The following is a 54299-nucleotide window of genomic DNA, read 5'->3' on the forward strand; positions in this document are numbered from 1 at the left end:
AGGCCGCGGTTGGGCACGATGGGCACGACCGCCGTGCGGTTGCTCTCGGCCTGGTCCGCGAGGTCCTCGTGGCGCACCACCTGCAGCACCACCAGGCGCGCGACGATCAGCAGGAATGCCAGCAGCACCACCACGCCCACGACGAACACGCGCAGGCGAAAGTGCCAGACATCGGCCTCGGCATTGCGCAGTTCGGTCATCCGCGGCGGCCCTTCACCCCTGCGCGCTCACAGCGGCCGGTTTTCATCGCGGTCGGGCGGGCGGCGCTGCGGCGCCAGCAGCACCCAGCTGGCCAGCGGCCAGAGGGCGGCCTCCAGCAGCGGTGCCACCAGGCCTTCGAAACCCGGCAGGATGCCCCCGCCGATGGCTACGCGCAGCAGCAGTTCAAGCGCATGGGCCGCAAAGAACAACGGCAGCAGTTGCAGCGCCTGCAGCAGCGGGCCGAACCACAGCAGGCGGCGGTGCGTGTACTGCGCGCCGAACATCAGCAGGCAGTACACCAGCGCATGCTGGCCCAGCAGGGCAGACTGGTACACATCCAGGCACAGCCCCATGAGGAAAGCCACCCCCAGCCCCACGCGCTGCGGCTGGTGCATGCCCCAGAACACGAGCAGCACCATGACCCAGTCGGGCGTCCAGACCACGCGGCCCAGTGGCAGCATGTTCAGCGCCAGCGCGGCCACCAGGCTGGCAGCGATGAAGACCGGGTTCACGGGCAGCAGCAGCTGCTGGCCCTTGGGCATGATCATTTGCGGCCTCCGCGCTTGGGCGCCGCCGGCTCGGGTTCGGGGCGCGGGGGCAGGTCGGCCACCACTGGCTTGAGCACCATCACATGGCGCGCTCCGTACATCTGCGCCACGGGAGCACAGTAGATGCGCGCAAAGGCGGAGTCGGCACGCCGCTCCACGCGCAGCACGCGCGCAACCGGCAGGCCCGCAGGGTACAGGCCGTCCACGCCGCTGGTGGTGAGCAGGTCGCCTTCCTGCACATCCGCATTGCCCGGCGTGAAGCGCAGCTCCATGCCTCCGCCATGCCCGGCCACCGGGTCGCCGTAGGCCACGCTGCGTGCACCGGTGCGCAGGTTGAGCACAGGAATGGCCTGGTCGCGGTCGATGAGCAGCGTGACTTCGCTGAGCATGGGGAACACGCGCGTGACCTGCCCCAGCACCCCCGAGGCATCCATCACCGGCGAGCCCGGCTCCACGCCTGCCAGCTGCCCACGGTCCACCATCACACGCCGCGTATAGGGGTCTGCCGTGTCATAAATCACTTGCGCGGCCGTGGCCTCGGTGGTCAGGCGCTCGCGCAGTGCCAGCAACTGGCGCAACTCGGCGTTCTCGCGCAGCAGCTGCTCGGCCTCGCCGGCGCGCACCGACATTTGCGCCATGGTGCGCTGCGCGTCGTCCATGCCCTGCTGTGCGGCCTGCAGCGACTGGAAGTATCCAGCCCCCTTGTCCGCGAACTCCACCGGCTGCAGCATCAGCCATTGCAGCGGGTACAGCGCCGTGGAGACGGCCTTGCGCAGCGGCTCGGTCAGGTGAAAGCGTGCGTCCGCCACCATCAAAAACAGCGCCAGGGCGCTGTAGAGGGTGAGGCGGGAGAGCGGCGATGGCCCCTGCTTGAACAGCGTCGGCGCCGAACGGTCCAGGGTTCCCAGTGGCATGCGGACAGCTCGTCAGGCGCGGTTCGGGCTCAGTCGCTGGTGAAGATGCTGCCCTGGCGGTCCATGCGCTCCAGCGCGATGCCGCAGCCGCGCACCACGCAGGTCAGGGGCTCCTCGGCCACCAATACGGGCAGGCCGGTTTCCTCAGCCAGCAAACGGTCCAGGTCGCGCAGCAGCGCGCCGCCGCCGGTGAGCATCATGCCGCGCTCGGCAATGTCGGCGCCCAGCTCCGGCGGGGTCTGCTCCAGCGCGTTCTTGACGGCGGAGACGATCTGGTTGAGCGGCTCGGTCAGGGCCTCCAGCACCTCGTTGGACGAGATGGTGAAGCTGCGCGGCACGCCCTCGGAGAGGTTGCGGCCCTTGACCTCCATCTCCTTGACCTCGGAGCCGGGGAAGGCAGAGCCGATGTTCTTCTTGATGGCCTCGGCCGTCGGCTCGCCGATCAGCATGCCGTAGTTGCGGCGGATGTAATTGATGATGGATTCGTCGAACTTGTCGCCACCCACGCGCACGCTGCCCTTGTAGACCATGCCGCCCAGCGAGATCACGCCGACCTCGGTGGTGCCGCCGCCGATGTCCACCACCATGGAGCCAGAGGCCTCGGATACCGGCAGGCCCGCGCCGATACCGGCGGCCATGGGCTCTTCGATCAGGTACACGGCGGTGGCGCCGGCCGCTTCGGCCGCGTCCTTGATGGCGCGGCGCTCCACCTGGGTGGAGCCGCAGGGCACGCAGATGATGATGCGCGGGCTGGGCGTGAGCACCGAGCGGGGATGCACCATCTTGATGAACTGCTTGATCATCTGCTCGGTGATCACGAAATCGGCAATCACGCCGTCCTTCATCGGGCGGATGGCCTCGATGTTGCCAGGCACTTTGCCCAGCATGGCCTTGGCCTCGTGGCCCACGGCCTGGATCACTTTCTTGCCGTGCGGGCCGCCCTCATGGCGGATGGCGACGACGGAGGGCTCGTCGAGCACGATGCCCTTGTCGCGGGCGAAGATCAGGGTGTTGGCTGTGCCAAGGTCAATGGCCAGGTCGGTGGAGAAGTACCGACGGAAAGCTCCGAACATGCAGGGGTCCTCTCAGGCACGGCATGCACGTCGGCCTGCCGTCGCCGGATATTACGGGGTGTTTGTTGGCTTTTTTCGCACAATGACCGGCAATATGGAGGTCTAGCGGCAAAGCCGGGATAATAACGCATCCCCTGTGAATAACTCCCCCTGGCGGAGCCCGGAAAGCCGCTTTACATCTGGTTTCCGCCCGTCCCTCTTCCCTATGGCACTGACACCCCAGGATATCGGCCGCATCGCCAATCTGGCCCGGCTCGAACTGAGCCCCGGCGAAAGTGAGCGCATGCTCACGCAACTCAACGGTTTTTTCGGCATCGTCGAGAAGATGCAGGCTGTGGATACCCATGGCATCGCCCCCCTGTCGCACCCGGTGGCGGTGGTGCAGGATGTGCAGCTGCGCCTGCGCGAGGACGTGGCCAGCGAGCCCGACCAGCGCGAGGCCAACCAGCGCAGCGCGCCGGCCGTCGAGCGCGGCCTGTTCCTGGTGCCCAAGGTCATCGAGTGAGGACGACAGCATGAGCAACACCCCCTCCTCCGAACTCCACGACCTGGGCATCGCACAGCTGACCAGCGCACTGCGCAGCAAACAGGTCTCGGCCGTCGAGGCCGCGCAGCATTTCCTGGCCCGCGCACACCCGCACCAGAACCTGGGCGCCTACGTCGCCATGAACGAGGACGCCACCCTGGCGCAGGCCCGCGCGCAGGACGCGGCCCTGGCCGCCGGCACGGCTGCCCCGCTGGCCGGCGTGCCGATCGCGCACAAGGACATCTTCGTCACCCGCGACTTCCCCAGCACCGCCGGCTCGAAGATGCTGGCCGGTTACCAGTCGCCGTTCGACGCCACTGTGGTCACTCGCCTGGCCGATGCCGGCTGCGTAACCCTGGGCAAGCTCAACTGCGACGAGTTCGCCATGGGCTCGGCCAACGAAAACTCCGCCGTGGCGCCCGTGGGCTGCGACGCCCCCGCACCGGTGCGCAACCCCTGGGACACCAGCCGCATCCCCGGCGGCTCCTCGGGCGGCAGCGCCGTGGCCGTGGCCGCGCGCCTGGCGCCGGCCGTCACCGGCACGGACACCGGCGGTTCCATCCGCCAGCCGGCATCGTTTTGCGGCGTCACCGGCATCAAGCCCACCTACGGCCGCGCCAGCCGCTACGGCATGATCGCCTTCGCCTCCAGCCTGGACCAGGCTGGCCCGATGGCCCGCTCGGCCGAGGACTGCGCGCTGCTGCTGTCGGCCATGTGCGGCCCCGACCCCGACCGCGACTCCACCAGCCTGGACGTGCCGGCCGAGGATTTCAGCGCCAAGCTGAATGACTCCATCGACGGCCTGCGCATCGGCATCCCGGCCGAGTTCTTCGGCGACGGCCTGGCGGGCGACGTGCGCGCCGCCGTCGATGCGGCACTCAAGGAGTACGAGAAGCTGGGCGCAAAGCTGGTGCCCATCAGCCTGCCGCGCACGGAGCTGTCGATCCCCGTGTACTACATCATTGCGCCGGCCGAGGCGTCGTCCAACCTCTCGCGCTTTGACGGCGTGAAGTTCGGCCACCGCGCCAAGGACTACGCCGATCTGGTGGACATGTACAAGAAGACCCGCGCCGAAGGCTTCGGCGACGAGGTCAAGCGCCGCATCATGATCGGCACCTACGTGCTCTCGCACGGCTACTACGACGCCTACTACCTGCAGGCGCAGAAGATCCGCCGAATGATCGCGGACGACTTCCAGAACGCCTTCAAGGATTGCGACCTGATCGCCGGCCCCGTGGCGCCCAGCGTGGCCTGGAAGCTCGGCGAGCACGGCAACGACCCGCTGGCCGACTACCTGGCCGACATCTTCACCCTGCCCGCGTCGCTGGCCGGCCTGCCCGGCATGAGCGTGCCCGCCGGCTTTGGCGCGGGCGGCATGCCCGTGGGCCTGCAACTCATCGGCAACTACTTCCAGGAGGGCCGCCTGCTGAACGCCGCGCACCGCCTGCAGCAGGCGACCGACTTCCACCTCCGTGCGCCGGAGGGCATCTGACCATGACCGCGAAACTCATCCAGGGCTACGAAGTCGTCATCGGCTTCGAGACCCACACCCAGCTCGCCACCCGCAGCAAGATCTTCAGCCGCGCCAGCACCGCCTTTGGCGCCGAGCCTAACACCCAGGCCTGCGCCGTGGACCTGGCGCTGCCCGGCACCCTGCCGGTGATGAACCGCGAGGCCGTGGCCTGTGCTATCAAATTGGGACTGGCACTTGGCTCCCACATTGCGCCAGAGAGCATTTTTGCGCGCAAGAACTACTTCTACCCGGACCTGCCCAAGGGCTACCAGATCAGCCAGTTCGAGATCCCGGTGGTGCAAGGCGGCGAAGTCTCCTTCTATCTGGGCGATGAGAAGAAGACCGTGCGCCTGGTGCGCGCCCACCTGGAGGAAGACGCGGGCAAGTCGCTGCACGAGGACTCCTCATTGGGTGGAGGGGGCCAGTCGGGCATCGACCTGAACCGCGCCGGCACGCCGCTGCTGGAGATCGTGACAGAGCCCGACATCCGCAGCAGCGAAGAAGCCGTGGCCTACGCCAAGGAACTGCACAAGATCGTGACCTGGATCGGCATCTGCGACGGCAACATGCAGGAAGGCAGCTTCCGCTGCGACGCCAACGTCTCGGTGCGCAAGCCCGGCCAGCCCCTGGGCACGCGCCGTGAGATCAAGAACCTCAACAGCTTCAAGAGCATGCAGCAGGCGATCGACTACGAGATCCGCTGGCAGATCGAGGAGATCGAGGATGGCCGCGCGATCCAGCAGGCCACCGTGCTGTTCGACCCCGACACGGGCGAGACGCGCGCCATGCGCACCAAGGAAGACGCGGCCGACTACCGCTACTTTCCCGACCCCGATCTGCCGCCGCTGCGCATCGCCGCGCCGTGGATCGATGACATCAAGGCCCAGATGCCCGAGCTGCCGCGCGCGATGGCCGCGCGTTTCGTGCAGCAGTACGGCCTGCCCGAGTACGACGCCACCACGCTCACGCAGAGCCAGGCCATGGCGGCCTATTTCGAGGACGCCGCCAAGGGCTGCGGCCAGCCCAAGCTCGCCTCCAACTGGGTGATGGGCGAGATCTCGCGCCGCCTGAATGCCGAGGAGATCGGTGTGGAGCAGGCCAAGGTGGACAGCGCCCAACTGGCGGCGCTCATCGGCCGCATCAACGACGGCACCATCAGCAACAACGCTGCTCGCCAGGTATTCGAAGCCTTGTGGAACGGCGAAGGCCATGACGTGGACGCCGTGATCGAGGCCAAGGGCCTCAAGCAGATGAACGATACGGGCGCGCTGGAGAAGATCATCGACGAGGTGATTGCCGCCAATGCCGCCAACGTGGAACAGTACAAGGCCGGCAAGGACAAGGCCTTCAACGCCCTCGTAGGCCAGGTGATGAAAGCCAGCAAGGGCAAGGCGAACCCCCAGCAGGTCAACGACTTGCTGAAGGCCAAATTGGCCTGAAACGCTGGCCAGTCAAGCGCTGGCAGCTATCAAAAAGAAGGCTCCCGTTGGAGCCTTTTTTTGCGTACCGTCTCAGCGCGAGGCGCCGGGCGATACGAGCGTCGACTGCGGCGGCACCAGTTGCGACGCCGCCGCGCGTTGGGCCGCCCATAACTGGCGCAGCTGGGCCAGTTCGGCGTCGAAGCGCTGGTGGATGCGGCGCTTTTCCTGGTCCTGCGCGGTCAAGAAGCGCTGCTGCTCGGCCACGGCCTCATCGTTCTCGGCGATCTGGCGCTGCAGCTTCATCGGCGCCTTGAGCGGGTCGCGGCGGTAGAACTCCATCTCGCCGTCAATGCGCTTGCGCTCGACCTGCAGTTCCTGGATGCGCTTGCGTGCTACGGCCATGACCTCGTCCACCTGCACGAGGGCGGCCTCGCGCTCAACCTGGTGGGCCGCCTCGTCGGGGTAGCGCGCCATCAGCACGCGCTCGCGGCGGCGCTCTTCGGCAATGCGGGCGCGCTCCTGCGCCTCCTTGCGGCGCTGCACTTCCAACGCGGCACGCTCGTGTTCGGTCAGCGTGGGGCCGATGCGGCGCCGCTCGGCACCGGTGTGGTCCAGGATGCGCTGCTCACGGTCCACGCAGTCGGCGATGGGGCGGTCGGCGGTGATGCGCCTGCCGGTTTTGTCGATACAGGTGTACACCTCTTGCGGCTTCGGCTGCGCCCAGGCGACCGGGGACAACAGGCCCAGCGCTGCGGCGGTTGCTCCGGCCATGAACCAGCCCGCGTGTCGTGTGCCTGCTTTCAAAACCCCTGCCCTCCTGGCTGCTGCCGTTGTTTTCAGTCGTTCACGCCGTAGCGCTGGCGATAGGCCAGCACCCGCTCGTGGTGCTCGCGCATCTGCGTATCGCCGCCACCCGCCGATAGGTATTGCAATAAGTCTGCCAGCTTGGCGATAGCACAAACCTGCATGCCCAGTTCACGGCGCACGTACTGCACGGCGCTGTGGTCCACGTCCTGTCCATTCTCGGTGGCCTTCTCCTGGCGGTCGAGAGCGATCGCAATGGCATGCGGCGTGGCACCCGCGGCGCGGATCAGCGCGATGGACTCGCGCGCGGCGGTGCCGGCGCTCATCACGTCGTCGATGATGAGCACCTTGCCCTGCAGCGGCGCGCCCACCAGCGTGCCGCCCTCGCCATGGTCCTTGGCCTCTTTGCGGTTGTAGGCAAAGGGGACGTTCTTGCCCAGGCGCGCCAGCTCCACGGCCACCGTGGCGGCCAGCGGAATGCCTTTGTAGGCGGGGCCGAAGACCATGTCGAACTCGACGCCGCTGGCCAGCAGGGCTTGTGCATAGAATTGCGCCAGCCGCCCGAGCTTGGCGCCGTCGTCGAACAGACCGGCGTTGAAGAAATACGGGCTCATGCGGCCTGCCTTGGTCTTGAATTCACCAAAGCGCAGCACCCCTGAATCCACAGCAAACCGCACGAAATCCTGCGCCAGGCGGGCTTGGCTCGCCCCTTGTTCCACCGTCTGCGCGCTGTCTGTCACCATGGATGCATCCTTGTTCAAATTAACCAGTCTCAACCTCAACGGCATCCGCTCGGCCACGTCCAAAGGGGTCGAGGCATGGATTGCCCAAAGCCGGCCGGATTGTATTTGCGTACAGGAAATCAAGGCCCAGTCTGCGGACATGCAGGGGCGTTTCGAGGAACTGGCCGGCCTGAAGGGCTACTTCCATTTTGCGGTGAAGAAGGGCTACTCCGGCGTGGGCATCTATGCGCGCCACGAGCCCAGCGACGTGGTCATCGGCTACGGCTCCAGCGAGTTCGACACCGAGGGGCGCTACGTGGAACTGCGCTTTGACACCCCCGCGCGGCGCCTGTCCATCATCAGCGCCTACTTCCCCAGCGGCTCCTCGGGCGAGGAGCGCCAGTTGGCCAAGTTTCGCTTCCTGGAGGAATTCCATCCGCACCTCATGCGGCTGAAGGCCGAGCGGGAGTTCATCCTGTGCGGCGACATCAACATTGCCCACCAGCAGATCGACCTGAAGAACTGGCGCAGCAACCAGAAGAACAGCGGCTTTTTACCCGAGGAGCGCGCCTGGATGACAAAGTTGTTGCACATCTCTGACCCCGCGGGCGGGCTGGTGGACGTTTACCGTCAGTTACAGCCTGAGACCACGGACGCTTGCTACACGTGGTGGAGCAATCGCGGCCAGGCCTATGCCAACAACGTGGGGTGGCGCCTGGACTACCACCTGGCGACGCCCACCATCGCGGCGCTCGCGCGTACCGAGGAAATCTACAAGGCGCAGAAGTTCAGCGACCACGCGCCCATCACGGTGGGGTACGAGCTGTCGCTCTGAATTCAGGAGCTATTCGCGCCGGGTGTTCGGCATTTTCCACGCGCTTTCGCATGGAAAAGCTTACATATCCAGCGCGAACAGCTTCTATTTTCATAGCGACCTGCTTACTGGCGCCCGGCCATGTAACGCTGCGCCGCCTCCCAGCCCAGTTCGGCCAGCGGTCCGGCCTTGGCGCCCGTCTCCACCGCGTCGGCGGCCGCGGCATTGCCGTCCTGCGCCCGCTGGGCGATGCCGTGCAGGATGGCCGCCATGCGGAACAGGTTGTAGGCCAGGTAGAAGTCCCAGTGCTCCGCCGCCTCGCGTCCGGTGGCCTGCTCGTACCAGCCCACGTACTCGCTTTCCTGAGGGATGCCCAGCGCCGCGAGATCGAGCCCGCCGATGCCGCGCCACAGGGTGGGCGGGATGCGCCAGGCCATGCACTGGTAGGCCAGGTCGGCCAGTGGGTGGCCCAGCGTGGACAGTTCCCAGTCCAGCACGCCGATCACGCGCGGCTCGCTGGGGTGGAACACCAGGTTGTCCAAGCGGTAGTCGCCATGCACCAGCGTGGTCTCGTCGTCCTGCGGCAGGTGCTGGGGCAACCAGTCCATGAGCCGCTCCATCGCCGGCGTGACGGGCACCGTGGCCTCGCGGCACTGGCGCGACCAGCGCGCGACCTGGCGGCCCACGTAGTTGCCAGGTTTGCCGTAGTCGGCCAGGTCCACGGCGGCGTAGTCCACGGCGTGCAGCGCGGCGATCACGCGGTTCATCTCGTGGTAGATGGCGGTGCGCTCGGCCGGGTCCATGCCGGGCAGCGACTGGTCCATGAGCACGCGGCCCTGCAGAAACTCCATCACGTAGAACGGCGTGCCCAGCAGCGCCGCATCGTCGCAATAGGCCAGCATGCGCGGCACGGGCACGGCCGTGTCCTGCAGCGCGCGCATCACGCGGTACTCGCGGTCGATGGCGTGGGCCGATGCGATCAGCGCCCCCGGGGGCTTCTTGCGCAGCACGTAGTTGCGGCCTTCCGCCGTGGTGATGCGAAAGGTAGGGTTGGACTGCCCGCCCGCCAGTACCGTGGCCGCGAGCGGCCCCGTGCCCGCCAGACCCTGCGCGCGCAGGTAGTCGCCCAGCGCGTCCAGCGGCAAAGAAGTGGATGCCCCGCTCATAGCGAACTCACCAGGTGCGCGCCGTCGACCGCCACCGTGGCGCCCGACATGGCGGCGCCGGCGTCGGACGCCAGCAACAGCAGCGGCCCATCCAGGTCCGTCAGCTCGCCAAAGCGCCGGCTGGGGATGCGGCTGCGCAGCTTGTCGCCCGCCTCGCTGGTGAGGAAGTCGCGGTTCAGGTCGGTCACCACGTAGCCGGGCAGCAGCGCGTTCACGCGGATGCGGTGGCGCGCCAGCTCCAGCGCCATGGCCTTGGTGGCCTGGACCACGCCGGCCTTGGAGATTGCATACGGCGCCACGCCGCCCGCCACGCGCTCGCCCAGGATGGAAGCCACATTGACGATCGCGCCGCCCTTGCCCGCGGCCACCATGCGGCGCGCCGCCTCGGTGGCGACAAGCCAGCAACCCTTGAGGTTGGTGTCCAGCACCTGGTCGAAGTCTTCTTCGGTCTGCTCCAGCAGCGGGCGCGTCAGCGTGACGCCCGCGTTGTTGATGACCGCATCGGGCACGCCCCAGGCGCCCACGGCGTCCAGGCACGCGCGCACGCTGGCGGCATCCGTCACGTCCAGCGTGAACGCCCGCGCCTCACCGCCCGCGGCGGCGATGTCATCCACCACGCCCTGCAGCTTGTCGGCCCGGCGCGCGGCGACGGCTATGCGAGCGCCCACCGAAGCCAGCAGCCGCGCGAAATGCTGGCCCAGGCCACTCGATGCGCCGGTGACCAGCACCACGCGGCCGTCCAGGCGAAAGGGCGTCAATGCATCGCTCATACCGCCTCCTTGGCTGTGGCGGCCTTTTCGGCCATGTGCACGAGCTTGCGCGCCATGCTCCAGCGGTGCACCTCGCTCGGGCCGTCGTAGATGCGAAAGGCCCGCATGTCGGTGAAGATGCGCATCACCGGCGTCTCGCCCGTCACGCCCTGCCCGCCCAGGATCTGCACGCTGCGGTCCACCACGCGCCACTCGGCCTCGGAACACACCACCTTGGCGCGGCTGGACTCGAAGTTGCACTTCTCGCCCTGGTCCAGCATCCATGCGGTGTGCCAGATGTGCAAGCGCGCGGTGTGCAGGTCCATGTCGTTGTCGGCCAGCATGTAGCCCACGCCTTCGTGCTCGGCCAGCGGCTTGCCGAAGGCGTGGCGCTTGCGCGCGTATTCCAGCGCCGTATCGTGCGCGCGGCGCGCCTGGCCCAGCCAGCGCATGCAATGCGTAAGGCGCGCGGGCGCCAGGCGCACCTGCGCGTAGCGAAAGCCCTTGCCCACCTCGCCCAGCACATCGGCCGCGGGTACGCGCAGGTTGTCGAAACGCAGCACACCGTGGCCGCCAGTGAAGCAGGCGTCCATGGCGTCCATGTTGCGCTCCAGCACGATGCCGGGCTTGTCCATGTCGGTCAGGAACATGGTGGCCGAACCGTCCTCCATGCGCGCCATGACGATGGCGTAGTGCGCGCCTTCTGCGCCGGTGATGAACCACTTGCGGCCGTTGATCACGTAGTCGTCGCCATCCCGCACGGCCGTGGTGTCCAGCATGGACGGGTCCGCCCCCGCGCCCGGCGCGGGCTCGGTCATGGCGAAGCACGAGCGCCAGTCGCCAGCCACCTGGCCGCGCAGCCAGCGCTCCTTCTGCGCGGGCGTGGCCACCTCTTCCATCAGGTGGATGTTGCCCTCGTCGGGCGCGTGAATGTTGAGTGCCGTGGGGCCCAGCCAGGAGTAGCCGGCCTCCTCGAACACCACGGCCTTTTCCACATGCGTGAGGCCCATGCCACCCATGGCGCGCGACGCATGGGGCGTGAGCAGCCCTGCCGCCTTGCCGCGCGCCACCAGCTCGTCACGCAACGCCTCGCTCGGGCCGTGGTGGGACTGGCGCTCGTCGTTTTCCAGGGGGATCACCTGTTCGGCGATGAATTGCCGCACCTTGTCGCGCAATGCGCGCAGTTCAGGGGAGAGAGAAAAGTCCATGCGGGCCTCGTAGAAGGTCAACCAGAACACCTGGCATATTGCGGATGATATTGTTGAACAATTTTGAAAACAATACCCCTACCGTTGTGCTAACGTTTGCGCAATCTCCTCGCCCGCTCATGACCTCCATCGCCCCGCCCTTACCCGATTCGCCCGATACCGGGGCCGACGCCCCGCAGAGCGCCGCCGACGCGGTGTTCCACGGCATCGTGCAGGGGCTGGCGCAGCAGCGCTTCGTGCCCGGCCAGCGGCTGGTGGAGGTGGACCTGGCCGCGCAGTTCGGCGTGAGCCGCAACTCGGTGCGCGAGGCGCTCCAGCGCCTGGCGGCCCAGGGACTGGTGGACCTGTTTCGCAACAAGGGGGCGGCCATACGCACCCTCTCGCCCCAGGAAACGCTGGAGGTGCTGGACGTGGCCGAGCGCATGACCGGCCTGCTCGCGCGCAGCGCGGCGCGCGGCATCGCCCACGGTGCACCCACAGCGCCCATCCAGGCAGCCCTGGCGCAACTGCATGAGGCCGACCGCAGCCAGGACGCAGACGCCTTCGCCAGCGCGCGCCGCGGCATGTACCGCGCGCTGCTGGCCGCCAGCGGCAGCCGCGAACTGCGCCGCCTGCTGCCCTCCATCCACATGCCGATCGTGTACGCACAGCACCGCCCCGCCACGCTGCAGCAGGTGCGCATGCGCGACTACCAGGCGATGTGCGACGCCGTCCTGGCGGGCGACGCCGCCGCGGCCGACGCAGCCGGCATGCAGCACGTGCGCAACGTGCGCGAGGCCATTGCGCGCCGCCTGGGCGCGGTGGGACTGGCCGCCGACTGAAGCGGCCACATCCCGCTCCCACCATCAAGCGGGCCGGTAGCAGGCAACGGCAGCCCGCGCCCCAACAGAGATGCGCGCCACGCGCGGGACTTGTTCATCGGTGCTTTAAGCACCGCGCGCCGTCCCAACCACAAGCAAATGTGCCCCGCTTTGTGCGGGGCACTTTTTGTTGACCCCAGCGGCGTGCCGCGACAATGGACGGATGCTTCACTACCGCACTCTCCCCGTCACCGCGTTCCAGCAAAACAGCTCCATCGTCTGGTGCGATGAAACGATGGACGCCGCGGTCATCGACCCCGGGGGCGACCTGGATGCCCTGGTGGCAGAAGTGCAGCGCCAGGGACTGCAACTGAAGGCCATCTGGCTTACGCACGCGCACATCGACCACGCCGGTGGTACGGGCGAGCTGGCCGAGCGGCTGTCCCTGCCCATCATCGGACCGCATACAGGCGACCAGTACTGGATCGATGCTTTGCCGCAGCAAAGCGCCATGTTCGGCTTTCCGCCCGCGCGGCAGTTCACGCCCACGCGCTGGCTGCAGGACGGCGACACGGTCACCATCGGCCGCGAAACATTGCACGTGCGCCACTGCCCCGGCCACACGCCCGGCCACGTGGTGTTCCATGCACCGCAGATCGACCGCGCCTTCGTGGGCGACGTGTTGTTCGCGGGCAGCATCGGCCGCACGGACTTTCCTGGCGGCAACCACCAGCAACTGATCGACAGCATCACCCAGCGCCTGTGGCCCATGGGCGACCAGACGGTGTTCATCCCTGGGCACGGGCCGGAGAGCACCTTCGGGCGCGAGCGCCGCAGCAATCCTTATGTGGGCAATACGTGATTTAGCTATATATTTTGTAGCTGATAGCGCTTTCCCAATAAGCTTTGCAAGCACTTGTGACTCATAGTTAACCTGCTTCTTGGCGTCGAGCGGCCCGCTGGACCTACGGACCTCCACCAGCGGCGCCAAGCAGGCGCTGGTGTCGTGATAGCGCCCGTTGGCTACACCCGCGAACGGGCCAGCTTAGGAGGGTGGCCAAAGCGCCGCCGGTACGCGGTGGCGAAGTTGGCCGCACTGGTGTAGCCCGCCACCCCCGCCGCCTGCCCCACGGTGAGACCCTCATGCTCCAGCGCATGGCGTGCGCGCTGCAGGCGGCAATCGCGCAGATGGTCGAACACGGTGGTGCCGTAGACGGCGCGGAACTGTCGCTGCAGCGTGTTGGCGTTCACGCCCGCGTGGCGCGCAATCTCGTCGAGCGACAGGCCGTCGGCCTGGCCCGAGCCCAGGAATGCATGCAGTTCGCGCAGGCGCTGGTGTTCGCGCGGACGCAGCGCGGCCGGTGCAGGCGCAGGCGGTGCAGTGGGGTGCTGGTGGAGCGTGCCTAGCGCCTCGCCCGCCAGTTCCAGCGCGCGGCTCTCCAGGTAGATGCTCTGCAGCAGCGGCTCCAGCTGCGGCGGATGCACGATCTGCTCGGCGATCGCCACGGCGCGCGGGGACACCTGCCAGGGCCGCGTCTCGAGATGTCGGTGCATGAAGTCGTCCAGCACGCCTGGAAACGCGCCGCATTGCGCCAGCCAGTTGTGCCCCAGGCCCAGATTGACCCGGCGCGAATACACGCCCCGTCGCGTGCGGCGCGTGAGCTGCTCCTGCTCGGCCACCGCTACCAGCACGGCGCTGGCCCCGCCGCGTGCGCTGGCCAGCGCCACGCGTTGGGCGCCATAGGAGACATCCACCGCGCCTTCGAGCAGCAGCACGATGCGCAGGCCCACACCGATCTCGGTCTGCACGGTGAGATCGCCCGCGTCCGGCGCATCCTCCCAGTGCAGCAGCAGGCCCGGCCGCAACTCGCGCAGGCGCGCCAGGTGATCGCGCAGCGCAGGCTCGGCGGGCGGATTGCCGGGCGTCACAACGCAGCAAGGGGAGGCGCTGGCGGACGGTGAGCATGGGAAATGGCCGTGCATGGCGAACTGCGAGCCTCGAAGGAAAAAGACGACGGTAAAGCGCACCGAACCCCAGGGCACGCAAACATCTTTGTTGGCGCGGCAAACAAAGGCAACGGCGGCATGTGGGATGCTACCAGCCGCAATTAAGCAATGCAAATCATTCTCAATAAAATTAGCGATTCGTAACCCGCAGCGATGGTGATCGCTGCCTTGGATCTCCGCAACATGCCTTCCCCTTTCCGCTGCCTGCGCTGGATGCTCACCAGCGCATTGATTTCGCTGTGCGCTCTCTTCGCGGCCCATGCCCAGAGCACCTTGACGGTGACCGACCTTGCGGGCCGCACGGTGCGCATACCCGCCAAGGTCGAGCGCATTCTGCTCGGCGAAGGGCGCCTGCTGCCCGCACTGGCCGTATTCGACAAGGACGATCCCCTGCGTCGGCTGGTCGGCATGATGGGGGAGTTCGAGAAGCTTGACGAGGCCGGCTACGCGCAATGGAAGCGCCGCTTCCCGCAGATCGACCAGGTACCCCGCGTGGGCCGCACGAGCAGCGGCAGTTTCAGCGACGAGCAAGCCATCGCGCTGCGGCCGCAGGTGGCGATCTTGGGGCTCGCGGGCGGCCACGGCCCGAGCGAGCGCGACCGCGAGACCCTGGCGCGCCTGGAAGCCGCGGGTATCGCGGTGGTGTTCATCGACCTGCGTCACGAGCCCCTTGCCAACACACCACGCAGCATGCTGCTGCTGGGCGAAGTGCTGGGCAACAAGCGCGAGGCCGAAGCGTTCGTGCAATTCTGGCGCACACAACTCGCGGTGGTCACCGACCGCCTCGCCCAGGCACGCCCCACTGCCCCCACGGTGTTCCTGGAAAACCGCGTGGGCCTGTCCGAAGGCTGCTGCGACACCATGGTGGGCCTGGTCGGCAAGCTGCTGGACGCGACCGGCGCACACAACGTAGCCCGCGGACTGGTGCCGGGAGAATTCGGCACGTTGAACCCCGAGTTCCTGATCGCGCGACAGCCGCGCGTGTACATCGGCACGGGCATCGGCACGCTGGCCGCGGCGCGGCAAACGCCGCTGCGCGTCGTACTCGGCGCCGACGCCACGCCCGAAGCGGCGCGTGCCTCGCTCGCGCGCGCAGTGCAGCGCCGCGGCATCGCGCAGTTGCAGGCCGTCCGGGAAGGCCGCGCCTACGCCATGTGGCACCACTTCTACAACTCGCCGTTCAACGTGGTGGCCGTGCAGGTGTTCGCCCAGTGGCTGCACCCCACGCTGTTCGCCGACCTCGACCCGCGTGCCACGCTGCAGACGATGTACGAGCGTTTCCAGCCGATTGCACTGGAAGGCGTCTACTGGACGGCGCTCACGCCATGAGCCTTGCCGCGCAGCTCCCAGAAACGCACGGCACAGCCCCGGGCGCAAGTGCTTCCGTCTCGCCCACCTACACCCGCCGCACGCTGCTGGGCCTGGGCGCCCTATCGGCCCTGCCCGGCTGCGCACGGCTGACGCTGGAGCAGGCGCCCCCCGTCGCGCTGCCGGGCACGCGCTGCATCGACGTCGCCTCCGGCGACCACACGCACCGCATCATGCTGGCGGTGCCGCCCGCGGCTCCGCCCCCGCAGGGTTGGCCCGTGCTCTACGTGCTGGATGGCGACCTGGTGTTCGCGCTTGCCGCGCAACTCATGCGCAATCGCTTCGCGCGCGGCCCCGGCGCCCCGGCGCAGGGCGCCGTGGTGGTGGGCCTGGGCTATGCCGGCGACCGGGTGCTGGACCTGGACGCGCGCACCTACGACTACACGCCATCCGCACCCGGCCCTGCAACGGACAGGCGCGGCCGCCGCGAGGGCGGAGCCGACGCCCTCCTCGATTTCATCGACGCCACGGTGCGTCCGCAGGTGGAGCAGGCCGTGCGCACTGACATGGCACGGCAGACCCTCTTCGGCCATTCCTATGGTGGCCTGTGCGTGTTGCACGCGCTGTTCACACGGCCCGGTGGCTTTCAGAACTACGTGGCCGCAAGCCCGTCCGTGTGGTGGCGCGACGGCTTCATCCTGCAGGAACAGGCAGGCTTTCGCGCCACACGCCGCGGCGATGCGGCCCCTGTGCGCCTGCTCGTCACCCTGGGCGAGCGCGAGGCACAGCGGCCCGCCGACCCCGCCCGCGCCGCCATCGCACGCGAGCGGCGCAGCGCCGAGCACCTGCACACGCTGCTCGACGGCCTGCGCGGTACGCCGGGACTGGACTGGCGCTTCCTGTCTTTCCCCGGCGCCGGCCATGGGGACAGCATGGCGCCCGCCGTGCAGCAGGCGCTGGCGCTCGCCATCGGAGACGGCGCATGACCGCGCTGGCCGCGCGCTATCGCCGCTTTGCCGCGCTGCGCCTGTGGCTGCTGGCCGCCATGGCCGTGGTGCTCTGCCTCACGCTCGCGCTCGATCTCGCCACCGGCCCTTCCGGCCTGCCGTTCACCGACGTAGCGGCCGGGCTGCTGCAACCCGGCAGCCTGTCCCTGGAGCAGCGCGTAATCCTCTGGGAGGTGCGCCTGCCCTACGCGGTGATGGCATTGCTAGTGGGCGCGTCCCTGGGCCTGGCGGGCGCTGAGATGCAGACCGCACTCAACAACCCGCTGGCCAGCCCCTTCACGCTGGGCCTGTCGGCAGCAGCGGCCGTCGGCGCATCCATCGCCGTCGTGGGCGGCTTCACACTCATGGCCTTCGGCGAGAACTTGGCCGTCCCGCTCTCAGCCTTCGTCTGCGCGGCGGCGGCCACGCTGCTGATCCAGCTGCTCGCGTGGCGCTACGGCGCCACGGTGGACACGGTGGTGCTGTTCGGCATCGCGCTGCTGTTCAGCTTCGAGGCGCTGCTGTGGCTCATGCAGTTCATCGCCGACAGCAATGCGCTGCAGCAGATCGTTTTCTGGACCATGGGCAGTCTCGCGCGCGCCACCTGGAACAAGATCGCCCTCGTGGCCGCCGTGCTGTTGCTGTGCGCGGTCTGGTCCGCCAGGAATGCCTGGCCGCTCACCGCGCTGCGCGCTGGCGAGGACCAGGCCCGCAGCTTCGGCATCGCGGTCGAGCGGCTGCGCCTCATCACGTTGTTGCGCGTGAGCCTGCTCGCAGCCACGGCGCTCTCGTTCGTGGGAACGATTGGATTCGTGGGCCTGGTGGGGCCGCACATCGCGCGGTTGCTGCTGGGCGAGGACCACCGCTACTACCTGCCGGGGGCTGCACTTGCGGGCGCGCTCATGCTCTCGGGCGCCTCCATCCTCAGCAAGGTGCTGGTGCCCGGCGTGGTCCTGCCCATCGGCATCATCACCGCGCTGGTGGGCGTGCCCATGTTCCTGGCCCTGGTGCTGGGCCGCCGGAGGGGCGCATGAGCGCGGGGCTGGAGCTGCGCCGCCTGAGCGTGGGCTACCCGCGCCGGCCCGTATTCGAAGGGCTGGACCTGGAATGCGTCGCCCCAGGCGCGCTCGTGGCGCTCGTCGGCCCGAACGCCGTGGGCAAGTCCACGCTGCTTAAGGCGATCGCCGGGCTGCGGCCGGCACGCGGACAGGTGCTGCTGGACGGCACCGACCTCGCCACCCTGCCCCCGCGCGCACGCCTGCGCCGCGTGGGCTACCTGCCCCAGGCACTGCCCCAGGCCACCTCGCTCGTGGCCTACGAGGCCATGCTGAGCGCGCTGCGCGCGAGCCGCCCCGAACTGGGCCGCGAACCGGCCGAGGCCGCCATCGCCGGCGTGTTCGCCGCGCTGGAACTCGATGCGCTGGCCCTGCGCCCCCTGGCCGAACTCTCCGGCGGGCAGCGTCAGATGATCGGTCTGGCCCAGGTGCTGGTGCGTGCGCCGCGCCTGATGCTGCTGGACGAGCCCACCAGCGCGCTCGACCTGCGTTGGCAACTAAGGGTGCTGCACGCCGTGCGCGCCCTGGTTGCCGAAGGGCGAACGCTCGCCGTGATCGCAGTGCACGACCTGAACCTGGCCTTGCGTTTTTGCGACCACATCGTGGTGCTGGGCCAGGGCCACCCGCACAACCGCCTCCTCGCCGCCGGCCGCCCGGCCGAGGTCCTCACGCCCCCGCTGCTGCAAGCCGCCTACGGCGTGCGCGCGCGCGTGGAACGCTGCAGCCTGGGCCACCCCCTGGTGCTGGCCGACGAAGCGATCTCCCCCACACACGACGTCCCATGATCCACGCCCGCGGCCATGTGCGCACCCCCGAGGCCAGCCGCTGGCTGCAGCGCCTGTGCCACCACTTCAGTCGAAAGATCGCCGTGCGCTATGACGAGCACGAGGGCCACGCCGAGTTCCCCTGGGGCCTGTGCGACATGCACGCCGACGACACCGCGCTGCACTTCGCATGCCGTGCGCAGGACGCGCAGCAGTTGGCGCGCGTGCGCTTCGCCATCGACGAGCACGTGAAGTTGTTCTCGCGCAAGCACCCGCTGGCGGTGCAGTGGCACGCATGCACACCTGCAGCCGAAGGCACGCCGTAGCGCCCCTCCACCAGACATCGTTTTTTTGTGCTTGAGGATAGAACCATGCAGAACCCTTCGATCCGCCAACCGCGGCTCCATTCCATCGCGCTGGCGCTGCTGGCAACCGGGGCCTGCTCGGCGGCCCTGGCCCAGACGGCAGCGCCCGCCGCAGGTGAGGCCGCCGCCCTGCCGCAAGTCACCGTGCGCAGCAAATACGAGCGCGAGGACCTGCCCGTGCGTGCGCCCGGCCACAAGGCCGCCTCGGGCGCGCGCCTGGGCATCCTGGGGGCCACCTCCATCATGGAGGCGCCCGTGCACGTCAACGCCTACACCCGCGAACTCGCCGAGGACTGGTCGGCCCTCACGCTGCAGGACGTGCTGGAGAACGACGCGGCCGTGGTCTTCACCACCAACAAGAACCACATGCTGCAGAACTTCAACCTGCGCGGCCTGGACATGAACGCGATGGACATCGCCACCAATGGCCTGTACGGCATCGCGCCGTCCAACTCGGTGCCGATCGAAATGTTCGAGCGCGTGGAGGTGCTGCGCGGGCCGAACGTGCTGCTCTCCGGCATGCCGCCCCTGTCCAGCGTGGCAGGCACCGTGAACATGGTGACCAAGCGTGCGCTGGCCCAACCCATTGCGGACCTGACGCTGACTTATGGCACGCACTCCTACTTCCAGGCCCACGCCGACGTGGGCAAACGCTTCGGTGATGAAAAGCGCCTGGGCGTGCGCTTCAATGGTGTTTACGGCGATGGCGAGATGGGCGCCGAGGACGAGAGCCAGACCCGCCGCGTCGGCGCGCTGGGACTGGACTACTTGGGCGACCGCTCCCGCTTCTCGCTGGACCTGTACAACAGTGTCAACAAGATCGACAACGGCAGCCCCGGCATCTTCAACTTCCTGGGCAATGCGTCGATCCGCGGCGTCGGCTACCTGCTGGAGGCGCCCTCCGGTGACACCAACATGTTCCGTGGCACCCATGGCAAGTACGACAACAGCGGCGCGCTGGCCCGCGCGGAGTTCGACTTCACACAGGACTGGCAGGGTTACTTCGCGTTGGGCGGCTCCGAAGCCGAGGGCAAGGGCTTGCTGTTCGGCACCCGCGCCTTCGTCACCGGCGCGGACGGCACCACACGCGGCGCGATCTACCGCGTGCACACCCAGTCCGAGCGCCGCACGGCCGAGGCCGGGGTGATCGGCAAGTTCGAGACGGGCGCTGTCCGCCACCGCTTGCAGTTGTCCGCCAATCTCCTCAAGCACAAGGAAGGGAGCGTGAACACGGCCTGCAACTACTGCTACACCACGAACATGTACGAGCCGGTGGTCCCCAGCTTCCCGGCGGCGCCGGTGTGGAAGGGCTACACCACCGAGACCGAGTTCCGCTCGCTGGCCGTGGCCGACACCCTCGCCTTCGCCGGCGAGAAGGTGCTGCTGACCGTGGGCGGGCGCCACCAGACGGTGAAGACGCCGCTGGTGAACGGCATGGCCAGCGACTACAGCAAGAGCCGCTTCTCGCCCATGGTGGCCGCCGTCGTGCGCCCTTGGGGTGACGATATTGCCCTGTTCGGCAACTACACCGAGGGGCTGGAGCCCGGCCAGACCGTGGGCGTGGGCTATGCCAACGCGGGCGAATCGCTCGCCCCCCGCGTCACCAAGCAGGCGGAGCTCGGCGTGAAGCTGCAAACGGGTGCGCTGACGCACACCTTCAGCGCCTACCAGATCAAGCGCCCCTCGTTCACCGGCGTTGCCCCCGCCGCCCTGGTGGAGGACGGCGAGCAGCGCCTGCGCGGTCTGGAGTGGAGCCTGTACGGCATGCTGACCGAGAACCTGTCGCTGCTGGGCGGTATCACGCGCATCGAGTCCGAGCAGCGCAACACCGGCCGGGAAACCTTTGGCGTGCCGGAATGGCGGCTGCGCATCGGCGCCGACTGGCAGACCCCTGTGCAGGGCCTGAAGGTGGGGGGCCGCGTGATCCACACCGGCTCACAATGGGCCGACTCGGGCAACCGCATCCGCGTACCGTCGTGGAACCGCCTGGACCTGAACGCCAGCTACGCCGCCACTTTCGGCGCCACCCCCGTGCGCTTCAACGCCAGCGTGGAGAACGTGACCGACAAGAACTACTGGATCGGCACGTTCGGCGATGGCTTCGTGATGCCTGGCGCACCACGCACCTTCAAGGTGTCCGCAACGGTCTCGTTCTGACGAGGCTCAGCGCGCCCCGCCGGCCGCATGCATGCGGCCGGGACCGCTGCCCAATGCCCGACGCACGCCATGCCCGTCTTCACCCTCCTCGGCCTGGCCACCAGCACGCTGGCCTGCCTGTGCCTCTACGCGGCCTCGCCCCACCAGCGCCTGTGGGCGGCACCCTGGCCTCGCCGGCCCGCACGCATCGCGGGCGCGGCGCTGCTGCTGCTCGCCTGGCTGGCGCTGGTGCAGGACCTGCACCGCCTGGCCGCCGCCTTCGTCCTGGGCACCACGCTGATGCTGGCGCTCGCCGTACTGCCCTATGCAGGAGCACTGATCCATGCCCGCCGCACGCCATGACCCCATCCGGCCCGACTGGGTCTCCAAAACCCTGGCCGGCTTGGTGCTGGGCCTTTGCCTGGCACTTATCGCCTCAGCCCTGCTGATGACGCAACTGCGCGGCATGCCGCTTGCTGTGGGCGGGCAGCTCGCCATGTGGCTGGTGCCCCCGGTGTGGCTGGGCGTGCTGTCCGGCGTGTATTTCTTCAGAAGCGGCCGGCACGCCTGGGCCTGGCTGCTGGGCGCCAATGCCGTGGGCCTGGGCCTGTGGTGGCTGCTGTGGCAAGGGGGCGCGGCATGAGGGCCGACCACGTTCGCATCTACAAGTCCGTTCATACCTGGACGGGCATCCTGAGCGGCCTGGCGCTGTTCATCGCGTTCTACGCCGGGGCGCTCACGGTGTTCAAGGAGCCCTTGCGCCAATGGTCCACGCCGCCCGCGGCCGGCATGCAGCCCGTGCCGATGGATGAGGCACAGCCGCTCATCGCGCAAGCCCTGGCCACCGTGCCCCCCTCCATGCGCGCCACGGTGCTCTCGCTGCGGGGCGATGGCGCTATTCCGCGCCTGGAATGGCAGGTACGCGCGCCCGGCGCCGACGACCACGACGAGGGCGCCGCCCGCCACTACTCCGCCACGCTGGGCGCGGACGGCAGCTTGCAGGTGCGCGAACAACCACCATCACGGCTGGTGGAGTTCATCGACGTGCTGCACCGCGTCGTCGGACTGCCCGTGGATTCGGACCCGAACCGCTGGGTCATGGGGGCGGTCTCGGCGCTGTACTTCGTGGCGCTGGTCTCCGGCGTCGTGGTGCTGCTGCCCTCGCTGGCCAAGGATTTCTTCGCACTGCGCGTGGGCAAGAACACCAAGCGCATGTGGCTGGACGCGCACAACGTGGTGGGCATCGTCAGCCTGCCGTTTCACATGGTCATGGCACTGAGCGCCGTGGTGTTCGCCTACCACGACCAGATCTACGCCCTGCAGGACAGGCTGCTGCACCAGGGCCGGTGGTCGCAGTCCTCCGCCAGGCCCCCGGCGCTGCCCGGCGCCGCGTCAGCGCGCGACCCCGCAGAAATGCTCCTGCCATCGCAGCTCGTGCGTATCGCCAGGCAAGCGGCGCCGGGCTTCGAGCCCACCGCCCTGCACTACGCGCAAGTGACGGGCCCGCGGCCCCTGGTGCGTGTGTGGGGCAAACACCCCCAGGACATCGCGCCGCGCGCCATGGGCGGGTTTGCCGCGATCGATCCGTACAGCGGCAAGCTCCTGTCGGCCGACTACCTCCCGGGCGCGCAGAGTACGCCCAACCTGCTCATCAGCAGCTTCTTCGCGCTGCACATGGCCTCGTTCGGTGGCACGGCCGTGCTGTGGCTGTACTTCCTGCTGGGGCTGGCGGGCGCATGGCTGTTCTACAGCGGCAATCTGCTGTGGGTCGAGACACGGCGCAAGGCCCAGCGCAAGGGCGTGGGCACCAGCGGCGCCCTGCCCGAGCAGCGGCGCGACACGGCCCTGATGGCCGCCGCCACGGTGGGCGTGTGCATCGGCTGCGTGGCCGGCCTGTCGCTGACCCTGGCCGCTGCCAAGTGGCTGCCGGGGCGCGTGCAGAACATGGCCGCCTGGCACGTGGGCATCTATTACGCGGTGTTTTTCGCCAGCGTGGCCTGGGCCTTCATTCGTGGCGCGGCGCGCGCGGCCGCGCCGCTGCTGTGGCTGGCAGTGGCCTGCACGCTGGCCATCCCCGCCTCCAGCCTGCTGGGCTGGTTGGCACCCGGCGCCGGTGCCTGGGCGGATGGCGCGCTGCTGGGCGTGGACCTCACCGCGCTCGCAGGGGCGCTGGCACTGGCGTGGATGGCGCGCGCCACGGCGCGGCGCGTGCGCAGCGGGCCACGGGACAGCGTCTGGTCCGCGCCCATGCGCAGGAAAGAATCCGAATAAAAACAAGCTCCATCGCTTATCCCATAAGCGCTGACAGCTATATTTTCAATAGCATTATCCGCGCCGCGATGCCTGGTACAGCCCCTGCACCTTGGGCACGTTCTGCTCCAGCTCGCGGATGCGGTCGGGCCCCGACGGGTGGGTGGACAGGAACGCGATGCCGCCGTTGCCCGTGGCCTCGCCCATCTTGCGCCACAGGCTCACGGCGGCCTGGGGGTTGTAGCCCGCGCGGGCGGCCAGCTCCAGGCCGACCAGGTCCGCGTCGGTCTCGTCGGAGCGGCTGAACTTGAGCGTGAGCAGCTGCGTCCCCAGGTTGGCGGCTGCATTGCCCAGGTCGCCCAGGCCCAGCAGCTGCGCGCCCAGCGACAGGCCGATGCTGGTGGCCTGGCTCTTGGCCACGCGCGAGCGCGCATGCTCGCGCAGCGCGTGGGCCATCTCATGGCCCATGACCATGGCGATCTCGTCGTCGGTCAGCTTGAGCTGGTCCAGGATGCCCGTGTAGAACGCGATCTTGCCGCCGGGCATGCAGAAGGCGTTGATCTGCTTGCTGCCGATCAGGTTGACCTCCCAGCGCCACTGCGCGGCGCGGCTGTTCCACTGCGCGGCGTACGGAATGATCTGCCGCGCGATCGCGCGCAGCTTGAGCAGCTGGGGGTGGTTGTCCGGCGCCAGTGCGCGCTTGGCCTTGGCCTGCGCCAGCAACTGGCTGTACTGCTGGACAGCGGAGTCTTCCAGCGTCTCGGCCGGCACCAGCCGGCGCATGCCCGAGGCCGACCCCACCTCCACCTGCGCCGCGACCGGCAGCACGAGCGTGCCAGCCGCCGCCAGCACGAAGGCGCGGCGCGCCTGCCAGGTGCCGCCCCGCGCGGCGCAGCAACGGCAGCCCGCATCCACGGGCAACGGGGGCACAGAGACGGTGGGGCTGTTCATGGGCAGCAGTCTAGCGGCGCGCGTCACCGCCTGCATGTAGGCGGGCAGGCACTGCGCCACGACGGCAGCGGGAACCATGCGCGGGTCAATCGTCGTTGTCTTCCCATTCGCGGCGCCAGCGCTTGTATGCCTTCTTCTGCTCCTTGTGATGGCGTTTGCGCCACTTCTTCCATTCGTCGTGGTCATCGTCGTCGTCGCGCCAGTGGGGCGCGTACACGGGCTGTGGCACGACCATCACTGGGCGCGGCGCATAGACGGGGCGGGGCACGACGTAGGCGGGTGGCGGCGCCACATACACCGGGGCCGGCTCGGCATAGATGGGGCCTGGAAGGCCGATGCCCACGCTCACGTTCACTTCGGCTTGGGCACAGGCGGCCGCCAGGCCCAGGAGGGCCGCGACCACGCGCAGGCGATGGTTCATGGGTTGTCCTTTGCGCACTGGCCGGCGCGGATGCGCCGGCCCTGGCCTTTCAGCAACGGCAGCCCGCCCGGCCAGGTTGACCGCCGGCTGTAACAAACGCCAGCAAGTGCAAGCTCAGGCAGCGGCGGCGCCCGCAGCAGGCCGGGTTGTGCGCAGTTCCGCCCAGATCACCAACAACAGGCCCGCCAGCACCGCCGCCAGCCCGCCATAGGCCATGGCGGAAGGTGACTCGCCCACCACCGCCACGGCCAGCGCAAAGGCGGTCACCGGCTCGGCCAGCGCCAGCGTCACGCCGGTGGCACCGCTGATGTGGCGCAGCGCCGTGCTGAACAGCAGGTAGGCCACGCCCGTGGCCACCAGGCCCAGGTACAGCACGATGCCCAGCGCGCCCGGCGCCACCGTGGGCGCGCCGCCCAGCAGCAACGCCACGGGCAGCGACAGCAGGCCCGCCATGCCGAACACGGCCAGGTTCACGACGGCCGCGCCGGCCTGCGCCACCAGGCGCTTGTTGGTCAGCGCATACATGGCGTACGCCAGCCCCGCCAGCAGGCACAGGGCGATGCCGGTCCAGGGGGCGCGCACCGTGCTGCCGCCGTCCAGCGCCATGGCCGCACCGCCCGCCACGCCCAGCAGCGTGCCCAGCCACCATACGGGGGCCGGCAGCCGCCGCTGCGCCACGGTCTGCAGCAGGCCCGCCCAGATCGGGCCGCTGCCGATGGCCAGGGCCGTGCCCAGGGCCACGCCGGCAGACTTCACGCCCGCGAAGAAGCTCAGGTTGTACGTGGCCACGCAGGCGCCCGCCAGCAGCACCGGTCCCCAGCGCAGGCCGCCGCCGCGGCGCACGCGCCAGGCGGGCCAGGCCAGCAGGGCGAAGAAGGCGCTGGCGATCACCAGGCGCAAAGCGCCCACCCAGTAGGGCGACAGCCCCGCGGGCGCCAGGCTTTGCGCCGTGCCGGTGGTGCCCCAGAGCATGGCGGCCAGCAGCACCATGGCGATGCTGCGAATCGATGCGGTGTTCATGCCCGCGATGGTGCCCGCACGCCGCAGGGCAACTATCGAGCAACGCGCGTGGTGCCGCGCGCTTTACTTCATTATTGATAGCTGCTTGCGCTGATCCATCAAGCGCTGGATGCCGTTTTGGCTTGTATTCGCAGCGCTCGCGCCCCCAGGCCCCGCTCGCGCCGCAGCGCATAGGCCAGGGCGCTGGCGCTGGCGTAGCCGCAGCGCAGGGCCGAGGCCTCCAGCGACTGGCCGCGTGCCAGGGCGCGCTCGGCCAGGTCCAGCCGCCGCGCGCGCAGCCACTGCTGGGGCGTGTCGCCCGTCAGCTCCAGCAGCCGCGCGTGAAAGCGCGCCGCGCTCAGGTGGAACAGCCGCGCCATGCGGGCGGTGGGCCAGTCCTCGTGCAGGGCCGCGTCCACGGCGGCACACAGGGCGGCCAGGTCCAGCCCGCGGCGCGCCAGCACACGCGGGGCCTGCAGCAGCAGCGCCAGGCGCGCGGCCGCGCCACCGGGCTCGGGCACGGTGCGCGCCGCCGCGGGCACGGCGAAGCGGCGCACGCGGTCCACGGCGGCCTGCGCCGGCACGTCGATCACCAGGATGCGCGTGTCCGGGCGGGCCAGGTAGCCATGCTCGGTGCCCGCAGGCACCACCATGCCGCAGGCCGTGTCCACGAAGGCGGCGCGGCCGGCCACCTCCAGCTCCATGCGCCCCTGCAGCGCGTACAGCACCTGCGCATGTGCGTGGGCATGGGCCTGGTGCTCGCCACCATAGTGGCGCACCGAAGCGACGGGGTGCAGCAACGCGGATGCGGAACGGGCCATGCTCAAATACTAGGGCAACGCCGCACTGGCTTTTTCACGACCGCGCCTCTTTTCCGCATCCATGCCGCCTGACGCCCCCGCATCCGCCGCCGCCCGCCGCTCCTGGCGCCAGGCCTGGCTCGTCTACCTGGAGCCCGCGAGCCTGCGCATGCTGGCCCTGGGCTTTTCAGCCGGGCTGCCGCTGCTGCTGGTATTGGGCACGCTGAGCTTTCGGCTGCGCGAGGCGGGCATCGACCGCACGACCATCGGCTACCTCTCGTGGGTGGGGCTGGCCTATGCGTTCAAGTGGGTCTGGTCGCCGCTGGTGGACCGCCTGCCGCTGCCGCTGCTCACGCGCTGGCTGGGGCGGCGGCGCAGCTGGCTGCTGCTGGCGCAAGGTGTGGTGGCCGCGGGCCTCGTCGGTATGGCGCTGGCCGACCCGCGCCAGGGGCTGGACGCCATGGTGTGGTGCGCACTGCTGGTGGCCTTTGGCTCCGCCACGCAGGACATTGCGCTGGATGCGTTCCGCATCGAGTCCGCCGACACCGACCACCAGGCCGCGCTGGCCGCCACTTACCAGACGGGCTACCGCCTGGCCATGATCTGGGCCGGCGCGGGCGTGCTGTGGGTGGCTGCACGCGCGGAGGACGCCAGCCTGAGCGGCTACCAGGCCGGCGCCTGGACCACGGCCTACCTCGTCATGGCCGCATCCATGCTGGTGGGCGTGATGACGGTGCTGCTGTCGCCCGAGCCCACGCCGCGCCCACTGCCGCCCGCGCGCAACCTGGGCGAGTGGCTGCATGGCGCGGTGGTGGCGCCGTTTGCCGACTTCATCCGGCGTTACCGCTGGCAGGCGGCGCTGATCCTCGCGCTGATCGCCGTGTACCGCATCAGCGACGTGGTCATGGGCATCATGGCCAACCCGTTCTACGTGGACATGGGCTACACCAAGGACGAGGTGGCCGCCGTGACCAAGGTCTTCGGCGTGGTGATGACGCTGGCCGGCGCCTTCGTGGGCGGCGTGCTGTCCATGCGCCTGGGCGTGATGCGCGTACTGATGCTGGGCGCGGTGCTCTCGGCGCTGTCCAACCTGCTGTTCGCCTGGCTGGGACAGCGCGGGCACGACCTCACGGGCCTGGTGCTGGTGGTCTCGGCCGACAACCTCGCGGGCGGCATCGCCTCGGCCGCGTTCATCGCCTATCTGTCCAGCCTGACCAACGTGCAGTACTCGGCCACGCAGTACGCGCTGTTCAGCTCCATGATGCTGTTGCTGCCCAAATGGCTCGCGGGCTTCTCGGGCCAGTTCGTGGACGCGCAGGGCTACAGCGCGTTCTTCACAGGCACGGCCCTGCTGGGCCTGCCGGTGCTGCTGCTGGTGGCGCTGGCGTCCAGAGCCCAATCAGCCTCCAGCGCTTGATGGACAAGCGCTGGCAGCTATCAAAACGATACCCACAACGGTTTACCTAACTTTACCCGGCCGACAACCCTGCGAGATGCCGCGCGGGGAACATGGCAGTCCAGAAAGGCCCACCCACCCATGAGTTCGCAACTGCTGATGATCGAAGACGACCACCGCCTCGCGCAGATGGTGGGCGAGTACCTCGGCCAGTCCGGGCTGCAGGTCACGCACATGGCCGACGGCGCCAGCGGCCTGGCGCGGCTGCAGGCGCCCGAGGGCGGACAACTGCCCGAGCTGGTGATCCTGGACCTGATGCTGCCCGACATCGACGGCCTGGAGGTGTGCCGGCGCATCCGCGCGCTGCCGGGCGCCGCCGCCCAGGTGCCGGTGCTGATGCTCACGGCCAAGGGCGACCCCATGGACCGCGTGATCGGACTGGAGATCGGCGCCGACGACTACCTGCCCAAACCCTTCGAGCCGCGCGAGCTGCTGGCGCGCATCCGCGCCATCCTGCGCCGACGCGAGAGCGGCGCCCAGCCGGCCACGCAGGTGCTGCGCTTCGGCTCGCTGGAGATCGACCGCGACGCGCGCACCGTCAGCGTGCACGGCCAACCTGCGGAGCTGACCTCCTACCAGTTCGACCTGCTGGTGACCATGGCCGAGCGCGCGGGTCGCGTGCTCACGCGCGACCAAATCATGGAGGCCGTGCGCGGGCGCGAGCTGGAGGCGTTCGACCGCTCCATCGACGTGCACATGGGCCGCATCCGCGCGGCCATCGAGGCGGACCCCAAGAACCCGCGCCGCATCCTCACCGTGCGCGGCGTGGGCTATGTCTTCGCCAAGCAGCAGGACTGACCTGCCTCTTTTGAAAAGCCCCGCACGCATGTCCCTCATCAGCCCCTTCTCCCGCCGCCTGTACCTGCGCATCTGGCTGGCCGTGGTCGGGGGCGTGCTGGTGTTCGCCTTCGCCGTGGGCATGGCCTGGCGCTGGGCGGCCGAGCAGAACCAGCAGCAGCCGCCCTCGCGCGAGATCCGCATCACGGACGCCGCGGGCCGCACGCTGGTGGATGGCGTGGGCCTGCGCCAGCGGCGCGACCCCAGCGAAGGCGTGCTCTACCGCATCGAGAGCGCCACGGGCGAGGTGTTCGAGATGCACCTGTCCCCGCGCCCGCCCCGCCCGCGCCCCGACGAGCGCGGCCCCGCCGCGTGGTTCCGCCCGCCCTTCGGCTTTCTGTGGATGCTCGCGCTGGTGGGCATTGCCGTGACCGTGGGGGTGTTCCCCATCATCCGGCGGCTGCTGCAGCGGCTGGAGCAGCTGCAGCGCAGCGTGCAGCGCTTCGGCGAGGGCGACTTGTCGGTGCGCGTGGCCGAGCAGGGCCATGACGAGGTGGCGGCGCTGGCGCGCCAGTTCAACGCCGCCGCCGCGCGCATCGAGACGCTGGTGCAGTCGCACAAATCGCTGCTGGCGAATGCCTCGCACGAGTTGCGCTCGCCGCTCACGCGCATCCGCATGGGGCTGGAGCTGATGCAGGGCGGCACGCCCTCGCCCGCATTCCGCGCCGAGATTGAACGCAACATCGCCGAACTGGACCAGTTGGTGGACGAGATCCTGCTGGCCAGCCGCCTGGATTCCGGCGCCGCCGATGTGGGCACGGTCGAGCCCGTGGACCTGGTGGGCCTGGCCGTGGAGGAATGCGTGCGCGTGGACGCCGAACTGCACGTGGGGTCCGGCGATGGTGCAGACGCCATGACGGCGCCCGTCGAAGTGCCGGGCGTGTCCAAGCTGCTGCGCCGCGCCGTGCGCAACCTGCTGGAGAACGCGCGGCGCTACAGCCAGGGCGAGATCACCCTCACCCTCACGCGCGAAGGGCACGACGCCGTGCTGCGCGTGTGCGACCACGGCCCCGGCGTGCCGCCCGCGCAGCGCGAACGCATCTTCGAGCCCTTCTACCGCCTGCCGGGCGCCAGCGAACGCTCGGGCGGTGTGGGCTTAGGCCTGGCGCTGGTGCGCTCCATCGCGGCGCGCCATGGCGGCAGCGTGGTGTGCGAGGACCGGCCCGATGGCGCGGCAGGCGCCTGCTTCACGCTGCGCCTGCCGGTCACACGCTGAGCGTCGGCGCACACGCCCTTGCCTCAGCAGGCACATTCGCCCATGTTGTAGGGTGGCGCTTTTCCCGTTCCGCAAGGCCTGCCCATGACCGCCGCCGCGCCCTTCTTTGCACCTGCGCCGCCGCTGCAGGTGGCGCACTGGTTCAACACGCCCGAGCCGCTCACGCTGGACAGCCTGCGCGGGCGTGTGGTGGTGCTGCACGCTTTTCAGATGCTGTGCCCTGGCTGCGTGGAGCACGGCATCCCGCAGGCGCGGCGCGTGCATGAGGCGTTTGCGCCGGATCAACTCGTCGTGATCGGCCTGCACACGGTGTTCGAGCACCACGCCGTGCAGGGCACGACAGAGGCGCTGCAGGCCTTCATCCACGAATACCGGCTGCGCTTTCCCATCGGCCTGGACCAGCCCGATGCGCCGCGCAGCATTCCACGGACCATGCAGAGCCTGTCGCTCAGCGGAACGCCCAGCCTGGTGGTGCTGGACCCGCAAGGCCGCGTGCGCCTGCACCACTTCGGCCATCTGGACGATCTGCGGCTGGGCGCGCTGCTGGGCCGGCTGCTGGCGGAACCCACGCCAGCCGCCCCGGCGGCCGCGCCCGCCACGGGCTGCGACGATGGCGGCTGCCCACTGCCCGATCAGCCCCGCCCATGAACACGACCCCCTTGCCTTCCCAACCCACGGCCCTGGGCACGCTGCGCGCCGTGCTCACCGGCCGCGCGCAACCCTACACCCGCCCCGGCAGCCGCAGCGCCATTGCCAAGCTGGCGCGCAGCGGCCCCGTCGCCGTAGGCGCGGAGGGACTGGACGGCGACGAGCAGGGCGACCTGCGCGTGCACGGCGGCCCCGACAAGGCCGTGCACTGCTATGCATGGCCGCAGTACACGCCCTGGCGCGAGGAGCTGGCGGGCCACGCCACGGCGCAGGCGCTGCTCGCGCAGCCCGGTGCCTTTGGCGAGAATTTCAGCCTGGACGGCGTGCAGGAGGCCCAGGTGTGCATTGCGGACCAGTGGCGCATCGGCAGCGCCGTTTTCGAGGTCAGCCAGGGCCGCCAGCCCTGCTGGAAGCTGAACGACCGCTTCCAGGTGCCCGACATGGCGCTGCGCGTGCAACGCAGCCTGCGCGCGGGTTGGTATCTGCGCGTTCTGCAACCCGGGACGGTGCAGGCGGGCGACACCGTCTGGCTCCTCGCGCGGCCGCGGCCCGCGTGGCCCATCGCACGGTTGCTGGAGGTGATCGACCGGCGCGACTGCACACCCGCCACGCTGCGCGAAATCCTCGCTCTGCCGCTGCCGCCGTCATGGCAGCGGCTGTTCCAGCGGCGCCTGGACAGCGGACAGAGCGAGGCCTGGGACGCGCGCCTGCAGGGGCAGCACTGACGGCCTGTCAGGCGCGCTGCGGCCAGCGCCAGGCCGACCAGCCGTACATCGCCGCGCCGGCCACCAGTGCCCCCGCCGCCAGCGCCAGCCCGCGGGCAAAGCCCTGGCCGGCATCGGCGTGCGCGAGCAGCCACGCCACCAGCGGCGGCCCCGCGATCTGGCCCAGGCCGTAGACGGCCGTGACCAGGCTCGCAAAGCTGTCGGCAGACTGCGGCCACAGGCGCCGCGCCTCCTGCAGGCCGTAGAAGGTGATGGCCGTGAACGGCAGGCCCACCAGCGCGCTGCTGAGTGCAAAGCCCGCCGGCGTGGGCCAGACCAGCCCCAGCACGATGCCCAGCGCCTGCAGCGCATACGCCGCCAGCAGCAGCCAGCGCCGGTCCCAGGCGCTGGGCGCGCGCGTGCTGAGCGCCGCGCCTACGGCCACGCCCGCGCCGAACATCGGCCAGAACAGGTCGGGCCAGGGTGAACCGGAGGGCAGCGCGGCACGCGCAATCACGGGCAGGAAGGTGGCGGTCACGATGTAGCCCAGCCCCGCCAGGCCGTACGCCACGGCGTGCACGCAGCGCGCCGCCAGGGTGCCGGCGTTTCCCCCCTGCCCGGCCGCGCGGGGCTGGGCACCGGCGTCGGTCTTGACCGCGCGGCCGCGCACCACGGGCCACACGCCCACGCACAGCAGCACCGAGAGCACCCCGAAGACCACCCAGCCCGAGGCCGCACGCCACTGCGCCGCCACCATCGCGCTGGCGGCCAGCCCCGTGAGCACAATGCCCACGCCCGGCCCGCAGAAGATCAGCCCGCCCATGGCCGGGCGGCCCAGCACCGCCAGGCGCACCATGCACCAGGCCGCCACGTTCAGCAGCACGAAGGCGCTGGCGGCCCCGGCCGCAAAGCGCAGCGCCGGCCACGCGGCGGCCACGGGCAGCGCCATCGCCAGCGTGAGCAGCACCGTGGCCACCAGCCCGGCACGCGCCAGCCGCGCCGGATGCCAGCGCGCATAAAAACCCGGTGCCACCCAGGGCAGTGCCATGCAGGCCAGCGCCCCCAGCAGGTAGCCCACGTAATTGGCCGTGGCCAGCCAGCTGCCTTCGGTGAGGGTCAGCACCCCGTCGTGCAGCATCATGGGCAGCAGCGGGGTGAACGCGAACCGTCCCACGCCCATGGCCACCGCCAGCGCCAGCATGCCGGCCAGGGCCACGGCATGGGGCCGCTCGCTCCAGTGCAGGGCGGGCCCGCGGGGCGCGGGCACATCAATCGACGGGGTGGCTTGTGGTTCCATGGCGCGGTCTCCGGCGGTATGATCGCCATCAATCTTTTTTAAGATGATTTTTTTATAAATCATCTCACAAACGAATCCATGGACCTGGTCGCACTGGAGATTTTTCGCACGGTGGCCCACGAGGGCAGCGTGACGCGCGCGGCCGAGCGGCTGGGCCGCGCCCAGTCCAACGTGACCACGCGCGTGCAGCAGCTGGAGGAGCAACTGGGCACCGCCCTGTTCCTGCGCGAGGGGCGGCGCATGGTGCTCACACCCGCAGGCGCCACGCTGCAAGGTTATGCCGAGCGCCTGCTGGCGCTGGCCGAGGAGGCGCGCCAGGCCCTGCACCCGGGCACCCCCGCCGGCCACCTGCGCATCGGCGCCATGGAAAGCACGGCCGCCGCGCGCCTGCCCGCGCCCCTGGCGCAACTGCATGCGCGCTGGCCCGCGCTGGTGCTGGAGCTGCGCACCGCTCCCTCACGCCAACTCGTGGAGCAGGTATTGGCCCACGAACTCGACTGCGCCCTGGTGGCCTGGCCGCCGCCGGGCCTGGACGAGGAGGCCCCGGTGCAGCGCACGCCCGTCTGGACGGAATCGCTGCTGCTGGGCCTGCCGGCCAGCCACCCGCCCGTCGAAACACCTGCCGACCTGCGCGTGCACACCCTGGCCGCGTTTGCGCACGGCTGCACCTACCGCCGCATCGGCGAAGACTGGATGCGCGAGGCCACGGGCCAGGCGCCGCAGGTACTGGAGCTCGCGTCCTACCCGGCCATCCTGGCCTGCGTGGCCGGGGGCCGTTGCGCCGGCGTGGTGCCTGAGGCGGTGGTCGATCTGCTGCACACACCGCCAGCACTGCGCTGGGTGCCGCTGGGCCCCTGCGACACGGTGCTGGTGCACCGCACGGGCTATGCCACGCCCGCGCTGGCCGCGCTGCAAGCAGCGCTGCACGGCGCCCAGGACACCCCCTCTGTCCTCACCCCCGATTCTTCTTTGCGGAGCTGACCCCATGAATGCCTTGCTGCAACGCCTGCAGATCGACCTGCCCCTCTTCCAGGGGCCCATGACGGGCTCGGACACGCCCCAGTTGGCCGCCGCCGTCTCCCAGGGCGGCGGCCTGGGCTTTCTGGGCTGCGGCATGCGGTCGCCTCAGGCCATGCGCGAGGCCGCGGCGGCCGTGCGTGCGGCCACCGCCAAGCCCTTCGGCATGAACCTGTTCGTGCTGGAGCAGCCCACGCCCGATGCGGCCACGGTGCAAGCGGCCATCGACCGCCTGGCGCCGCTGTACGCCGACCTCGGCCTGCCCCCACCCGAGGCGCCGGCGCGCTGGTGCGAGGACTTCCACGCCCAGTTCGAGGCGCTGCTGGAGGCCCGCCCCGCCGTGGCCAGCTTCACCTTCGGCATCCTGAGCGCGGTCCAGGTGCGCCGCCTCCAGGACGAGGCTGGCTGCTACGTGATCGGCACCGCCACCACGCTGGCCGAGGCGCAGGCATGGGCCGCCGTGGGTGCGGACGCCGTGGTCGCCAGCGGCATGGAGGCCGGCGGCCACCGCGGCACCTTCCTGGGCGACTTCGAGGCCAGCATGGTCGGCACCCTGGCGCTGGTGCCGCAGTGCGTGGATGCGCTCTCCATCCCGGTGATTGCCGCCGGCGGCATCATGGACGGGCGCGGCATTGCGGCTGCCCAGGCGCTGGGCGCGCAGGGGGTGCAGTTGGGTACGGCCTTCCTCGCCTGCCCCGAGTCCGCCATCGGCCCCGCGCAGCGCGCCGCCATGGCCCGCGCCCAGGCCACGGACACGCGCGTCACGCGCATCTACTCCGGCCGACCCGCCCGCGGCATCGTCAACACGCTGATGCAGCGGCTGGCACCGCACGAGGCCACCGTGCCCGCGTATCCGGTGCAGAACGCGCTGACCGGCCCGCTGCGCAAGGCCGCCGCCAGCCAGGGACGCGCGGACTACCTGTCCCTGTGGGCAGGCCAGGGCGTGGCCGCCGCGCGCGCGCTGCCTGCACAGCAGCTGGTGGCGCTGCTGGCGCAGGAATGGCAGGCCGCACTGCAGCGCCTGAAGGTTTAAGTCTTCTGGGGCTCTAGCGCTTTACCATCAAGCGCCAGCAGCTATTCAATATATAGCAAAGCAGAGAATTATCGGAGGGTGGCGCGATCCCCATCCAGCCACTGCCCCGCCACGCTGTCCGGCAGGTACAGGCCCTGGGCCAGGTAGTCGTCCAGCCGCCGGCGGTCGGGCGAACGCAGTTTGATCAGCGGCGGCAGCGGCCCGCGCGCATGCATGAACAGCAGCCGCATCTTGAGCGCGGCGCGGCGCCAGCGGCCCTGCACGTGCAGGAAGTACGGCCCCGACTCCGCGGGGGACAGGCCCAGTCGGTAGCTGCCGCCGCGCAGCAGGATCACCTGCAGCGCCAGGTGCATGGTCAGGTAGGCGGGCATGTCGATGCGCTGCAGCGCCTGCGCGTACAGGCCCTGGGCCTGCAGGTGGGCGATGTACTGCTCGCCGGTGCGGGCGATGACCTCCTGCGTGAATTCACGCTGCAGATCCTCGATGAAGGGGCTGCCGGGCGGCGCGGCCATGAACCAGTTCTCCACCACCGGCCGGTCCGGGACGCTGGTGTACTGCTGCAGGTAGTAGCCCACGAAGTCGGCACCCGTGCGCGCCTGCTCCTGCAGCACCCAGTCCAGCGGCTGGGTGAGGATGGTGCTCGCGTCCAGCCAGATGCCGCCGTGGCGGCGCAGCAGCTCCAGGCGGATCCAATCGGCACGCTTGGCCGCCGATGCGCCGTCGAGTGCAGCAGGGATGGCCGGCAGGTACTGCAGCACGCCACGCTCGTCCAGGATGCGGATCTCGAAATGCGGATGCAGGCGCCGCCAGTGGTCGAAGCAGCGCTGCACCAGCAGCGGCGGTGTGCCGCCCTGCCAGTAGCTCCAGAGAATGCGGGGAATGGCCGTGCGCGCGGCCGGCGCTGCGGCTGCGGTGCCCATAGCGTGCAGCGTGAACACGGGTGCCGGGGCAGGCTCCAGGTCGCGCGGGCGCAGGCGGTACCAGCGCTTCAGCCAGCCCGCCAGCCACAGTTCTCCCCGGTGCTTCCAGTGGGTGGAGGATGGCGCATGCGACATGGGTCAGCCCTTTTTTTCGACCGCCACGACACCCCAGGCACGGCGCAGCCGCAGCGCGCGCAGCCACCAGCCGCGCCGCACGTAGGCGCGCAGCAAGGCCTGCGCCGACAACGGCGATGCCGCAGCGAAGTCGTCACGCAATCGCTGCGCTGCGACTCGGCGTTCGGCCACGGGCAGATCGGCCCGCTCCAGGAAGCGCGCCGCGCCGGCAAGGTTGCGCGCACTCTGGTGGGCCAGGGCGAAATGCAGCGCCACGCTGGCAGGCAAGGCCCCTTCGGCCTCGGCCGTGCGCAGCGCCTGGGCAAACGCGCCCAATGCCCGTGACTGATCGAGCGCCTTGGGCAGGGTCATCGTCGCCAGGATGCTGCTGCCGCGCTGGCGGTAGGCCACCCAGGGCTGGGGCATGTAGCAATAGCTGCGCGCGCGCAGCAGGGCCAGCGGCATGGCGGCCATGTCCTCGAAGTAGCGGCCCGCGGGAAAGCGCAGGTCTGCGCCCCACAGCGCGCGCCGTGTGACCTTGGACCAGGCATGCAACTGCCCGGTCATCAACACGCCCGTCAGCAGCGCAGCGCGGTCGCGCTGAAGCCCCCCCGCCGGGCCGGCAGAGGTGGCGCGATGGCCCTCGCCGCGCAGCCGGTGCTTGAGTTGCGTACGCTCGCGCCACACCATGAAGTCGCACAGCACCGCATCCGGGGCATGGCGCTGCACGGTGGCCTGCAAACCGGCCAGCGCGCCGGGCAGCAGCTTGTCGTCGGAGTCCAGGAACCAGAGGTATTCACCGCGGGCGGCGTCGATCATGGTGTTGCGCGCGGCGCTCAGGCCCTGGTTGACCGCGTGGCGCATCAGGGTCAGCCGGCCGGGCCAGCGCTGCGCCAATTGCTCCATGAGTGCACGCGAACCATCGGTGGAACAGTCGTCGAGCACCAGCACCTCCACGCCCGCGCCCCCCTCCCCGGCAAGCGGCAGTTGCGCCACCTGCTCCACCACGGAGGCGAGACACGCTTCCAGATAGTCCTGCACGTTGTAGACCGGCACCAGGATGCTGAGCCAGGGCGCAGCCGGCGCGCGCACGGCGCCGCTCACTGAGCAACCTCCAGCCCCCGCAGCAGCAGGTCCTCGTACCGCTTCGTCATGGTCTGCAGGCTGTACAGGTGCCGGGCGTCCTCCTGCGCGGCCTGGGCCATGCGCTGCGCCTCGTCGTCGCGCATCAGCAACCGCTCCAGTGCCTCGGCCAGCGATGCGGGATCGGCATGCGCGGCCAGCAGGCCATTGCGGCCGTCATCGATGATTTCCTGCACGCCCACCACACGGCTGCCCACCACCGCACAGCCTGCGGCCATGCCCTCGATCAGCGACAGCGGCATGCCCTCGTAGTGCGTGGCCAGCACGCAGATGCGGTGGCCCATGAGCAGTCCCGGCACATCACCGCAATGGCCCAGGAATTCCACCTGCCCGTCCAACCCTAGGGTCGTGCACAGCTTGCGCGCCGCCCGCTGCGCCGCCGCCTTGCCGCCGCCGGCCAGCTTGACGGGCGGCGTGAGGCCGCGATCGCGCAGCAGCGCGACGGCGCGCAGCAGCGTGGCATGGTCCTTCTGGCGCGCAAAGCGCGCGGCCATGACGATGCCCGGCACACGGTCGGCCCAAGCGGGATGGCGTGCCAGCTCATACGGCCCCAGCGCGATGCCGTTGGGAATGGCCACGGTCTTGGCGGCGGGAAAGCCACGCGCGAGCAGGCTCTGGCGCACGCCTTCGGAGACGCCCACGATGAGGCCGGTGCGCTCAGCCAGCCACAGGGCTTGGCGCAGCCGCCAGGCGGTGTAGCGCTCGCGCGAGTTGTGCTCTACATGCACCAGGTGGGGCACGCCAGCGATCAATCCGGCATAGCGGCCCCATAAATGCTCGCTGAACCCATGGGCCACCAGCACGTCGGGTTGGAAACGCCGGCAGAGTGCGACCAGCTGCCAGATGGTGGCCAGGTGCGCCCAGCCGGCCACGGTTTCCACAGCCAGCCCCTGGTCCCGCAGGGCCTGCACGCGTTCGTTGCGCGTGTGCCGCTTGCGGCGCAGCACCAGCAAGGCCTCGCAGCGGCCCGAAGCCGCGTGCGCACGTACCAGATCCACGGCCACCTGCGTGGCGCCGGAAAACCCGCCCGTCACGAAATGCAGCACCCGCGGCCGGCGCATGGCCGGGGCGCCGGCCGCGCCGGGAAGGCCAGGGGCAGACGCCGCAGACACCATGGCCTGGCCTTATGCCGCAGCCGCCGCGGACCCCTTGCCCGCGTACAGCGCGTCCATGCCGCGCACCGCCGACCAGGTGGTCATTACCATGAACAGGTAGAACATGATCCCGCTGTTGTGTGCAAAGAAGACCTGCGTCATCCCGAATCCCGCATACAGCAACGGAATGCACACGCCCGCCATGCGCAGCGCCAGCACCTGCGCACGCACCTCGGCCGCTTGCCCCGCGTAGGCGGCCATGCGCGCGCGGGTGGGCCAGAACATGCCCAGCGGCACCGCATAGAACAGCAGCAGCAACAGCACGCCCACAAGGCCCGCCTTGATGAACATATCCAGGGGTTCGTTGTGGGTGTAGATGTATTCAAGGATGGAGGGCTCGTACTGCCCCGCCGCCACCCGCTTTTCCTTTTCGGCCAGATAGCCACGCATGCCCCAGCCGAGAATGGGTTTCTCCAGGCCTACCTCCCAAGCAAAGCGCCAATGCTCCAGCCGCTGACCCACGGAGTTATCAGCCGCGCGCGCGGTGCTATAGACCAGCACTTCTTTCTCCATCACGTTCCAGCGCTCAGCCAACACCCTATGGTTGGCGGCACCCAGCACGATCAATGCAATGGTCGCCACCGCCAGCATGCGCCACAACTCGCTGCGATAGAAGCACCACAGGAAATACAAGCCTACCGGGGCGGCCATCAGCAACGCCAGCCATCCCCCCCGGGATTGCGAAAGCACAGATGCATTCAGCGCCAACAGCCCTCCCAGGCAGGCCAGAGCCACAGCCCTACGACTCAAGTGTTCTCGCAAAGCCAACGTTTGCACGGCAAGCATGGTGCCCATCAGCAGTGCCAGATTGCCCCACTGGATGGCATTAGTCCTCCCAGTGGGGAAGCCCGATGCACGCGGGGAGTGCTCCACGTACACCTGCCACAGCGCCACGACACCTGCACCCGCACACCCGGCAAGCAGTCCCCAGAACTGCGCCCCGGGCTTGGGAGCTGCAGTACTCACGAAGAACAGGCAGACAATGCCGAAGGCGAATTTGGAAGGGCGATCCCAACCCCCTAAACCTTCCAGCGGATTGGCCAGCACCAGCCACAAAACCCCGATACCGGACATGGCGGCCGCAAAGCCCCAGGTCCAGCGATCCTGCGGCAGGCGAGGCCAGCGGTGCAGGGAGCACAGAGCGCAGACCAATAGCAGCGCCGCACCATACGAATAGCCTGACTGCACCGTCAGCGCCAGCGCGGGTACCAGAAATACAGCCGCGGTGGCAACCCGACGAGGCCAGGGCCCCGGGCCCAGAAGATCATCAATCGTCATGAACAATACGCAGCCCTAGCCAATCGGCCGTGCAAATATCAACGCACCGCAGCCGAGGCAGCGATGGTGCCAGCATGCTCGAGACTCGCCCGAGGCGCGAACGCCGCATCAATGCCCGGCGTGGACAACCTCGCCCGCCTTCAGGCGGTACACGGTGCCGCAGTAGGGGCACTTGGCCTCGCCCGTGTGGGCCACGTCCAGGTAGACCTTGGGGTGGCTGTTCCAGAGCTTCATGTCGGCCTTGGGGCTGGGGCAATACACGCCGCCCTGGAGGTTGAGATCCTTGGCCAGCAGTTCAACGATGGCTTGTGACATGGGTTCAGACCTTGGTGAGCCAGTGGGCGTACTTGGGATTGCGGCCGTTCACGATGTCGAAGAAGGCCGATTGGATCTTCTCGGTCAGCGGGCCGCGGCTGCCGCTGCCGATCTGCACGCGGTCCAGTTCGCGGATCGGGGTGATCTCGGCGGCCGTGCCGCTGAAGAAGGCCTCGTCGGCGATGTACACCTCGTCGCGCGTGATGCGCTTTTGCACCAGCTCCAGCCCCAGGTCCTTGCAGATGTGGAACACGGTGTTGCGCGTGATGCCGTTGAGCGCGCCGGCCGACAGGTCGGGGGTGTACACCACGCCGTCCTTGATGATGAACACGTTCTCGCCCGAGCCTTCGGACACGAAGCCGGCGCTGTCCAGCAGCAGGGCTTCGTCGTAGCCATCGTCGGTGGCCTCCATGTTGGCCAGGATGGAGTTGGTGTAGTTGCTCGACGCCTTGGCCTGCGTCATGGTGATGTTGACGTGGTGGCGCGTGAAGCTGCTGGTCTTGACGCGGATGCCGCGTTGCATGCCTTCCTCGCCCAGGTACGCGCCCCAGGCCCAGGCGGCGACGATCAGGTGAATCTTGTTGCCCTTGGGCGAGACGCCCAGTTTTTCCGAGCCGATCCACGTCAGCGGACGCAGGTAACAAGATTCGAGCTGGTTTTCGCGCACCACGGCCTTCTGCGCCTCATTCACCTCGTCCTTGGTGAAGGGGATCGTCATGCGCAGGATCTTGGCGCTGTTGAACAGGCGGTTGGTGTGCTCTTCCAGGCGGAAGATGGCCGTGCCCTGCTCCGTCTTGTAGGCGCGCACGCCTTCGAAGGCGCCGCAGCCGTAGTGCAGCGAATGGGTCAGCACGTGGATCTTGGCGTCGCGCCAATCCACCATCTGGCCATCCATCCAGATCTTGCCGTCACGGTCGGCCATGGAGGGAACAACGGGGCTCATGGAGATCCTTTTCGAGAGAACTGCGTGGGTCGCAAAGCAGGCAATTCTACGATTCGTCCGCCGGGTTGGCGGCGGCAGGGGGGCCCGCGTCCTCCTGCGGGGCGGGTCGCACCAACTCCCAGCGCACCAGGCGACCGTTGACGAACTCGCAGGTCACGTGCGACTGCGTGCCGTCGGTCCAGCGGTAGAGCTCGGGCTGCTGGCCGTCCGCCGACAGCTGCTGGCCCAGCGCGCGCGTCATGGCGACCACGTGCAGCAGGTTCACACCGGCTTTCAGCTTGGCATTGAGCATTACCGCGCTGCCCACGTAGCCGATCGGGTGGTTACGCGCCTTCTGCATCACGTTCATGAGCCGCGTGTAATGCAGCAGCCCCCACATGACCAGCCCTCCGCTCACGGTGAGGATGCCCTGCGGACCATAGGCGCGGTAGGCGGCGATGACCAGGACGACGATGCCCGCCGGGATCAATATCTTGCGCAGATTCATGGCCGCATTGTCCTACGCAGCACCACCAGCGCCGCTGTGGAAGCTGCGTAGCCCCTGCGACACGACGCGTCAGTCCAGCCCGCGCACGGCAGTCATGGCCTCGTCCACGCGCTCCACTGCGTGGATCTCCAACCCGGCGATCGGCCTCTTGGGCGCATTGGCTTTGGGCACCACGGCCACCGTGAAGCCCAGCTTGGCGGCTTCCTTCAGGCGCTCCTGGCCACGCGGTGCGGGGCGCACCTCGCCAGCCAGGCCCACCTCGCCAAACGCGATGAAGCCCTTGGGCAACGCCTTGCCGCGCAGGCTGCTGGTGATGGCCAGCATCACGGCCAGGTCGGCCGCGGGTTCGCTGATGCGCACGCCCCCTACGGCGTTGACGAACACGTCCTGGTCGGCGCAGGCCACGCCCGCGTGGCGGTGCAGCACGGCCAGCAGCATGGCCAGGCGGTCGCGCTCCAGCCCCACCGACAGGCGCCGCGGGCTGGGCCCCCCGCCGTCCACCAGCGCCTGGATCTCCACCAGCATGGGCCGTGTGCCCTCCAGCGTGACCAGCACGCAGCTGCCGGGCACCGGCTCGCTGTGCTGGCTCAAAAAAATGGCACTGGGGTTCGCCACGCCCTTGAGGCCCTTCTCGGTCATGGCGAACACGCCGATCTCGTTCACGGCGCCAAAGCGGTTCTTGATGGCGCGCACCAGACGGAAGCTGCTGTGCGTGTCGCCCTCGAAGTACAGCACCGTGTCCACCATGTGCTCCAGCACGCGCGGGCCGGCCAACGCACCCTCCTTGGTCACGTGGCCCACCAGGATGACGGCGATGCCTGTGGCCTTGGCCATGCGTGTGAGGTGGGCCGCGCACTCGCGCACCTGGGCCACCGAGCCCGGGGCGCTGGTGAGCTGGTCGGAATAGACGGTCTGGATGGAGTCGATGACGCACACCGCGGGCTGCGTGGCCTCCACGGTGGCGAGGATTTTTTCGAGTTGGATCTCGGCCAACACGTTCACCTGGCTCGCATCCAGCCCCAGCCGGCGCGAACGCAACGCCACCTGGGCGCCGCTCTCCTCGCCCGTCACGTACAGCGTGGGCAGGCCCGCGCGCTGCAGCGCGTCCATCGCCTGCAAGAGCAGCGTGGACTTGCCGATGCCCGGGTCGCCGCCGATGAGCACCACCCCGCCCTCGACCACGCCACCGCCCAGCACGCGGTCCAGTTCCTCGATGCCGCTCGCAGTGCGCGCCACCTCGGTCGCCTCGATGGCGGCCAGCGGCATCACCGCCTGCGCCTGGGCCAGGCCCGCGTACTGGCCGGCCCCGCTCAGGCGGTTCTTGCCCGGTCCAGCGTCGGGCACGGATTCGATCAGGGTGTTCCACGCACCGCAGGAAGGGCATTTGCCCAGCCAGCGCGGACTGGTGCCACCGCATTCGGTGCAGGAGAAGATGGTTTTTTCTTTGGCCATGGTGGCAGGACGCAGCGTAGGCCGGCGGTGGGCCGGCGCGGGGGATCTGTCCTATCCTAACGGGCAGTGCCGCCCCGCCGGGCGAACACCGACTCCGGAAGGACCCGCCATGCCCCTGCCGACACTTCGCCCCCTGGCCGCGCCGCTGCTGACCGCCTGCGCACTGGCGCTGGCCGCTTGCGACAAGAAGCCCGCAGATCCGCCGCACCTGCCCTCGGTCCCCGCCGTGCCCAAGCCCTCGGCGCCCGCCGCGCCCCTGCCCGGCGCGCAGCCGGCCAGCGTGGGCTCCTGAGTTCCTGGTGCATCAAAAAAAGGAGCTACCAGCGCTTGCCACAAGCCACATTCAGGTACTTATTGCATCGAAATGACCTGGGATTGAGCGCAAGCCGCTCCTCTTTTTATAAATACGATCATCCATCCTCCAACACGCCCGCCGTCCATGACCTCTCTCACCCTCTACTTCACCCCCGGTACCTGCGCACAGGCCGTGCGCATCGCGCTGGAGGAAGCGCAAGCACCCTATACCCTGGTCCGCGTGGACTTCGCCAGCCAGCAGCAGCGCTCGCCCGAATACCTTGCGGTCAATCCCAAGGGCCGCGTGCCCGCGCTGGTGACCGAGCACGGAACGCTCACCGAGACCCCCGCCCTGCTGGCCTACGTGGCGCAGCGCTTCGCGGATGCGCGCCTGGCGCCCGCAGACCCCTTCGGCTTCGCGCGCCTGCAGGAATTCCACAGCTACCTGGCCTCCACCGTGCACATCGCCCACGCCCACCGCCCGCGCGCCAGCCGCTGGGCCGACGAGCCCGAGGCCCAGGCCGCCATGCAGCGCAAGGTGCCCGCCAACATGACCGAGTGCTTCACGCTGATCGAGCGCCATTACCTGGGCGACGGCCCGTGGGTGCTGGGCGAGCAGTACTCGGTGGCCGACGGCTACCTCTTCACCGTTGCGGGCTGGCTCAAGAGCGACGGCGTGGACATCGCGCAGTTTCCCAAGGTGCACGCGCACTCCCAGCGCATGGCGCAGCGCCCCGCGGTGCAGCGCGCCCTGGCCTGACGCCCAGGCGGGGCATACCCGCCCCCAAAAAAAAGGCCGGCGCCCCTTGCGAGGCCCCGGCCTGTAAAGACCCGCAAGCGGGCCGGCTTTCATCCGTGACGGCGCATCAGTCGAAGGGCTGGGGGCGCTTGGTCGCATCGCTGGAGGGCGGCAGGATCGGCAGGGCGATCTGCGGCTGATCGCCCGTGAGCGTCTTGAGGAAGGCCACGATGTCGGCGTTCTCCTGCGCGGTGAACTTCTTGCCCAACTGGATGCGGCCCATGGTGTCCACGGCCTCGGCCAGCGTGTCGGCAGCGCCGTCGTGGAAGTAGGGGTAGGTCAGTTCCACGTTGCGCAGCGTGGGCACCTTGAAGTTGAAGCGCTCGGCGTCGTTGCCCGTGACGGCGGAGCGGCCCTCGGCCGGGTTGTCCGTCTTGTATGCCTCGACCAGGCCCATCTTCTGGAAGGAGTTGCCGCCCAGGTTGCGGCCGTTGTGGCAGGCCACGCAGCCGCTGGTCTTGAAGAGCTGGTAGCCGCGCAGTTCCTGCGCCGTGATGGCCTTCTTGTCGCCCTTGAGCCATTGGTCGAAGCGCGCGTTGGGAGTCACCAGCGTTTCCTCGAACGCGGCGATGGCGGCCGTCACCTCGTCGATGGTGAGCTTGTCATGCCCGAAGACCCGTTTGAACTCCGCCACGTACTGGGGAATGGAGCGCAGCATGTCTACCGCGAGGTCATGTGAGAAGGCCATCTCGCCCGGGTTGGCGATGGGACCGCCCGCCTGCTCTTTCAGGTCCTTCGCGCGGCCGTCCCAGAACTGGGCCAGGTTGAGGCTGGAGTTCAACACCGTGGGCGAGTTGATCGGGCCTTTCTGCCACTTGTCGCCGATGGAGGTCTTGAGGTTGTCCGAGCCGCCCATGCTCAGGTTGTGGCACGAGTTGCACGAGATGAAGCCCGAACGCGACAGACGCGGATCGAACCACAGCTTCTTGCCCAGCGTGACCTGGGCGGGGTTGGTCACCTTGTGGGGCGCGATGGGCTGCACGGGCTCCTGTGCGCCGGCGCTGCCCATGGACAGCAGGGCCGCAGCCGAGACGATGCCCAGGAAGAACCGCGCGGCGGGACGGGAGGAGGGGGACTGGCTTTGCATAGGGGACTCCACTTCTTGTTCAGCGAACGTTCAAAGCGCTGCACGCCCGAGCACCCGGGGCGCCCCTGCGGGCCGCACAGCAGGTGTTCGCTGTGAGAGTCATTCTTCGGGAAGACCCTGAGTAATGGCTTGATGCAAAACAAAGCCAAAAACATTTTCAGCAAAATGGTCTTTCAGCAACCCAGCGCCATCACCAAGGCATGCCGCGTGGGCCGCAGGGCCCCGCCAGAGGCAAGGTCAACGGCCCCGCAGCAGTTGCACCGCGTGTGGCAGCGAGCGCGCCTGCGGCAGCCAATGGTCCAGCGCCGCGCCCAGGGCCACCGCGCACAGCAGGGCGCCAAGCAAGGGCTTGCCCGTCAGGCGCCAGGCCGCGCCAAGCCAGCCCGCGCGCTCCGCGCCCATCAGCGCCCGTGCCGAGGCCACGGAGAACGCCAGTTCGACGGCCACGGCCAGCAGCACCTCGCTGCCAAAGTACAGCCACGCCAGCGCACCCGCACCCCCCAGCAGCGCCACGCCCACCACGAAGATCGCCACCACCGGCACGACCACCACGGCGGCTTCGTCGGCGCTTCCCGCGGCCTCCAGCGCGCCCGAGGCCGCGTCGCCCAGATCACCGCCCCATCCGGTGCCGCCAGCGCCATCTGCGACCGGCGCTTCCCACTGCCCAGTCGCGCCCGCCCCGCCAAAGTCGCCGCCACCGCCGTGCAAGGGTGGCGCGGGGCCCTGCGGCCCCGGGCCGGCGGGCCAGCCCGCATCGGGTAGCAGGTCCAGCCCGTCGGGCGCATCGCCCGCATCGCTGCGCCGGCGCAGCAGCCATGCGGCCCACAGGCGCAGCACCAACAGATAGACCCCATATCCCACGCCCAGCGTGGCCAGGTAGCGCAGCGCCAGCGACGGCACGCCCAGCGCCATCTGCGCATGGGACACCGCCCACATCACACCCAGGATCAGACTGCCGAGGCACCAGCCGTGCAGCCGCAGGGCATGGCGCTGGCGCAGGCCCTCCTGCAGCCGCTGCGGCAGGCGCATGCCGCGCCACGAGGCGCCCGTGCGGCCGCGCACCCGGACCATGGAGGGAATCAGTCCTGCACCACCACGGGCACGCGCGGTGCCAGCGCGCACATCAGCTCGTAGCCGATGGTGCCGCCCGCTTGCGCTACCTCGTCGATGGGCAGCACGGCGCCGTTGGCGGCGCGGCCCCAGAGCGTGACCTCGGCCCCCAGCCCCGCGCCGGGCACGGGCGTGAGGTCCACGGCCAGCATGTCCATGCTCACGCGCCCGATGGTGCGCGTGCGCACCCCGTTCACCAGCACGGGCGTACCGGTATCGCAGTGGCGCGGATAGCCGTCGGCATAACCGCAGGCCACGATGCCGATGCCCAGCGGCCCCTGCGCCGTGAAGCGCGAGCCGTAGCCCACGGTGTCGCCCGCCTGCAGCTGCTGCACGCCGATGATGCGCGAAGCCAGCGTCATGGTGGGCTGCAGGTCCCAGTCGGCCGCGCGGCGCTCGGGATGGTCGGGCGCGCTGCCATACAGCACGATGCCCGCGCGCACCCAGTCCAGCCGCACCTGCGCATCACCGCCGTGGCGCAGCAGCGCGGCGCTGTTGGCGATGCAACGCTCGCCCGGCAGGTCCTGCGTGGCGGCGTGGAACGCCTGCACCTGGTGCGCGATGCCGCGCGGGCCGTCGGCGTCGCTGAAGTGGGTCATGCACGAGATTTCGTCCACCTGGGGCAGCGCGTTCAGGCGCGCCCAGGCGCTGCGGTAGCGCTCGGGCGTGAAGCCCAGGCGGTTCATGCCGGAGTTCATCTTGAGGAACACGCGGTGCGGCACCTGCGTCTTGTGCGCGGCCAGCCAGTCGATCTGCGCATCGCAGTGCACGGCATGCCACAGGCCCAGGCGCGAGCACAGCTCCAGGTCGCGCGGCTCGAACACGCCCTCCAGCAGCAGGATCGGGCCGCGCCAGCCGAGAGCGCGCACGCGCTCGGCCTCGGCCAGGTCCAGCAAAGCGAAACCGTCGGCGGCGCGCAGGCCTTCGAACACGCGCTCGATGCCGTGGCCGTAGGCGTTGGCCTTGACCACCGCCCACACGCGCGCATCGGGCGCGGCACGGCGCGCGCGCTCCAGGTTGTGGTGCACGGCTGCGGGATGGATGGTCGCAAGAATGGGGCGCGGCATGGGGGTGTTTCTACGGACTGGACGGGGGCCATTCTGGCACTGGGCGCGCAGGGTCGCGTGATATAACCGCCCGTCGCTCCTCGGAGTGTTTCGAATTTTCACAGGCCATCATTCCCGCTGATGGAGCCACCAGCCACCCGATGAAGCGCGGTTTCTACACCATCATGTCGGCGCAGTTTTTCAGCTCGCTGGCCGACAACGCATTGTTCGTGACCGCGGTGGAACTGCTGCGTACGAGCGGCGCGCCGGAGTGGCAGCGCGCGGCGCTGGTGCCCATGTTCGCGCTGTTCTACGTGGTGCTGGCGCCGTGGGTGGGCGCATTCGCCGACTCCATGCCCAAGGGGCGGGTGATGTTCATCAGCAATGCCATCAAGGTGGTGGGCTGCCTGATGATGCTGTTCGGCCACCACCCGCTGCTGGCCTACGCTGTGGTGGGCCTGGGCGCGGCGGCGTATTCGCCGGCCAAGTACGGCATCCTCACCGAGCTGCTGCCCGCATCCCAACTCGTGAAAGCCAACGGCTGGATCGAGGGGCTGACCATCGCCTCCATCATCCTGGGCGTGCTCGTGGGCGGCCAATTGGTCGCACCCCACATCGCCGGCCATCTGCTGGCGCTGGACATGCCGGGCATCGATCTGGGCATCGACCTCGCGGCCGAAGCCGCCATCCTGGCGCTGGTGCCGGTGTACATGCTGGCGGCGTGGTTCAACCTGCGCATCCCGCACACGGGCGTGGAGATGCGCCCCCTGCCACCCAACCCGCTGGCGCTGCTGCCCGACTTCTGGACCTGCAACGGGCGCCTGTGGCGCGACAAGCTCGGGCAGATCTCGCTGTCCACCACCACGCTGTTCTGGGGGGTGTCGGGCAACCTGCGCTACATCGTGCTGGCCTGGAGCGCCGCGGCCCTGGGCTACAGCACCACGCAGGCCTCGGCCCTCGTGGGCGTGGTGGCCATCGGCACGGCCGCGGGCGCGGTGGCGGCGTCCCTGCACATGCGCCTGGACATGGCTACGCGCGTGATCCCAATGGGCATCGCCATGGGCCTGCTGGTGATCCTGATGAACGTCATCAGCAACATCTGGCTGGCCATTCCGTTCCTGATCCTGCTGGGCGGGCTGGGGGGCTTCCTGGTCGTGCCCATGAACGCGCTGCTGCAGCACCGCGGCCACAACCTGATGGGCGCGGGCCGCTCCATTGCCGTGCAGAACTTCAACGAGCAGGCCGCCATCCTCGGCATGGGCGCGTTCTACAGCCTGTCCACCAAGTTCGGGCTGTCGGCCTTCGGTGCCATCACGGCCTTCGGCATGCTGGTGGCGGGCGTGATGTGGCTGATCGGCCGCTGGCACGCGCACAACGTGCGCAGCCATCCCGAGGAAGTGGAGCACCTGCTCTCCATCGCCCGGCACGACCACCACTGAACCGGCGCCTGGGGCCACCCCGCGCAGCCCCGCGCGCCCGCCGTCGCGCCGGCACAATGCGCCGCAAAGGCTGGGCGTCTTCGCGCCTTCACCACTCTGTTTTTGATAGCTGCTTGCGCTTAACAGTTAAGCGCTACGGCCACTTTTTGCATGCAATCTCCGCTTCCCGCCCTGGCCTTGCTGTTCAACGCCTTCATCTGGGGACTGTCCTGGTGGCCGTTCCGGCAGATGCACGGCGCGGGACTGCACCCGCTGTGGGCCACGGCGCTCATGTATGGGGCCATCCTCCTTGTGCTGCTGGCGCTGCGGCCGGGCATCTCCGCGCAGCTGCGGCAGCACCGGGCCCTGTGGTTGCTGGCGCTGTGCTCGGGCCTGAACAACGTGGCCTTCAACTGGGCCATCACCATTGGCGACGTGGTCCGCGTGATCCTGCTGTTCTATCTGATGCCAGCCTGGAGCGTGCTGCTGGCCTGGCGCTTCCTGGGCGAGCGGCCCACGCCGCAGGCGCTGGCGCGGCTGCTGCTGGCCTTCAGCGGCGTGCTGCTGGTGCTGTGGCCCGCCGAGGGCGGCCTGCCGCGCCTGCTCGCCGCCCTGACGCTGGCCGATCTGCTCGCGATCCTCGGCGGCTTCACGTTTGCCGTGACCAACGTCACCCTGCGCCGCCTGCACGCCGTCCCGGGCCAGGCGCGCATGGTCGCCATGTTCGGCGGCTGCATGCTCATGGCGCTGCTGGCGGCCCAGCTGGGCCGATCCCTGGGCCTGGTGCCGCCCTTTCCACCGCTGAACGCCACCTGGGCCTGGGTGGCGGCGCTTCTGGCGGTCGTGCTGCTGATCGGCAACTGGGCGCTGCAGTTTGGCGCCGCGCGCCTGGCGGCGGGAACGACGGCGATCATCATGCTGTCGGAGGTGGTGTTCGCCAGCGGCTCCTCGACGCTGCTGGGCGCGGCACAGCTGACGGGCGGGACCCTCTCCGGCGGCGCGCTGATCCTGCTGGCGGCCGGCTGGTCGGTCTGGCGGCCACGGGCGCATGCAGCAGGCACACCCCATGCCCCCAGTGATAAGGTGACGGACACACGACCGGAGGCCCCATGACCACTGCGTATGACTTCGACGCGACACGCATCGACGGCACACCCCAGCCACTGAGCGACTTCCGCGGTCAGGTGCTGCTCATCGTCAACACCGCCAGCGCCTGCGGCTTCACGCCGCAGTTCACCGGCTTGCAGGCGCTGCATGAACGCTATGGGCCGCGCGGGCTGGTAGTGCTCGGCTTTCCGTGCAACCAGTTCGGCCACCAGGACCCGGGCAGCAACGACGCCATCGCGGGCTTTTGCCAGCGCAACTATGGCGTGCAGTTTCCCATGATGTCCAAGATCGACGTCAACGGCAGCGACGCGCACCCGCTGTACCGCTGGCTCACCGCCGAAGCGCCCGGCGTGCTGGGCACCAAGGCGATCAAGTGGAACTTCACCAAGTTCCTGGTCGGCCGGGACGGCCAGGTGATCCGCCGCTACGCGCCGCAGGAAGCTCCCGAGAAGCTCACGGTCGACATCGAGGCAGCGCTGGCGGCCTGAGGCGAAGCGGTTTTCACAAGCGGTCCGGCGCGACATACACGCTCCACAAAGGCAGCGGCAAGTACAGCCCCGATACCGGCCTCCGGGCCTGCCAAGACCAGCCAAGGCAGCAAGCGGGCTACGGCCCGCGGCTCTCACCGTGCCATGCTGCGTGGGTACTCCGTGGGGGGACAGGTTTGCAGCGCGCGCGCAGACCCGGCGCTGGACTGCGGCCGGCGGTCAGGACGGCCCATGGCAATCCATCCCCGCAGCGGAGGAGCAAAAAAGGTCAGGAGGAGAACGCGGCGCCGTCCAGCCCCTCGGCCGGGCAGTCACGCATCCGGGCCTCGACCTGGCGCAGCAGGTCGGCCAGGGTCTTGCCGGGCTCCTGGCGGAAGCGCTCGTCCAGCACCTCGAAGGCCGCGATGCGGTCGATGCGAAAGCCCCGGAAGTCATCGCGCAGCTCGCACCAGGCCGACAGCGTCCACACCTTGCCCCAGTAGAAGCAGCCCAGCGGCCGCACGCGCCGCAGGCTGGGCCGCCCCTGCACGTCGGCGTAGTCAAGCCGCACCACATGGCAGGACTGCACGGCCTCGCGCAGCGCCTGCAGCGCGGCCTGGGCGCGCGTATCCAGCCCAGAGCCCGGCGCGTAGAGCGCTTGCGCCTCGGCCGCCGCGCGCGCGGCGGGCGGCAGCACCGAGAGGATCTTGCCAAGCGCACCCTCGATCTCGCGCGCCATGCCGCCATCGACCCAGGTCTGCGCAAGCCGCGCGGCGGCCACGAGGGCGTTGGCCTCGCCCTGGCTGAACATCAGCGGCGGCAACTCGAAGCCCGCGCCCAGGCGGTAGCCCACGCCGGCCTCACCTTCAATGGGTATGCCCTGGTGCTGCAGGTCGGCCACGTCGCGGTAAATGGTGCGCAGCGACACTTCCAGCCGCCCGGCGAGAAAGGCGGCCGTGGACAGGCGCCGGCCCCGGATGAGCTGGACGATCTGGAACAGGCGGTCGGCACGGCGCATGGAATCTCAGGCCACGGAAGGAATGGTCCGCATGGTACGGTGCCGGGTGCCAGGCAGGACAGCGCCCGTGCCTGCACTCAGAGCAGCACGCCGATGTGTAGGGCGACGCACTCCGGCCCCTCGTAGCATTCGAAGTCGGTGTCGAAGCGGCGCCGCACCTCGGGATGTTCCTCGAAGTAGCGCCACGCGGCGGCCCAGGCGTCGAGCACCATCTGCGGCATGGGCCCCTCGCAGTGGAACACCAGATAGCTGCCCGGCTGCACCTCGATGCGGGCCGCGCCCACCGGCGGATCGGCCTGCACGGCGGCCGACACGCCGGCCGTCACGTCGAAGGCGCCATGCTGATCGGACTCATAGGCACTGTAGACGCCGTAGAGGCGCCCATCGGCCCCGGGGCCGGGCAACTGGCGCGCCCAGCTTTCGGTGAAGAATTGGTCCCACAGTGCGCCTATGCGCGCCCGTTCGGGCTGGGCCTCGTCTCGGTTGCAGGTACGCACGGCAACGCCCGCCACGCTGAACGCCGGCACCTGGACGGTGATTGGGGTCATGGAAATCTCTCCTGAACGGAATCCAAGAACGCGCCGATGCTGCCGCCACCCTGCTGACAACGGGATGTCAGCAGGGTGTGCGAGCCGGCGCCTCAGCGCGCCATGGCGTGCAGGCCGATGGTGTTGCCCTCGGTATCGCGCACGTGGGCGATGTACCCCATGCCCTGGGGCAGCTGCGTGCAGGCATCCACGACCTGGCCACCGGCAGACACTACACGGGCCAAAGCCGCCTCCACGCTGGGCTCGCAGTCCAGGTAGATGCGCACGCCCGCGTCAGGCGCCGCGCGGCGCTGCGGGCCCGCCACCAGGCAGCCGCCCGTCGCGGGATCGTCCTTGGAGAACAGGGCCATGGGTTCGCTGCCGAAGTCTTCGCGGCGCATGGGGCGGTCCAGCATGCGCTCGTAAAAGGACTGCGCACGGCCGAGATCGGCGCACGGAATCTCGAACCAGTTGATGGCCTGGCTGGATGAGGGGGTGGTCATGGAGGGGCTCCTTGAAAGCATGTTGCGAAGGACTCCATGCTGCGGGGAAGCTGCTGACAGCGTCGTGTCAGCAGCCTGTCACCACCCCTCGCGCCGCGCTCAGGCGCCCGGTGCGCGGCGCTGCCGTGCCCGCTCGAGCATCTGCGCAGCCTGCCGAGCGGGCAGGCCGTACATGTCGGCAAAGGCCTCGGGGGTCTGGCCGCTGGCCTCGAAGGCACGCAGCAGCGCCTCGGCCTTGGCATCGCGCTCGGCCACCTCGGCAAAGGCTTCATCGAGCAGGGCGTTGGCCTTCTCGTCGCGGCCGCGCACCAGCGCGTCATAGGCCTCGCGCGTGAGGCCGCTGGCCTCGAACGCCTGGGCAATGCGCCGGCGCAGCTTGGCCGTCAGGTCCTCGCCGTCCTGCGGCTTGCGCCGGCGGAACACCTCCAGCAGCGCGTGGTGCACATGCTCGGGCGCCATGTCCTCCACGGGCTGGCCCTGCAGGTCGTGGCGCTTCATGCCCTGGGCCACCGCATTCAGATAGCGCGTGGACCGCGTGTGGATGGAGAGGGCGAGCTTGAGTGCGTCCTTGTCGATGGCTTCGCCATGCGCGGCCAGCAGGTCCTGGAAGATGCCGCGCTTGAGCGGGAGGAACTGCGCCCCGAACAAGTGCGGATACCAGCCCGCCAACTGCTCCAGCAGCGGATGCGTACGGCGGGGTGCACCCGCCACGGGGCCGCCCTTGGCGCCGGCCTGGGGCGCATCGCCTGCGGCCTGCGCTCCCGGCTCACGCCGCCCCCCCGCGCGGCCACGGCCGCCGCGGCGATTGGCCCTGGGCGCGCGTGCGGCGCCGCTGTCAGCGGCAGGTGCCGGGCTGGCCGACGCGGGGCTCTCCGGTGTCGCATGGCCTTCGGCCGCGGGGACCGCAGCAGCGGTGGGTGGCACGCCTTCTTCGTGGATCGGAGCGGGTGCGTTCACGGTGTCGTTCATGGCTCGAAAGCGCGCGGCCGGGCCCCGAAAGCCCGCCTCGCGCGGCGGTCAAAACCCGCCATCATGCCAGCAATGCAGCGTCCAGCACCTCCACCCAGTGCTTCACGGGAATGCCCGTGCCGCTTTGCAGGTGGGTGATGCAGCCCATGTTGGCCGAGAGGATGGCCGCAGGCGGCTGCTCGGTGAAGGCCTCGCCCAGCGCGCCCAGCTTGCGGTCGCGCAGCTGGTACGACAGTTCCGGGTTGAGCACCGAGTAGGTGCCGGCCGAGCCGCAGCACAGGTGCGACTCGGTGCGCGCCACGCGCAGCTCGAAGCCCAGCGCCGCCAGGTGCCGCTCCACGCCGCCGCGCAGCTTCTGCCCGTGCTGCAGGGTGCAGGGCGGGTGGTAGGCCAGCGGCGCCGCGGGAGGCTGGATGCGCCCGCGAAGGCGCTCCACCAGATCGGGCAGCAGTTCCGACAGATCGCGCGTAAGGGCGCTCACCCGCGCCGCCTTCTCGGCGTACTGCGCGTCGTTGCGCAGCAGGTGGCCGTATTCCTTCACGGTGACGCCGCAGCCCGAGGCATTCATGACGATGGCCTCTACCTCGCCGCGTTCCACATAGGGCCACCAGGCGTCGATGTTGGCGCGCATCTGGGCGAGGCCCCCTTCCTGATCGTTCAGGTGGAACTTGACCGCGCCGCAGCAGCCCGCCTCGCGCGCCACCACGGTCTGTATGCCTGCAGCATCCAGCACGCGCGCCGTGGCATTGTTGATGTTGGGCGCCATGGACGGCTGCACGCAGCCCTCCAGCAGCAGCACCTTGCGCGCATGGCTGCGCGTGGGCCAGGCGCCCGCGTCCTGGCGCGGCGGCACCTTGGCGCGCAGGCGCTCGGGCAGCAGGCCGCGCACGGCCTGGCCCACCTTCATTGCCGGGGCAAAGAGCGGCGATGGCAAGCCTTCCTTGAGCATCCAGCGGGCCGCCGCCTCGCCACGCGGGCGCGGCACTTTTTCCTCGACGATGCGCCGGCCGATGTCCACCAGATGCCCGTACTGCACGCCGCTCGGGCAGGTGCTCTCGCAGTTGCGGCAGGTCAGGCACCGGTCCAAGTGCAACTGCGTCTTGCGCGTGGGCTCGGCCCCTTCCAGCACCTGCTTGATGAGGTAGATGCGCCCGCGCGGTCCGTCCAACTCATCGCCCAGCAACTGGTAGGTGGGGCAGGTGGCAGTGCAAAAGCCGCAGTGCACGCATTTGCGCAGGATGGCCTCGGCCTCCTGCCCTTCGGGCGTGCCCTGGTACTGGGGTGCGAGCTGGGTCTGCATGGTGTGTCGTGGAGATCGTGGAGGGGTTAGCGGCGCGCGGGGGCGTCTTCGGCGGGTGCGGGAGCGCGGCGCGCGCGCCACAGCTGGGCCAGGCGCTGGCGGTCGGCGGCGAGGGGGGGCAGCGACAGCGCCAGCAGGA

59 protein-coding genes (2 of these 59 only partly in view) are annotated in these 54299 nt (G+C 69.5%); 27 read left to right on the forward strand and 32 right to left on the reverse strand.

Features of this window, described 5'->3' with window-relative positions:
• The 4 genes in view from mrdA to BA022_RS14065 are tightly spaced (at most 29 nt apart) and all read right to left on the reverse strand, a layout consistent with a single transcriptional unit that may run on beyond the window.
• A protein-coding gene (gene mrdA / locus BA022_RS14050) for a penicillin-binding protein 2 (protein ID WP_012655335.1) crosses the window boundary here: on the reverse strand, nt 1–200 show its beginning. It extends 1741 nt beyond the left edge of the window; the window shows 200 of its 1941 coding nt (coding positions 1–200); the start codon lies at nt 198–200; its stop codon lies off the left edge, out of view.
• Nucleotides 201–227: 27 nt separating this feature from the next.
• Complete coding sequence (mreD, locus tag BA022_RS14055) at nt 228–749, reverse strand: rod shape-determining protein MreD (protein WP_011803707.1); 522 nt, start codon at nt 747–749, stop codon at nt 228–230.
• Complete coding sequence (gene mreC / locus BA022_RS14060) at nt 746–1663, reverse strand: rod shape-determining protein MreC (protein ID WP_088887853.1); 918 nt, start codon at nt 1661–1663, stop codon at nt 746–748. Before mreC ends, mreD begins: the two co-directional genes overlap by 4 nt.
• A gap of 29 nt (nt 1664–1692) precedes the next feature.
• Nucleotides 1693–2736 carry a rod shape-determining protein gene (locus BA022_RS14065; RefSeq protein WP_012655332.1) on the reverse strand — a complete coding sequence of 348 codons (1044 nt, stop codon included), beginning with the start codon at nt 2734–2736 and terminating at the stop codon, nt 1693–1695.
• 205 nt (nt 2737–2941) lie between these two features.
• Here BA022_RS14065 and gatC point away from each other — a divergent pair, with 205 nt between their 5' ends.
• Genes gatC through gatB form a run of 3 tightly spaced genes read left to right on the forward strand, consistent with a single transcriptional unit; the run spans nt 2942 to nt 6214 of the window.
• Nucleotides 2942–3241 carry an Asp-tRNA(Asn)/Glu-tRNA(Gln) amidotransferase subunit GatC gene (gatC, locus tag BA022_RS14070; RefSeq protein ID WP_088887854.1) on the forward strand — a complete coding sequence of 100 codons (300 nt, stop codon included), beginning with the start codon at nt 2942–2944 and terminating at the stop codon, nt 3239–3241.
• 10 nt (nt 3242–3251) lie between these two features.
• On the forward strand, nt 3252–4754 hold the full coding sequence (gatA, locus tag BA022_RS14075; RefSeq protein WP_088887855.1) for an Asp-tRNA(Asn)/Glu-tRNA(Gln) amidotransferase subunit GatA: 1503 nt from the start codon (nt 3252–3254) through the stop codon (nt 4752–4754).
• A gap of 2 nt (nt 4755–4756) precedes the next feature.
• Nucleotides 4757–6214, forward strand: a complete 1458-nt coding sequence (gene gatB, locus BA022_RS14080) for an Asp-tRNA(Asn)/Glu-tRNA(Gln) amidotransferase subunit GatB (RefSeq protein ID WP_088887856.1) — start codon at nt 4757–4759, stop codon at nt 6212–6214.
• 72 nt (nt 6215–6286) lie between these two features.
• Here the strand turns inward: gatB and BA022_RS14085 are convergent, their stop codons facing one another.
• Together BA022_RS14085 and pyrE are read right to left on the reverse strand one after the other, a co-directional pair.
• Nucleotides 6287–6967 (reverse strand): DUF4124 domain-containing protein, encoded by a 681-nt coding sequence (locus BA022_RS14085; protein ID WP_187305968.1) that lies wholly within the window; start codon nt 6965–6967, stop codon nt 6287–6289.
• A 65-nt stretch (nt 6968–7032) separates the two neighbouring features.
• On the reverse strand, nt 7033–7743 hold the full coding sequence (pyrE, locus tag BA022_RS14090; RefSeq protein WP_012655328.1) for an orotate phosphoribosyltransferase: 711 nt from the start codon (nt 7741–7743) through the stop codon (nt 7033–7035).
• Between the two features lie 10 nt (nt 7744–7753).
• On the opposite strand from pyrE, the gene BA022_RS14095 reads away from it, so the two are divergent.
• Nucleotides 7754–8557 (forward strand): exodeoxyribonuclease III, encoded by an 804-nt coding sequence (locus tag BA022_RS14095; protein ID WP_088888625.1) that lies wholly within the window; start codon nt 7754–7756, stop codon nt 8555–8557.
• Between the two features lie 104 nt (nt 8558–8661).
• On the opposite strand, the gene BA022_RS14100 is transcribed toward BA022_RS14095, so the two are convergent.
• From BA022_RS14100 to BA022_RS14110, 3 genes are read right to left on the reverse strand one after another with little or no spacing between them, the layout of a single operon-like run.
• The gene (locus tag BA022_RS14100; RefSeq protein WP_088887858.1) at nt 8662–9702 is read right to left on the reverse strand and encodes a phosphotransferase; all 1041 of its coding nucleotides are present in this window, start codon (nt 9700–9702) and stop codon (nt 8662–8664) included.
• Nucleotides 9699–10472: an SDR family NAD(P)-dependent oxidoreductase gene (locus BA022_RS14105; protein ID WP_088887859.1), complete on the reverse strand. Its 774-nt coding sequence runs from the start codon at nt 10470–10472 to the stop codon at nt 9699–9701. The genes BA022_RS14100 and BA022_RS14105 overlap by 4 nt, the downstream gene beginning before the upstream one ends.
• Nucleotides 10469–11659, reverse strand: a complete 1191-nt coding sequence (locus tag BA022_RS14110; RefSeq protein ID WP_088888626.1) for an acyl-CoA dehydrogenase family protein — start codon at nt 11657–11659, stop codon at nt 10469–10471. The genes BA022_RS14105 and BA022_RS14110 overlap by 4 nt, the downstream gene beginning before the upstream one ends.
• A 119-nt stretch (nt 11660–11778) precedes the next feature.
• On the opposite strand from BA022_RS14110, the gene BA022_RS14115 reads away from it, so the two are divergent.
• On the forward strand, nt 11779–12480 hold the full coding sequence (locus BA022_RS14115) for a GntR family transcriptional regulator (RefSeq protein WP_012655323.1): 702 nt from the start codon (nt 11779–11781) through the stop codon (nt 12478–12480).
• A gap of 202 nt (nt 12481–12682) precedes the next feature.
• A complete protein-coding gene (locus BA022_RS14120; protein WP_088887860.1) occupies nt 12683–13321 on the forward strand; it encodes an MBL fold metallo-hydrolase in 639 nt (212 codons plus the stop codon).
• 161 nt (nt 13322–13482) lie between these two features.
• On the opposite strand, the gene BA022_RS14125 is transcribed toward BA022_RS14120, so the two are convergent.
• Nucleotides 13483–14388 (reverse strand): helix-turn-helix transcriptional regulator, encoded by a 906-nt coding sequence (locus tag BA022_RS14125; RefSeq protein WP_228403611.1) that lies wholly within the window; start codon nt 14386–14388, stop codon nt 13483–13485.
• Between the two features lie 261 nt (nt 14389–14649).
• On the opposite strand from BA022_RS14125, the gene BA022_RS14130 reads away from it, so the two are divergent.
• From BA022_RS14130 to BA022_RS14170, 9 genes are all read left to right on the forward strand, one after another.
• Nucleotides 14650–15795, forward strand: a complete 1146-nt coding sequence (locus BA022_RS14130; protein ID WP_418236092.1) for an ABC transporter substrate-binding protein — start codon at nt 14650–14652, stop codon at nt 15793–15795.
• Nucleotides 15792–16760, forward strand: coding sequence for an alpha/beta hydrolase (locus BA022_RS14135; RefSeq protein WP_088887862.1), 969 nt, complete (start codon nt 15792–15794; stop codon nt 16758–16760). Before BA022_RS14130 ends, BA022_RS14135 begins: the two co-directional genes overlap by 4 nt.
• Entirely contained in the window at nt 16757–17794 is a 1038-nt protein-coding gene (locus BA022_RS14140) for a FecCD family ABC transporter permease (protein ID WP_088887863.1), read from the forward strand. The genes BA022_RS14135 and BA022_RS14140 overlap by 4 nt, the downstream gene beginning before the upstream one ends.
• Nucleotides 17791–18600: an ABC transporter ATP-binding protein gene (locus BA022_RS14145; protein ID WP_088887864.1), complete on the forward strand. Its 810-nt coding sequence runs from the start codon at nt 17791–17793 to the stop codon at nt 18598–18600. Before BA022_RS14140 ends, BA022_RS14145 begins: the two co-directional genes overlap by 4 nt.
• The gene (locus BA022_RS14150) at nt 18597–18905 is read left to right on the forward strand and encodes a DUF2218 domain-containing protein (protein ID WP_088887865.1); all 309 of its coding nucleotides are present in this window, start codon (nt 18597–18599) and stop codon (nt 18903–18905) included. Before BA022_RS14145 ends, BA022_RS14150 begins: the two co-directional genes overlap by 4 nt.
• Nucleotides 18906–18950: 45 nt before the next feature.
• Nucleotides 18951–21101 (forward strand): TonB-dependent receptor, encoded by a 2151-nt coding sequence (locus BA022_RS14155; protein ID WP_088887866.1) that lies wholly within the window; start codon nt 18951–18953, stop codon nt 21099–21101.
• A gap of 69 nt (nt 21102–21170) precedes the next feature.
• Complete coding sequence (locus tag BA022_RS14160; RefSeq protein ID WP_088887867.1) at nt 21171–21443, forward strand: hypothetical protein; 273 nt, start codon at nt 21171–21173, stop codon at nt 21441–21443.
• Nucleotides 21424–21723 carry a hypothetical protein gene (locus tag BA022_RS14165; protein WP_088887868.1) on the forward strand — a complete coding sequence of 100 codons (300 nt, stop codon included), beginning with the start codon at nt 21424–21426 and terminating at the stop codon, nt 21721–21723. The genes BA022_RS14160 and BA022_RS14165 overlap by 20 nt, the downstream gene beginning before the upstream one ends.
• On the forward strand, nt 21720–23351 hold the full coding sequence (locus BA022_RS14170) for a PepSY-associated TM helix domain-containing protein (protein ID WP_088887869.1): 1632 nt from the start codon (nt 21720–21722) through the stop codon (nt 23349–23351). The genes BA022_RS14165 and BA022_RS14170 overlap by 4 nt, the downstream gene beginning before the upstream one ends.
• 54 nt (nt 23352–23405) lie before the next feature.
• On the opposite strand, the gene BA022_RS14175 is transcribed toward BA022_RS14170, so the two are convergent.
• The 4 genes from BA022_RS14175 to BA022_RS14190 form a co-directional block, all read right to left on the reverse strand.
• The gene (locus BA022_RS14175; RefSeq protein ID WP_088888628.1) at nt 23406–24281 is read right to left on the reverse strand and encodes a M48 family metallopeptidase; all 876 of its coding nucleotides are present in this window, start codon (nt 24279–24281) and stop codon (nt 23406–23408) included.
• An 85-nt stretch (nt 24282–24366) separates the two neighbouring features.
• Nucleotides 24367–24702, reverse strand: coding sequence for a hypothetical protein (locus BA022_RS14180; RefSeq protein ID WP_088887870.1), 336 nt, complete (start codon nt 24700–24702; stop codon nt 24367–24369).
• Nucleotides 24703–24816: 114 nt separating this feature from the next.
• Nucleotides 24817–25722: a DMT family transporter gene (locus BA022_RS14185; protein WP_088887871.1), complete on the reverse strand. Its 906-nt coding sequence runs from the start codon at nt 25720–25722 to the stop codon at nt 24817–24819.
• Between the two features lie 98 nt (nt 25723–25820).
• Nucleotides 25821–26522: a helix-turn-helix domain-containing protein gene (locus BA022_RS14190; protein ID WP_088887872.1), complete on the reverse strand. Its 702-nt coding sequence runs from the start codon at nt 26520–26522 to the stop codon at nt 25821–25823.
• Nucleotides 26523–26583: 61 nt separating this feature from the next.
• On the opposite strand from BA022_RS14190, the gene BA022_RS14195 reads away from it, so the two are divergent.
• From BA022_RS14195 to BA022_RS14215, 5 genes are all read left to right on the forward strand, one after another.
• Entirely contained in the window at nt 26584–27918 is a 1335-nt protein-coding gene (locus BA022_RS14195) for an AmpG family muropeptide MFS transporter (RefSeq protein WP_088887873.1), read from the forward strand.
• 120 nt (nt 27919–28038) lie between these two features.
• The gene (locus tag BA022_RS14200) at nt 28039–28755 is read left to right on the forward strand and encodes a response regulator transcription factor (protein ID WP_088887874.1); all 717 of its coding nucleotides are present in this window, start codon (nt 28039–28041) and stop codon (nt 28753–28755) included.
• A 28-nt stretch (nt 28756–28783) separates the two neighbouring features.
• A complete protein-coding gene (locus BA022_RS14205; RefSeq protein WP_088887875.1) occupies nt 28784–30010 on the forward strand; it encodes an ATP-binding protein in 1227 nt (408 codons plus the stop codon).
• Between the two features lie 84 nt (nt 30011–30094).
• Nucleotides 30095–30658, forward strand: coding sequence for a redoxin domain-containing protein (locus BA022_RS14210; protein WP_088887876.1), 564 nt, complete (start codon nt 30095–30097; stop codon nt 30656–30658).
• Nucleotides 30655–31383: an MOSC domain-containing protein gene (locus BA022_RS14215; RefSeq protein WP_088887877.1), complete on the forward strand. Its 729-nt coding sequence runs from the start codon at nt 30655–30657 to the stop codon at nt 31381–31383. The genes BA022_RS14210 and BA022_RS14215 overlap by 4 nt, the downstream gene beginning before the upstream one ends.
• Nucleotides 31384–31390: 7 nt before the next feature.
• Here the strand turns inward: BA022_RS14215 and BA022_RS14220 are convergent, their stop codons facing one another.
• A complete protein-coding gene (locus BA022_RS14220) occupies nt 31391–32659 on the reverse strand; it encodes a YbfB/YjiJ family MFS transporter (RefSeq protein ID WP_088887878.1) in 1269 nt (422 codons plus the stop codon).
• Nucleotides 32660–32737: 78 nt separating this feature from the next.
• On the opposite strand from BA022_RS14220, the gene BA022_RS14225 reads away from it, so the two are divergent.
• Both BA022_RS14225 and BA022_RS14230 read left to right on the forward strand, forming a co-directional pair.
• A complete protein-coding gene (locus BA022_RS14225) occupies nt 32738–33640 on the forward strand; it encodes a LysR family transcriptional regulator (protein WP_088887879.1) in 903 nt (300 codons plus the stop codon).
• A gap of 4 nt (nt 33641–33644) precedes the next feature.
• A complete protein-coding gene (locus BA022_RS14230; RefSeq protein ID WP_088887880.1) occupies nt 33645–34709 on the forward strand; it encodes an NAD(P)H-dependent flavin oxidoreductase in 1065 nt (354 codons plus the stop codon).
• 68 nt (nt 34710–34777) lie between these two features.
• Here BA022_RS14230 and BA022_RS14235 read toward each other — a convergent pair whose 3' ends face one another.
• From BA022_RS14235 to radA, 8 genes are all read right to left on the reverse strand, one after another.
• Nucleotides 34778–35764, reverse strand: a complete 987-nt coding sequence (locus BA022_RS14235; protein ID WP_088887881.1) for a glycosyltransferase family 32 protein — start codon at nt 35762–35764, stop codon at nt 34778–34780.
• A 3-nt stretch (nt 35765–35767) separates the two neighbouring features.
• Nucleotides 35768–36847, reverse strand: coding sequence for a glycosyltransferase family 2 protein (locus BA022_RS14240; RefSeq protein WP_418236093.1), 1080 nt, complete (start codon nt 36845–36847; stop codon nt 35768–35770).
• The gene (locus BA022_RS14245) at nt 36844–37947 is read right to left on the reverse strand and encodes a glycosyltransferase (protein ID WP_088887882.1); all 1104 of its coding nucleotides are present in this window, start codon (nt 37945–37947) and stop codon (nt 36844–36846) included. The genes BA022_RS14240 and BA022_RS14245 overlap by 4 nt, the downstream gene beginning before the upstream one ends.
• Nucleotides 37948–38010: 63 nt before the next feature.
• Nucleotides 38011–39318, reverse strand: coding sequence for an O-antigen ligase family protein (locus BA022_RS14250; RefSeq protein WP_088887883.1), 1308 nt, complete (start codon nt 39316–39318; stop codon nt 38011–38013).
• A 108-nt stretch (nt 39319–39426) separates the two neighbouring features.
• Nucleotides 39427–39633, reverse strand: coding sequence for a zinc-finger domain-containing protein (locus BA022_RS14255; RefSeq protein ID WP_088887884.1), 207 nt, complete (start codon nt 39631–39633; stop codon nt 39427–39429).
• A 4-nt stretch (nt 39634–39637) separates the two neighbouring features.
• A complete protein-coding gene (locus tag BA022_RS14260; RefSeq protein WP_047350207.1) occupies nt 39638–40576 on the reverse strand; it encodes a branched-chain amino acid transaminase in 939 nt (312 codons plus the stop codon).
• 46 nt (nt 40577–40622) lie between these two features.
• Complete coding sequence (locus BA022_RS14265; RefSeq protein ID WP_088887885.1) at nt 40623–41063, reverse strand: glycerate kinase; 441 nt, start codon at nt 41061–41063, stop codon at nt 40623–40625.
• Between the two features lie 69 nt (nt 41064–41132).
• A complete protein-coding gene (radA, locus tag BA022_RS14270; protein ID WP_088887886.1) occupies nt 41133–42515 on the reverse strand; it encodes a DNA repair protein RadA in 1383 nt (460 codons plus the stop codon).
• Between the two features lie 109 nt (nt 42516–42624).
• Here radA and BA022_RS14275 point away from each other — a divergent pair, with 109 nt between their 5' ends.
• Together BA022_RS14275 and BA022_RS14280 are read left to right on the forward strand one after the other, a co-directional pair.
• Complete coding sequence (locus BA022_RS14275) at nt 42625–42807, forward strand: hypothetical protein (RefSeq protein ID WP_012655300.1); 183 nt, start codon at nt 42625–42627, stop codon at nt 42805–42807.
• Nucleotides 42808–42954: 147 nt separating this feature from the next.
• A complete protein-coding gene (locus BA022_RS14280) occupies nt 42955–43569 on the forward strand; it encodes a glutathione S-transferase family protein (protein ID WP_088887887.1) in 615 nt (204 codons plus the stop codon).
• A 106-nt stretch (nt 43570–43675) separates the two neighbouring features.
• On the opposite strand, the gene BA022_RS14285 is transcribed toward BA022_RS14280, so the two are convergent.
• The 3 genes from BA022_RS14285 to alr all read right to left on the reverse strand — a co-directional run bounded on the left by BA022_RS14285 (nt 43676) and on the right by alr (nt 46872).
• Nucleotides 43676–44695 (reverse strand): cytochrome-c peroxidase, encoded by a 1020-nt coding sequence (locus BA022_RS14285; RefSeq protein WP_088887888.1) that lies wholly within the window; start codon nt 44693–44695, stop codon nt 43676–43678.
• Between the two features lie 237 nt (nt 44696–44932).
• Nucleotides 44933–45766, reverse strand: a complete 834-nt coding sequence (locus BA022_RS14290) for a hypothetical protein (protein WP_088887889.1) — start codon at nt 45764–45766, stop codon at nt 44933–44935.
• Between the two features lie 8 nt (nt 45767–45774).
• Complete coding sequence (alr, locus tag BA022_RS14295) at nt 45775–46872, reverse strand: alanine racemase (RefSeq protein ID WP_088887890.1); 1098 nt, start codon at nt 46870–46872, stop codon at nt 45775–45777.
• A gap of 140 nt (nt 46873–47012) precedes the next feature.
• On the opposite strand from alr, the gene lplT reads away from it, so the two are divergent.
• The 3 genes from lplT to BA022_RS14310 all read left to right on the forward strand — a co-directional run bounded on the left by lplT (nt 47013) and on the right by BA022_RS14310 (nt 49864).
• The gene (lplT, locus tag BA022_RS14300) at nt 47013–48290 is read left to right on the forward strand and encodes a lysophospholipid transporter LplT (RefSeq protein ID WP_088887891.1); all 1278 of its coding nucleotides are present in this window, start codon (nt 47013–47015) and stop codon (nt 48288–48290) included.
• A gap of 150 nt (nt 48291–48440) precedes the next feature.
• On the forward strand, nt 48441–49382 hold the full coding sequence (locus BA022_RS14305) for a DMT family transporter (protein ID WP_088887892.1): 942 nt from the start codon (nt 48441–48443) through the stop codon (nt 49380–49382).
• On the forward strand, nt 49379–49864 hold the full coding sequence (locus BA022_RS14310) for a glutathione peroxidase (RefSeq protein ID WP_088887893.1): 486 nt from the start codon (nt 49379–49381) through the stop codon (nt 49862–49864). Before BA022_RS14305 ends, BA022_RS14310 begins: the two co-directional genes overlap by 4 nt.
• A gap of 268 nt (nt 49865–50132) precedes the next feature.
• On the opposite strand, the gene BA022_RS14315 is transcribed toward BA022_RS14310, so the two are convergent.
• The 6 genes from BA022_RS14315 to BA022_RS14340 all read right to left on the reverse strand — a co-directional run.
• Nucleotides 50133–50861, reverse strand: a complete 729-nt coding sequence (locus BA022_RS14315; protein WP_012655293.1) for a helix-turn-helix transcriptional regulator — start codon at nt 50859–50861, stop codon at nt 50133–50135.
• A 77-nt stretch (nt 50862–50938) separates the two neighbouring features.
• A complete protein-coding gene (locus BA022_RS14320) occupies nt 50939–51409 on the reverse strand; it encodes a GyrI-like domain-containing protein (protein ID WP_012655292.1) in 471 nt (156 codons plus the stop codon).
• Nucleotides 51410–51501: 92 nt separating this feature from the next.
• A complete protein-coding gene (locus tag BA022_RS14325; RefSeq protein ID WP_228403613.1) occupies nt 51502–51891 on the reverse strand; it encodes a VOC family protein in 390 nt (129 codons plus the stop codon).
• 99 nt (nt 51892–51990) lie between these two features.
• On the reverse strand, nt 51991–52860 hold the full coding sequence (locus tag BA022_RS14330; RefSeq protein ID WP_088887895.1) for a ProQ/FINO family protein: 870 nt from the start codon (nt 52858–52860) through the stop codon (nt 51991–51993).
• Between the two features lie 61 nt (nt 52861–52921).
• Nucleotides 52922–54160 carry a glycolate oxidase subunit GlcF gene (glcF, locus tag BA022_RS14335; protein ID WP_088887896.1) on the reverse strand — a complete coding sequence of 413 codons (1239 nt, stop codon included), beginning with the start codon at nt 54158–54160 and terminating at the stop codon, nt 52922–52924.
• Nucleotides 54161–54186: 26 nt separating this feature from the next.
• On the reverse strand, nt 54187–54299 hold the 3' end of the coding sequence (locus tag BA022_RS14340; protein WP_088887897.1) for a YoaK family protein. It continues 685 nt past the right edge of the window; 113 of the gene's 798 nt are visible here — the last part of the coding sequence; the start codon falls outside the window, past its right edge — the gene reads right to left on this strand; its stop codon occupies nt 54187–54189.

It is taken from the genome of Diaphorobacter nitroreducens (assembly GCF_002214645.1).
Taxonomy (GTDB): domain Bacteria; phylum Pseudomonadota; class Gammaproteobacteria; order Burkholderiales; family Burkholderiaceae_C; genus Diaphorobacter; species Diaphorobacter nitroreducens.

Bases quoted from the DNA above. Each gene is read 5' to 3' on its own strand.
- BA022_RS14210 (WP_088887876.1), top strand. From the start codon at position 30,095: ATGACCGCCGCCGCGCCCTTCTTTGCACCTGCGCCGCCGCTGCAGGTG.
- glcF (WP_088887896.1), bottom strand. From the start codon at position 54,160: ATGCAGACCCAGCTCGCACCCCAGTACCAGGGCACGCCCGAAGGGCAG.
- BA022_RS14135 (WP_088887862.1), top strand. From the start codon at position 15,792: ATGAGCCTTGCCGCGCAGCTCCCAGAAACGCACGGCACAGCCCCGGGC.
- BA022_RS14285 (WP_088887888.1), bottom strand. From the start codon at position 44,695: ATGCAAAGCCAGTCCCCCTCCTCCCGTCCCGCCGCGCGGTTCTTCCTG.
- BA022_RS14320 (WP_012655292.1), bottom strand. From the start codon at position 51,409: ATGACCCCAATCACCGTCCAGGTGCCGGCGTTCAGCGTGGCGGGCGTT.
- BA022_RS14185 (WP_088887871.1), bottom strand. From the start codon at position 25,722: ATGAACACCGCATCGATTCGCAGCATCGCCATGGTGCTGCTGGCCGCC.
- BA022_RS14315 (WP_012655293.1), bottom strand. From the start codon at position 50,861: ATGCGCCGTGCCGACCGCCTGTTCCAGATCGTCCAGCTCATCCGGGGC.
- BA022_RS14120 (WP_088887860.1), top strand. From the start codon at position 12,683: ATGCTTCACTACCGCACTCTCCCCGTCACCGCGTTCCAGCAAAACAGC.
- BA022_RS14200 (WP_088887874.1), top strand. From the start codon at position 28,039: ATGAGTTCGCAACTGCTGATGATCGAAGACGACCACCGCCTCGCGCAG.
- BA022_RS14085 (WP_187305968.1), bottom strand. From the start codon at position 6,967: ATGGCCGGAGCAACCGCCGCAGCGCTGGGCCTGTTGTCCCCGGTCGCC.
- mreD (WP_011803707.1), bottom strand. From the start codon at position 749: ATGATCATGCCCAAGGGCCAGCAGCTGCTGCTGCCCGTGAACCCGGTC.
- gatC (WP_088887854.1), top strand. From the start codon at position 2,942: ATGGCACTGACACCCCAGGATATCGGCCGCATCGCCAATCTGGCCCGG.
- BA022_RS14275 (WP_012655300.1), top strand. From the start codon at position 42,625: ATGCCCCTGCCGACACTTCGCCCCCTGGCCGCGCCGCTGCTGACCGCC.
- BA022_RS14280 (WP_088887887.1), top strand. From the start codon at position 42,955: ATGACCTCTCTCACCCTCTACTTCACCCCCGGTACCTGCGCACAGGCC.
- BA022_RS14110 (WP_088888626.1), bottom strand. From the start codon at position 11,659: ATGGACTTTTCTCTCTCCCCTGAACTGCGCGCATTGCGCGACAAGGTG.
- pyrE (WP_012655328.1), bottom strand. From the start codon at position 7,743: ATGGTGACAGACAGCGCGCAGACGGTGGAACAAGGGGCGAGCCAAGCC.
- gatA (WP_088887855.1), top strand. From the start codon at position 3,252: ATGAGCAACACCCCCTCCTCCGAACTCCACGACCTGGGCATCGCACAG.
- BA022_RS14230 (WP_088887880.1), top strand. From the start codon at position 33,645: ATGAATGCCTTGCTGCAACGCCTGCAGATCGACCTGCCCCTCTTCCAG.
- BA022_RS14235 (WP_088887881.1), bottom strand. From the start codon at position 35,764: ATGTCGCATGCGCCATCCTCCACCCACTGGAAGCACCGGGGAGAACTG.
- gatB (WP_088887856.1), top strand. From the start codon at position 4,757: ATGACCGCGAAACTCATCCAGGGCTACGAAGTCGTCATCGGCTTCGAG.
- BA022_RS14220 (WP_088887878.1), bottom strand. From the start codon at position 32,659: ATGGAACCACAAGCCACCCCGTCGATTGATGTGCCCGCGCCCCGCGGG.
- BA022_RS14195 (WP_088887873.1), top strand. From the start codon at position 26,584: ATGCCGCCTGACGCCCCCGCATCCGCCGCCGCCCGCCGCTCCTGGCGC.
- BA022_RS14250 (WP_088887883.1), bottom strand. From the start codon at position 39,318: ATGACGATTGATGATCTTCTGGGCCCGGGGCCCTGGCCTCGTCGGGTT.
- BA022_RS14155 (WP_088887866.1), top strand. From the start codon at position 18,951: ATGCAGAACCCTTCGATCCGCCAACCGCGGCTCCATTCCATCGCGCTG.
- BA022_RS14215 (WP_088887877.1), top strand. From the start codon at position 30,655: ATGAACACGACCCCCTTGCCTTCCCAACCCACGGCCCTGGGCACGCTG.
- alr (WP_088887890.1), bottom strand. From the start codon at position 46,872: ATGCCGCGCCCCATTCTTGCGACCATCCATCCCGCAGCCGTGCACCAC.
- BA022_RS14255 (WP_088887884.1), bottom strand. From the start codon at position 39,633: ATGTCACAAGCCATCGTTGAACTGCTGGCCAAGGATCTCAACCTCCAG.
- BA022_RS14065 (WP_012655332.1), bottom strand. From the start codon at position 2,736: ATGTTCGGAGCTTTCCGTCGGTACTTCTCCACCGACCTGGCCATTGAC.
- BA022_RS14170 (WP_088887869.1), top strand. From the start codon at position 21,720: ATGAGGGCCGACCACGTTCGCATCTACAAGTCCGTTCATACCTGGACG.
- BA022_RS14190 (WP_088887872.1), bottom strand. From the start codon at position 26,522: ATGGCCCGTTCCGCATCCGCGTTGCTGCACCCCGTCGCTTCGGTGCGC.
- BA022_RS14130 (WP_418236092.1), top strand. From the start codon at position 14,650: ATGCCTTCCCCTTTCCGCTGCCTGCGCTGGATGCTCACCAGCGCATTG.
- BA022_RS14265 (WP_088887885.1), bottom strand. From the start codon at position 41,063: ATGAATCTGCGCAAGATATTGATCCCGGCGGGCATCGTCGTCCTGGTC.
- BA022_RS14100 (WP_088887858.1), bottom strand. From the start codon at position 9,702: ATGAGCGGGGCATCCACTTCTTTGCCGCTGGACGCGCTGGGCGACTAC.
- BA022_RS14245 (WP_088887882.1), bottom strand. From the start codon at position 37,947: ATGCGCCGGCCGCGGGTGCTGCATTTCGTGACGGGCGGGTTTTCCGGC.
- lplT (WP_088887891.1), top strand. From the start codon at position 47,013: ATGAAGCGCGGTTTCTACACCATCATGTCGGCGCAGTTTTTCAGCTCG.
- BA022_RS14165 (WP_088887868.1), top strand. From the start codon at position 21,424: ATGCCCGCCGCACGCCATGACCCCATCCGGCCCGACTGGGTCTCCAAA.
- BA022_RS14290 (WP_088887889.1), bottom strand. From the start codon at position 45,766: ATGGTCCGGGTGCGCGGCCGCACGGGCGCCTCGTGGCGCGGCATGCGC.
- BA022_RS14205 (WP_088887875.1), top strand. From the start codon at position 28,784: ATGTCCCTCATCAGCCCCTTCTCCCGCCGCCTGTACCTGCGCATCTGG.
- BA022_RS14330 (WP_088887895.1), bottom strand. From the start codon at position 52,860: ATGAACGACACCGTGAACGCACCCGCTCCGATCCACGAAGAAGGCGTG.
- BA022_RS14180 (WP_088887870.1), bottom strand. From the start codon at position 24,702: ATGAACCATCGCCTGCGCGTGGTCGCGGCCCTCCTGGGCCTGGCGGCC.
- radA (WP_088887886.1), bottom strand. From the start codon at position 42,515: ATGGCCAAAGAAAAAACCATCTTCTCCTGCACCGAATGCGGTGGCACC.
- BA022_RS14260 (WP_047350207.1), bottom strand. From the start codon at position 40,576: ATGAGCCCCGTTGTTCCCTCCATGGCCGACCGTGACGGCAAGATCTGG.
- BA022_RS14310 (WP_088887893.1), top strand. From the start codon at position 49,379: ATGACCACTGCGTATGACTTCGACGCGACACGCATCGACGGCACACCC.
- BA022_RS14305 (WP_088887892.1), top strand. From the start codon at position 48,441: ATGCAATCTCCGCTTCCCGCCCTGGCCTTGCTGTTCAACGCCTTCATC.
- mreC (WP_088887853.1), bottom strand. From the start codon at position 1,663: ATGCCACTGGGAACCCTGGACCGTTCGGCGCCGACGCTGTTCAAGCAG.
- BA022_RS14115 (WP_012655323.1), top strand. From the start codon at position 11,779: ATGACCTCCATCGCCCCGCCCTTACCCGATTCGCCCGATACCGGGGCC.
- BA022_RS14140 (WP_088887863.1), top strand. From the start codon at position 16,757: ATGACCGCGCTGGCCGCGCGCTATCGCCGCTTTGCCGCGCTGCGCCTG.
- BA022_RS14105 (WP_088887859.1), bottom strand. From the start codon at position 10,472: ATGAGCGATGCATTGACGCCCTTTCGCCTGGACGGCCGCGTGGTGCTG.
- BA022_RS14150 (WP_088887865.1), top strand. From the start codon at position 18,597: ATGATCCACGCCCGCGGCCATGTGCGCACCCCCGAGGCCAGCCGCTGG.
- BA022_RS14325 (WP_228403613.1), bottom strand. From the start codon at position 51,891: ATGACCACCCCCTCATCCAGCCAGGCCATCAACTGGTTCGAGATTCCG.
- BA022_RS14175 (WP_088888628.1), bottom strand. From the start codon at position 24,281: ATGAACAGCCCCACCGTCTCTGTGCCCCCGTTGCCCGTGGATGCGGGC.
- BA022_RS14225 (WP_088887879.1), top strand. From the start codon at position 32,738: ATGGACCTGGTCGCACTGGAGATTTTTCGCACGGTGGCCCACGAGGGC.
- BA022_RS14160 (WP_088887867.1), top strand. From the start codon at position 21,171: ATGCCCGTCTTCACCCTCCTCGGCCTGGCCACCAGCACGCTGGCCTGC.
- BA022_RS14145 (WP_088887864.1), top strand. From the start codon at position 17,791: ATGAGCGCGGGGCTGGAGCTGCGCCGCCTGAGCGTGGGCTACCCGCGC.